At 69.4% G+C, this 55,123-nt stretch carries 60 protein-coding genes and 3 tRNA genes (2 of these 63 running past the window's edge); 35 read left to right on the forward strand and 28 right to left on the reverse strand.

The window, feature by feature from the left end:
* The 7 genes from FCN18_RS01700 to rpmH form a co-directional block, all read right to left on the reverse strand.
* Positions 1-100 carry the beginning of a ParA family protein gene (locus FCN18_RS01700; RefSeq protein ID WP_112265860.1) on the reverse strand. Its footprint begins 800 nt before the window's first position, so the window shows 100 of its 900 coding nt (coding positions 1-100); the start codon lies at positions 98-100; the stop codon falls past the left edge of the window.
* Between the two features lie 100 nt (positions 101-200).
* Positions 201-914 carry a 16S rRNA (guanine(527)-N(7))-methyltransferase RsmG gene (gene rsmG, locus FCN18_RS01705; protein ID WP_137092909.1) on the reverse strand — a complete coding sequence of 238 codons (714 nt, stop codon included), beginning with the start codon at positions 912-914 and terminating at the stop codon, positions 201-203.
* A gap of 182 nt (positions 915-1,096) precedes the next feature.
* On the reverse strand, positions 1,097-1,654 hold the full coding sequence (locus FCN18_RS01710) for a Jag family protein (RefSeq protein ID WP_137092911.1): 558 nt from the start codon (positions 1,652-1,654) through the stop codon (positions 1,097-1,099).
* A 29-nt stretch (positions 1,655-1,683) separates the two neighbouring features.
* Positions 1,684-2,775 (reverse strand): membrane protein insertase YidC, encoded by a 1,092-nt coding sequence (gene yidC, locus FCN18_RS01715; RefSeq protein ID WP_112265866.1) that lies wholly within the window; start codon positions 2,773-2,775, stop codon positions 1,684-1,686.
* Between the two features lie 4 nt (positions 2,776-2,779).
* The gene (gene yidD, locus FCN18_RS01720) at positions 2,780-3,097 is read right to left on the reverse strand and encodes a membrane protein insertion efficiency factor YidD (protein ID WP_112266733.1); all 318 of its coding nucleotides are present in this window, start codon (positions 3,095-3,097) and stop codon (positions 2,780-2,782) included.
* Between the two features lie 11 nt (positions 3,098-3,108).
* Positions 3,109-3,477 carry a ribonuclease P protein component gene (rnpA, locus tag FCN18_RS01725; RefSeq protein WP_137092913.1) on the reverse strand — a complete coding sequence of 123 codons (369 nt, stop codon included), beginning with the start codon at positions 3,475-3,477 and terminating at the stop codon, positions 3,109-3,111.
* Between the two features lie 24 nt (positions 3,478-3,501).
* Positions 3,502-3,645 carry a 50S ribosomal protein L34 gene (rpmH, locus tag FCN18_RS01730; protein ID WP_091806362.1) on the reverse strand — a complete coding sequence of 48 codons (144 nt, stop codon included), beginning with the start codon at positions 3,643-3,645 and terminating at the stop codon, positions 3,502-3,504.
* 479 nt (positions 3,646-4,124) lie between these two features.
* Between rpmH and dnaA the strand changes: the two genes are divergently transcribed.
* Positions 4,125-5,777, forward strand: a complete 1,653-nt coding sequence (gene dnaA / locus FCN18_RS01735; RefSeq protein ID WP_112265870.1) for a chromosomal replication initiator protein DnaA — start codon at positions 4,125-4,127, stop codon at positions 5,775-5,777.
* On the opposite strand, the gene FCN18_RS01740 is transcribed toward dnaA, so the two are convergent.
* Positions 5,755-6,669: a LysR substrate-binding domain-containing protein gene (locus FCN18_RS01740; RefSeq protein ID WP_137092915.1), complete on the reverse strand. Its 915-nt coding sequence runs from the start codon at positions 6,667-6,669 to the stop codon at positions 5,755-5,757. The two genes, dnaA and FCN18_RS01740, sit on opposite strands and share 23 nt — an antisense overlap.
* A gap of 74 nt (positions 6,670-6,743) precedes the next feature.
* Here FCN18_RS01740 and FCN18_RS01745 point away from each other — a divergent pair, with 74 nt between their 5' ends.
* The 11 genes from FCN18_RS01745 to FCN18_RS01795 all read left to right on the forward strand — a co-directional run bounded on the left by FCN18_RS01745 (position 6,744) and on the right by FCN18_RS01795 (position 19,161).
* Complete coding sequence (locus tag FCN18_RS01745) at positions 6,744-7,586, forward strand: EamA family transporter (protein ID WP_137092917.1); 843 nt, start codon at positions 6,744-6,746, stop codon at positions 7,584-7,586.
* A gap of 559 nt (positions 7,587-8,145) precedes the next feature.
* Complete coding sequence (dnaN, locus tag FCN18_RS01750) at positions 8,146-9,279, forward strand: DNA polymerase III subunit beta (protein WP_112265876.1); 1,134 nt, start codon at positions 8,146-8,148, stop codon at positions 9,277-9,279.
* Between the two features lie 26 nt (positions 9,280-9,305).
* Positions 9,306-10,196: a phosphogluconate dehydrogenase (NAD(+)-dependent, decarboxylating) gene (gene gnd / locus FCN18_RS01755; protein ID WP_110334276.1), complete on the forward strand. Its 891-nt coding sequence runs from the start codon at positions 9,306-9,308 to the stop codon at positions 10,194-10,196.
* Between the two features lie 13 nt (positions 10,197-10,209).
* The gene (gene recF / locus FCN18_RS01760; protein ID WP_137092920.1) at positions 10,210-11,361 is read left to right on the forward strand and encodes a DNA replication/repair protein RecF; all 1,152 of its coding nucleotides are present in this window, start codon (positions 10,210-10,212) and stop codon (positions 11,359-11,361) included.
* Positions 11,362-11,521: 160 nt separating this feature from the next.
* Complete coding sequence (locus FCN18_RS01765; protein WP_137092922.1) at positions 11,522-12,124, forward strand: DciA family protein; 603 nt, start codon at positions 11,522-11,524, stop codon at positions 12,122-12,124.
* A gap of 251 nt (positions 12,125-12,375) precedes the next feature.
* Positions 12,376-14,340 carry a DNA topoisomerase (ATP-hydrolyzing) subunit B gene (gene gyrB, locus FCN18_RS01770; RefSeq protein ID WP_113641051.1) on the forward strand — a complete coding sequence of 655 codons (1,965 nt, stop codon included), beginning with the start codon at positions 12,376-12,378 and terminating at the stop codon, positions 14,338-14,340.
* 48 nt (positions 14,341-14,388) lie between these two features.
* Complete coding sequence (gene gyrA / locus FCN18_RS01775; RefSeq protein WP_228713569.1) at positions 14,389-16,938, forward strand: DNA gyrase subunit A; 2,550 nt, start codon at positions 14,389-14,391, stop codon at positions 16,936-16,938.
* 33 nt (positions 16,939-16,971) lie between these two features.
* On the forward strand, positions 16,972-17,724 hold the full coding sequence (locus FCN18_RS01780) for a DUF3566 domain-containing protein (protein WP_170200492.1): 753 nt from the start codon (positions 16,972-16,974) through the stop codon (positions 17,722-17,724).
* A gap of 51 nt (positions 17,725-17,775) precedes the next feature.
* A tRNA-Ile gene (locus tag FCN18_RS01785) sits at positions 17,776-17,849 on the forward strand.
* A gap of 243 nt (positions 17,850-18,092) precedes the next feature.
* The gene (locus tag FCN18_RS01790; protein ID WP_137092924.1) at positions 18,093-18,512 is read left to right on the forward strand and encodes a PPOX class F420-dependent oxidoreductase; all 420 of its coding nucleotides are present in this window, start codon (positions 18,093-18,095) and stop codon (positions 18,510-18,512) included.
* Positions 18,513-18,519: 7 nt separating this feature from the next.
* A complete protein-coding gene (locus tag FCN18_RS01795; protein ID WP_137092926.1) occupies positions 18,520-19,161 on the forward strand; it encodes a class I SAM-dependent methyltransferase in 642 nt (213 codons plus the stop codon).
* 47 nt (positions 19,162-19,208) lie between these two features.
* On the opposite strand, the gene FCN18_RS01800 is transcribed toward FCN18_RS01795, so the two are convergent.
* Positions 19,209-19,442, reverse strand: a complete 234-nt coding sequence (locus tag FCN18_RS01800; protein WP_110334285.1) for a CsbD family protein — start codon at positions 19,440-19,442, stop codon at positions 19,209-19,211.
* Between the two features lie 138 nt (positions 19,443-19,580).
* On the opposite strand from FCN18_RS01800, the gene FCN18_RS01805 reads away from it, so the two are divergent.
* The 3 genes from FCN18_RS01805 to FCN18_RS38970 all read left to right on the forward strand — a co-directional run bounded on the left by FCN18_RS01805 (position 19,581) and on the right by FCN18_RS38970 (position 20,098).
* Positions 19,581-19,772: a DLW-39 family protein gene (locus tag FCN18_RS01805; protein ID WP_110334286.1), complete on the forward strand. Its 192-nt coding sequence runs from the start codon at positions 19,581-19,583 to the stop codon at positions 19,770-19,772.
* A 32-nt stretch (positions 19,773-19,804) separates the two neighbouring features.
* Positions 19,805-19,877, forward strand: a tRNA-Ala gene (locus FCN18_RS01810).
* A 71-nt stretch (positions 19,878-19,948) separates the two neighbouring features.
* Positions 19,949-20,098: a hypothetical protein gene (locus FCN18_RS38970; protein ID WP_158303023.1), complete on the forward strand. Its 150-nt coding sequence runs from the start codon at positions 19,949-19,951 to the stop codon at positions 20,096-20,098.
* Positions 20,099-20,104: 6 nt separating this feature from the next.
* On the opposite strand, the gene FCN18_RS01815 is transcribed toward FCN18_RS38970, so the two are convergent.
* The 3 genes from FCN18_RS01815 to FCN18_RS01825 form a co-directional block, all read right to left on the reverse strand.
* Positions 20,105-20,695: a GNAT family N-acetyltransferase gene (locus FCN18_RS01815; protein WP_228713571.1), complete on the reverse strand. Its 591-nt coding sequence runs from the start codon at positions 20,693-20,695 to the stop codon at positions 20,105-20,107.
* A complete protein-coding gene (locus FCN18_RS01820; RefSeq protein ID WP_137092928.1) occupies positions 20,692-21,291 on the reverse strand; it encodes a TetR/AcrR family transcriptional regulator in 600 nt (199 codons plus the stop codon). Before FCN18_RS01820 ends, FCN18_RS01815 begins: the two co-directional genes overlap by 4 nt.
* A 251-nt stretch (positions 21,292-21,542) precedes the next feature.
* Positions 21,543-21,890: a DoxX family protein gene (locus FCN18_RS01825; protein ID WP_112265902.1), complete on the reverse strand. Its 348-nt coding sequence runs from the start codon at positions 21,888-21,890 to the stop codon at positions 21,543-21,545.
* 291 nt (positions 21,891-22,181) lie between these two features.
* Between FCN18_RS01825 and FCN18_RS01830 the strand changes: the two genes are divergently transcribed.
* Complete coding sequence (locus tag FCN18_RS01830) at positions 22,182-22,772, forward strand: DUF308 domain-containing protein (RefSeq protein WP_137092930.1); 591 nt, start codon at positions 22,182-22,184, stop codon at positions 22,770-22,772.
* Here FCN18_RS01830 and FCN18_RS01835 read toward each other — a convergent pair.
* Genes FCN18_RS01835 through FCN18_RS01845 form a run of 3 tightly spaced genes read right to left on the reverse strand, consistent with a single transcriptional unit; the run spans position 22,764 to position 24,717 of the window.
* Positions 22,764-23,000, reverse strand: a complete 237-nt coding sequence (locus FCN18_RS01835) for a helix-turn-helix transcriptional regulator (protein WP_110334291.1) — start codon at positions 22,998-23,000, stop codon at positions 22,764-22,766. The genes FCN18_RS01830 and FCN18_RS01835 overlap by 9 nt on opposite strands.
* Complete coding sequence (locus FCN18_RS01840) at positions 23,000-23,851, reverse strand: ABC transporter permease (protein ID WP_112265906.1); 852 nt, start codon at positions 23,849-23,851, stop codon at positions 23,000-23,002. Before FCN18_RS01840 ends, FCN18_RS01835 begins: the two co-directional genes overlap by 1 nt.
* A complete protein-coding gene (locus FCN18_RS01845) occupies positions 23,848-24,717 on the reverse strand; it encodes an ABC transporter ATP-binding protein (RefSeq protein ID WP_137092932.1) in 870 nt (289 codons plus the stop codon). Before FCN18_RS01845 ends, FCN18_RS01840 begins: the two co-directional genes overlap by 4 nt.
* A gap of 211 nt (positions 24,718-24,928) precedes the next feature.
* On the opposite strand from FCN18_RS01845, the gene FCN18_RS01850 reads away from it, so the two are divergent.
* Together FCN18_RS01850 and FCN18_RS01855 are read left to right on the forward strand one after the other, a co-directional pair.
* Positions 24,929-25,459: a DUF2020 domain-containing protein gene (locus tag FCN18_RS01850; RefSeq protein WP_113640958.1), complete on the forward strand. Its 531-nt coding sequence runs from the start codon at positions 24,929-24,931 to the stop codon at positions 25,457-25,459.
* A gap of 185 nt (positions 25,460-25,644) precedes the next feature.
* Positions 25,645-26,091: a DUF6918 family protein gene (locus FCN18_RS01855; RefSeq protein ID WP_112265912.1), complete on the forward strand. Its 447-nt coding sequence runs from the start codon at positions 25,645-25,647 to the stop codon at positions 26,089-26,091.
* Positions 26,092-26,157: 66 nt separating this feature from the next.
* On the opposite strand, the gene FCN18_RS01860 is transcribed toward FCN18_RS01855, so the two are convergent.
* Positions 26,158-26,874 carry a hypothetical protein gene (locus tag FCN18_RS01860; protein WP_112266743.1) on the reverse strand — a complete coding sequence of 239 codons (717 nt, stop codon included), beginning with the start codon at positions 26,872-26,874 and terminating at the stop codon, positions 26,158-26,160.
* Positions 26,875-26,963: 89 nt separating this feature from the next.
* Between FCN18_RS01860 and FCN18_RS01865 the strand changes: the two genes are divergently transcribed.
* Both FCN18_RS01865 and FCN18_RS01870 read left to right on the forward strand, forming a co-directional pair.
* Positions 26,964-27,521 carry a peptidylprolyl isomerase gene (locus FCN18_RS01865; protein WP_112265914.1) on the forward strand — a complete coding sequence of 186 codons (558 nt, stop codon included), beginning with the start codon at positions 26,964-26,966 and terminating at the stop codon, positions 27,519-27,521.
* Between the two features lie 47 nt (positions 27,522-27,568).
* Positions 27,569-28,516, forward strand: a complete 948-nt coding sequence (locus FCN18_RS01870) for a rhomboid family intramembrane serine protease (RefSeq protein WP_112265916.1) — start codon at positions 27,569-27,571, stop codon at positions 28,514-28,516.
* Position 28,517: 1 nt separating this feature from the next.
* Here the strand turns inward: FCN18_RS01870 and FCN18_RS01875 are convergent, their stop codons facing one another.
* Both FCN18_RS01875 and crgA read right to left on the reverse strand, forming a co-directional pair.
* On the reverse strand, positions 28,518-28,931 hold the full coding sequence (locus FCN18_RS01875; RefSeq protein WP_113640961.1) for a PH domain-containing protein: 414 nt from the start codon (positions 28,929-28,931) through the stop codon (positions 28,518-28,520).
* 79 nt (positions 28,932-29,010) lie between these two features.
* Complete coding sequence (gene crgA, locus FCN18_RS01880) at positions 29,011-29,277, reverse strand: cell division protein CrgA (RefSeq protein ID WP_137092934.1); 267 nt, start codon at positions 29,275-29,277, stop codon at positions 29,011-29,013.
* A gap of 135 nt (positions 29,278-29,412) precedes the next feature.
* Here crgA and FCN18_RS01885 point away from each other — a divergent pair, with 135 nt between their 5' ends.
* Genes FCN18_RS01885 through FCN18_RS01890 form a run of 3 tightly spaced genes read left to right on the forward strand, consistent with a single transcriptional unit; the run spans position 29,413 to position 31,219 of the window.
* Positions 29,413-30,393, forward strand: a complete 981-nt coding sequence (locus FCN18_RS01885; RefSeq protein ID WP_137092936.1) for a class E sortase — start codon at positions 29,413-29,415, stop codon at positions 30,391-30,393.
* The gene (locus FCN18_RS39435; protein ID WP_170200493.1) at positions 30,393-30,554 is read left to right on the forward strand and encodes a hypothetical protein; all 162 of its coding nucleotides are present in this window, start codon (positions 30,393-30,395) and stop codon (positions 30,552-30,554) included. Before FCN18_RS01885 ends, FCN18_RS39435 begins: the two co-directional genes overlap by 1 nt.
* Positions 30,555-30,577: 23 nt before the next feature.
* Positions 30,578-31,219 carry an aminodeoxychorismate/anthranilate synthase component II gene (locus FCN18_RS01890; protein WP_137092938.1) on the forward strand — a complete coding sequence of 214 codons (642 nt, stop codon included), beginning with the start codon at positions 30,578-30,580 and terminating at the stop codon, positions 31,217-31,219.
* 123 nt (positions 31,220-31,342) lie between these two features.
* On the opposite strand, the gene pknB is transcribed toward FCN18_RS01890, so the two are convergent.
* The 7 genes from pknB to FCN18_RS01925 all read right to left on the reverse strand — a co-directional run bounded on the left by pknB (position 31,343) and on the right by FCN18_RS01925 (position 40,868).
* Entirely contained in the window at positions 31,343-33,322 is a 1,980-nt protein-coding gene (pknB, locus tag FCN18_RS01895; RefSeq protein ID WP_112265926.1) for a Stk1 family PASTA domain-containing Ser/Thr kinase, read from the reverse strand.
* Between the two features lie 75 nt (positions 33,323-33,397).
* Positions 33,398-34,627, reverse strand: coding sequence for a serine/threonine-protein kinase (locus tag FCN18_RS01900; protein ID WP_112265928.1), 1,230 nt, complete (start codon positions 34,625-34,627; stop codon positions 33,398-33,400).
* Positions 34,628-34,630: 3 nt separating this feature from the next.
* Complete coding sequence (locus FCN18_RS01905; protein ID WP_112265930.1) at positions 34,631-36,100, reverse strand: peptidoglycan D,D-transpeptidase FtsI family protein; 1,470 nt, start codon at positions 36,098-36,100, stop codon at positions 34,631-34,633.
* Positions 36,097-37,605 (reverse strand): FtsW/RodA/SpoVE family cell cycle protein, encoded by a 1,509-nt coding sequence (locus tag FCN18_RS01910; RefSeq protein ID WP_112265932.1) that lies wholly within the window; start codon positions 37,603-37,605, stop codon positions 36,097-36,099. Before FCN18_RS01910 ends, FCN18_RS01905 begins: the two co-directional genes overlap by 4 nt.
* A complete protein-coding gene (locus tag FCN18_RS01915) occupies positions 37,605-39,041 on the reverse strand; it encodes a PP2C family protein-serine/threonine phosphatase (protein WP_112265934.1) in 1,437 nt (478 codons plus the stop codon). Before FCN18_RS01915 ends, FCN18_RS01910 begins: the two co-directional genes overlap by 1 nt.
* Positions 39,038-39,511 (reverse strand): FHA domain-containing protein FhaB/FipA, encoded by a 474-nt coding sequence (locus tag FCN18_RS01920; protein ID WP_112265936.1) that lies wholly within the window; start codon positions 39,509-39,511, stop codon positions 39,038-39,040. The genes FCN18_RS01915 and FCN18_RS01920 overlap by 4 nt, the downstream gene beginning before the upstream one ends.
* 124 nt (positions 39,512-39,635) lie before the next feature.
* Complete coding sequence (locus FCN18_RS01925) at positions 39,636-40,868, reverse strand: DUF3662 and FHA domain-containing protein (protein WP_112265938.1); 1,233 nt, start codon at positions 40,866-40,868, stop codon at positions 39,636-39,638.
* A 125-nt stretch (positions 40,869-40,993) separates the two neighbouring features.
* Between FCN18_RS01925 and FCN18_RS01930 the strand changes: the two genes are divergently transcribed.
* The 10 genes from FCN18_RS01930 to FCN18_RS01975 all read left to right on the forward strand — a co-directional run bounded on the left by FCN18_RS01930 (position 40,994) and on the right by FCN18_RS01975 (position 50,764).
* Positions 40,994-41,076: transfer RNA gene (locus FCN18_RS01930), tRNA-Leu, on the forward strand.
* Positions 41,077-41,222: 146 nt separating this feature from the next.
* Positions 41,223-42,275: a trans-sulfuration enzyme family protein gene (locus FCN18_RS01935; protein WP_407675764.1), complete on the forward strand. Its 1,053-nt coding sequence runs from the start codon at positions 41,223-41,225 to the stop codon at positions 42,273-42,275.
* A gap of 136 nt (positions 42,276-42,411) precedes the next feature.
* On the forward strand, positions 42,412-43,614 hold the full coding sequence (locus FCN18_RS01940) for a thioester domain-containing protein (RefSeq protein WP_137092944.1): 1,203 nt from the start codon (positions 42,412-42,414) through the stop codon (positions 43,612-43,614).
* A 142-nt stretch (positions 43,615-43,756) separates the two neighbouring features.
* Positions 43,757-45,244 carry an ABC transporter substrate-binding protein gene (locus FCN18_RS01945; RefSeq protein WP_137092945.1) on the forward strand — a complete coding sequence of 496 codons (1,488 nt, stop codon included), beginning with the start codon at positions 43,757-43,759 and terminating at the stop codon, positions 45,242-45,244.
* A 59-nt stretch (positions 45,245-45,303) separates the two neighbouring features.
* On the forward strand, positions 45,304-46,236 hold the full coding sequence (locus tag FCN18_RS01950; protein WP_137093325.1) for an ABC transporter permease: 933 nt from the start codon (positions 45,304-45,306) through the stop codon (positions 46,234-46,236).
* On the forward strand, positions 46,237-47,052 hold the full coding sequence (locus tag FCN18_RS01955; RefSeq protein ID WP_112265944.1) for an ABC transporter permease: 816 nt from the start codon (positions 46,237-46,239) through the stop codon (positions 47,050-47,052).
* Complete coding sequence (locus tag FCN18_RS01960) at positions 47,049-47,810, forward strand: ATP-binding cassette domain-containing protein (protein WP_137092947.1); 762 nt, start codon at positions 47,049-47,051, stop codon at positions 47,808-47,810. Before FCN18_RS01955 ends, FCN18_RS01960 begins: the two co-directional genes overlap by 4 nt.
* Positions 47,801-48,598 (forward strand): ABC transporter ATP-binding protein, encoded by a 798-nt coding sequence (locus tag FCN18_RS01965; RefSeq protein ID WP_369973593.1) that lies wholly within the window; start codon positions 47,801-47,803, stop codon positions 48,596-48,598. Before FCN18_RS01960 ends, FCN18_RS01965 begins: the two co-directional genes overlap by 10 nt.
* Positions 48,599-49,372 carry an SDR family NAD(P)-dependent oxidoreductase gene (locus FCN18_RS01970; protein ID WP_112265949.1) on the forward strand — a complete coding sequence of 258 codons (774 nt, stop codon included), beginning with the start codon at positions 48,599-48,601 and terminating at the stop codon, positions 49,370-49,372. It abuts the gene before it with no gap.
* A gap of 9 nt (positions 49,373-49,381) precedes the next feature.
* Positions 49,382-50,764, forward strand: a complete 1,383-nt coding sequence (locus FCN18_RS01975; RefSeq protein WP_137092949.1) for an amidase — start codon at positions 49,382-49,384, stop codon at positions 50,762-50,764.
* Here FCN18_RS01975 and FCN18_RS01980 read toward each other — a convergent pair.
* The 3 genes from FCN18_RS01980 to FCN18_RS01995 form a co-directional block, all read right to left on the reverse strand.
* On the reverse strand, positions 50,732-51,733 hold the full coding sequence (locus FCN18_RS01980) for an LLM class flavin-dependent oxidoreductase (RefSeq protein ID WP_228713573.1): 1,002 nt from the start codon (positions 51,731-51,733) through the stop codon (positions 50,732-50,734). The genes FCN18_RS01975 and FCN18_RS01980 overlap by 33 nt on opposite strands.
* Positions 51,734-52,172: 439 nt before the next feature.
* Positions 52,173-53,033 carry an HpcH/HpaI aldolase/citrate lyase family protein gene (locus FCN18_RS01990; RefSeq protein WP_170200495.1) on the reverse strand — a complete coding sequence of 287 codons (861 nt, stop codon included), beginning with the start codon at positions 53,031-53,033 and terminating at the stop codon, positions 52,173-52,175.
* Positions 53,030-54,100 carry an HpcH/HpaI aldolase/citrate lyase family protein gene (locus tag FCN18_RS01995; RefSeq protein ID WP_112266751.1) on the reverse strand — a complete coding sequence of 357 codons (1,071 nt, stop codon included), beginning with the start codon at positions 54,098-54,100 and terminating at the stop codon, positions 53,030-53,032. The genes FCN18_RS01990 and FCN18_RS01995 overlap by 4 nt, the downstream gene beginning before the upstream one ends.
* Before the next feature lie 313 nt (positions 54,101-54,413).
* Between FCN18_RS01995 and FCN18_RS02000 the strand changes: the two genes are divergently transcribed.
* Positions 54,414-55,055 carry a hypothetical protein gene (locus FCN18_RS02000; protein ID WP_112265956.1) on the forward strand — a complete coding sequence of 214 codons (642 nt, stop codon included), beginning with the start codon at positions 54,414-54,416 and terminating at the stop codon, positions 55,053-55,055.
* A gap of 19 nt (positions 55,056-55,074) precedes the next feature.
* On the forward strand, positions 55,075-55,123 hold the 5' portion of the coding sequence (locus FCN18_RS02005; RefSeq protein WP_112265958.1) for an NAD(P)H-binding protein. It continues 614 nt past the right edge of the window; only the first 49 of its 663 coding nucleotides appear in the window; it begins with the start codon at positions 55,075-55,077; its stop codon lies beyond the right edge, outside the window.

The raw sequence follows: 55,123 nt of genomic DNA on the forward strand, positions 1-55,123 counted from the left end.
GCATGAAGTTCGCGTCCGGATGCAGCACCTTGGCGGCACGCTCGGCCTCCTCGGCGATGGGTGTCCAGCCGCCGGTACTCGTCTCGCGAGGCGGGTTCACCGGGCGCCACCCCTTCCGAGGTTCATGTGCTCGCCGGTGCACCGTTTCACGTGGAACATTCGCCGCTCCGTACTGATCGTCATTCGCTCGGCCAATCCTTTCATCTCGACCGCGCTCCGGAGCGCCGCCGCGATCGTTCCGGCTTTCGCTGCTCCACGCGTTCGATCACCACCACCGTGCTCGGCGTCTCCAGCACGCCGGCACCACACTCCGCCAGCCTCGGCTCCCCGCCGCCCGCCTTGCGAACCGCCGCGCGATCGCGCTCGATCTCGTCCGCCGCACTCGCACCTTTGAGAGCAACGAGCGTGCCCGACGAACGCACCAGGGGGAGACACCACGACGCGAGGCGAGCCAAGGGCGCCACCGCGCGTGCGGTCACCACATCAGCAAGACCCAGCTGCTGCCGAATCGCCTTCTCCTCCGCGCGCCCGCGCACGATGGTGATAGGGAGCCCCAGCGTCTCCACCACCTCCGACAGCCACTCGACGCGGCGTGCCATCGGCTCCAGCAAGACGATATCGAGATCCGGTCGCGCGACCGCGAGCGGTACACCCGGGAGCCCGGCACCCGAACCGACATCGACGACGCGGACACCGCGAGGGATGTGCTCGCCGATCACCGCGGAGTTCAGGACGTGTCGTTCCCAAAGCCGATCGATCTCGCGTGGGCCGATCAGGCCGCGCTCGACGCCGTGCTCCGCGAGGAGCTCCACGAAGTGCTCCGCCTGCTCGACCTGATCGCCGAACACGGCAGCAGCCGCTGCCGGGGTGGTGGTGGACTCGAACCCGCCCAGACCCACAGACTCACTCCTCATCGGGGGATCGCCGTTTCACGTGAAACCGGCCGCTACCGATTGTCCCTGATGCGCTTCTGGATTCGACGCGACAGTCCGAAGTTGTGCAGAACTCCACCGACCGACTCCCGGTTTCACGTGAAACGCGAGCACAAAAAAGCGGCCCGCCGGTTGTCCGACGGGCCGCTTCGCTCAGTGCGTGACTATGCGGGGAGTACGACCACGCGCCGCTTCGGCTCCTCACCCTCACTCTCGCTCGTGACACCCTCGACGGCAGCGACCGCGTCGTGGACGACCTTGCGCTCGAACGGGCTCATCGGCTGCAGCCGCACCTTCTCCCCGGACTGCGCGACGGACTCGGCCGTCGACCGACCGAGCTCGCGCAGTTCCTCCCGCCGGCCCGCCCGCCAGCCGGCGATGTCGAGCATGAGCCTGCTGCGGGTACCGGTCTCCTGCTGCACCGCGAGGCGCGTCAGCTCCTGCAGTGCTTCCAGCACGTTGCCCCTCGGACCGACGAGCTTGTCCAGGTCCTCGCCACCATCGATGCTGACGATCGCGCGCCCGGCTTCCACATCCAAGTCGATGTCGCCGTCGTAGTCGAGGATGTCGAGCAGGCGCTCCAGGTAGTCACCCGCGATGTCGCCCTCCTGGACCAGCAGGTCGTCGTCGCTACCCGCGTCCGTCTCCTCGGCCTCGCCCTCGACCGTCGCCGGCACTGCCTCGTCCTGTTCGGTGCCGATCACCTCGGCTGTCTCCGACATGTCTTTTCTCCTCTCCCGTCCCTGAGGCGTCAGCGCCGCTTACGGCCTTGGGCCTTCTTGCCCTGGGTGGCGGACCGCTGTTGGTTCCCGCCGTTCTTCGCCCAGGCGCCGCCCTTGACGTTGCTGGGGTTGCCGCTCTTCGGGGACTTGCCGTTCTTGGGGGTGCCGTTCTTGGCGGCGCCGGCGCTCTTCGCGGAGCCGGTGCCGCCCTCGCTCTCCGAGTCGGCGGCCTTCTTCTGCTGCTGGGCAGGCTTCGGCTTCTGGCCGACCTGGGGCTTCTGGCCCGGCTTCGGGCCGAGGTTGCTGCGCTTCTCCTTGGCCTCGACCTTCTTCGCCTCTTCTTCCTTGTCGATCTTCGTGTAGACGAGGCGCTGCTGCATGAGGGTCCAGCAGTTGTTGGCGAGCCAGTAGATGAGCAGACCGATCGGGAAGAAGGCACCGAAGATGAGCACACCGGCCGGGAAGATCCACAGCGTCAGGCGGTTCATCATCGCGGTCTGCGCGGTCGCCGAGGCCGGGTTCTGGCGGGCCACGGAGTGGCGGGCCGTGAAGTGGGTCGCGACGCTCGCGACGATCATCAGCGGGATCGCCACGGGGGCCACGTGCCAGTGCCAGCCGGGCTCCGCCGCGGCCGCGCCGCCCCCGAGGGCGCTGACGTGGTTGATGGCGTCACCGAGGTTGACCCCGAAGAGCTTCGCGTCGACGTAGGAGCGCACGCCCTCGGCGTCGAAGAAGTAGTTGCTCTCCTTGCCCGGGGCGAACATGCGGAGCACATGGTTCAGACCGATGAAGACCGGGATCTGGAGCAGCATCGGCAGACAGCTGCCGAGCGGGTTGACGCCGTGCTCGCGCTGGAGCTTCTGCATCTCCATCGCTTGCCGCTGGCGGTCGTTCGCGTACTTCTTCTGGATCTTCTTGATCTCCGGCGCGAAGTCCTGCATCTTCTTCATCGACCGGACCTGTTTCACGAACGGCTTGAACATGATGCCGCGGACCGTGAACGTCAGGAACACGATGCCGAGGACCCAGGCAATCGCGTTGTCGTCGCCGAAGACGAAGCCGAACACCTTGTGCCAGCACCACAAGATGAACGACACAGGGTAGTAGATAAAGTCGAGCACTGAGCTACTCCTCGGTAGACATACCAGGGCTTTGGTGCCTGAAGCTGAACTTCTCCGGCACGGGGTCTCGTCCCGGCGGGGTCCACGGACCGCATCGCAACAGCCGGCGGACCGCGAGGTAGGAGCCGCGAGCGGCTCCGTGCCGGGTCAGCGCCTCGGCCGCGTACGTGCTGCAGCTCGGGTAGAACCGGCACATCGGGGGAAGGAACGGGGAGATGGCCTTGCGGTAGAACCTGATCGGCAGCAGCAGCACCCAGGCCACCGGCGTCGGACGCGCCCGCCTGGTGGGCTGCTGGGTCTCGGCCGTCTCAGTGCCGGCCACTTGCTCTGTACTCACACCGCTGGTCCATTGTCGTGGCGGGCGGAAGGCGACAGGCTCAACCGTCGCAGCGCCGCGTCGAGATCCGAGCCGAGCTCCGCACTGGTCGCGGTGGCAGCGGCAGGTAATGCCCGAACAACCAACGCACTACCGGCCGGCAAGGTTCCAAGCCGGTCGGCCAGCAGGTGCCTCAGGCGCCTGCTCACTCGGTGGCGCACAACCGAGTTGCCCACCGCCTTGCTCACGACCAAGCCCGCCTTGCTCTGCCCGCCGCTTCCGGCGAGCGCGTGCAGCACAAGGCGGCGGCGCCCGGCTCGGGCGCCGCCGCGCATGACCGCACGGAATTCCTCACTCCGCCGCAGGCGAGCGTTGACCGGAAGCACGCCGCGCCTCGCAGGCAGACGGGATCAGGCGGAAAGTTGCTGACGGCCCTTGCGCCGGCGGGCGGCCAGAATGGCGCGGCCTGCGCGGGTACGCATCCGCAGCCGGAACCCGTGGGTCCGAGCGCGTCGGCGGTTGTTCGGCTGGAAGGTGCGCTTGCCCTTGCTCACGGCTCAGTTCTCCTGGTCTCAACGTCTACTCGTATTGTCTGACAGCCGACGGAACGTGGGCAGGCAGAATAAGGCCCGCTGTCAGCGGCAGACCTTACGAGGGTACGCACCCTGTCCGGTGACACTGGAACCGGCCCCTTGAGTAACGCTGTGTCGCTGCCGACAGTATCGATCATCGCCACGCTCCAGCACCGAATGGCAACACGCCGTACACCATGAAATCCTTGCCCGGAACGACGTCTTGTGGCAATCACCGGGTCTTGTTAGCGTGCCCCTTCTCAGTGTCAACGAGGGGCGCACTCACGCCGCCGAAAGGTGGGAGACTTCGGCAGGCGTACCTTGATCCCGCGGGAGGGAGTGCCCGCGGGCCGCCGTACATTGATGCACAGTTGTGGACAACTTTGTGGATACCTGCTGCGCGGGTGGCCACATCGACCTGCTATGTGGGGCCAAGGTCGAGGGGAGGGGAGCGGAGCAGGGTGTCTGAGCACCAGCTGAACCTGGCTGTCGTCTGGGAGCAGGTCGTCAGGGAGCTCTCCGACGGCACGCTGTCCCCCCAGCAACGTGCGTGGATGCGGGTGACCCGGCCCATCGGCCTCCTCGACGGCACCGCGCTGCTCGCCGCGCCGAGTGACTTCGCGAAGGAAGCCATCGAGCGCGCGCTGCGCGAACCGATCACCACGGCGCTCTCCCGCAGGCTCGGCCGCGAGGTCTCCCTCGCCGTCAAGGTCGACACCACAGACAGCGCTCCCGCCCCGGCCACACCCCCTCGGTACGCGAACTCACCCGGCAGGGTGGAAACCGGCAACGGGATCCGCTCCGACGGTCCACCGCTGCCACCGCCAGAGGACACGATCACCGTGCCCGCCGCCGTGCGCCACACCCGCGCCGACGGCGGCGAGCGGCCGGTGGGCCAGCGGCCGCCGATGCCCTCGATGCCAGTCGCGAAGAACGTGCCGGACCAGGTCGACGACGGCGAGGAAGAGGTGGACGAGGAAGGCGAGGCGCTCGCCGCCGTCCACGAGATCTGGCCCACCTTCTCGGGGCAGCCGATCGCGGGCCAGCCCTACACGGCGCCCGCCCAGCCGCAGACCTCCAAGACCCGGCTGAACGAGAAGTACACCTTCGACACGTTCGTCATCGGTGCGTCCAACCGCTTCGCGCACGCCGCCGCTGTCGCGGTCGCCGAGGCGCCGTCGCGCGCGTACAACCCGCTCTTCATCTGGGGAGAGTCGGGGCTGGGCAAGACCCACCTGCTGCACGCCGTCGGCCACTACGCCCAGCGGCTCTTCCCCGGCATGCGCGTGCGGTACGTGTCCACCGAGGAGTTCACCAACGACTTCATCAACTCGCTGCGCGACGACCGCAAGGTCGCGTTCCAGCGGCGTTACCGCGACATCGACATCCTGCTCGTCGACGACATCCAGTTCCTGGAAGGCAAGGAAGGGACCCAGGAGGAGTTCTTCCACACCTTCAACACACTGCACAACGCGAACAAGCAGATCGTCGTGTCCTCCGACCGTCCGCCGAAGCGGCTGGAGACACTGGAGGACCGCCTGCGCACGCGGTTCGAGTGGGGACTGATCACCGACATCCAGCCGCCCGAGCTGGAGACCCGTATCGCGATCCTCCGCAAGAAGGCGGCACAGGACCGGCTCGCCGTGCCCGGTGACGTGCTCGAGTTCATCGCGGCGCGCATCGAGGCCAACATCCGCGAGCTCGAGGGCGCGCTCATTCGCGTCACCGCGTTCGCCTCGCTGAACCAGCAGCCGGTGGACGTCGGCCTCGCCGAGATCGTGCTGCGCGACCTGATCCCGGACTCACAGGCGCCCGAGATCAGCGCGCCGACGATCATGGGGGTCACGGCGGAGTTCTTCGACGTCACGCTCGACGACCTGTGCGGGCCCGGCAAGACCAAGGCGCTGGCGACCGCGAGGCAGATCGCGATGTACCTGTGCCGCGAGCTCACCGACATGTCGCTGCCGCGCATCGGGCAGACCTTCGGTGGTCGAGACCACACCACGGTGATGCACGCCGACAAGAAGATCCGCAAGGAGATGGCGGAACGGCGCCGGATCTACGACCAGGTGCAGGAGCTGACCTCGCGCATCAAGCAGCGAGCACGTCAGTAGCCACCTCGCGCAGCACCGCCAGCCCGGCGGCGATCGCGGGCGAGGTCTCGCTACCCTTGCGCACACACGTGCTGAACCGGCGCGCCGGCCTCGGTTCGCCGTGGAGAGGGATCCGCACCACTCCGTGCGCCTCCGGGATGGGAACGAGTCTCGGCAGCAGGCACACGCCCGCACCCTCGGCGACGAGTGCCGAGACCGCGAACCACTCCTTGACGTGGTGGGAAATCCGGGGCGTGAAGCCGGCGGTCGCGCAGGCGGTGACGAGCAAGGGGTAGGTGTCGTTGTTGTACGGCTTCACGATCCACGCCTCGCCCGCCGCGTTGGCGAGTGACACACTGTCCACTTCGGTCAGCGGGTGCCCTGCGGGCACGAGCAGGTCCTGAACGTCGTCGAGCAGCGGCTCCCGTTCGAAGCGCGGGTCTCCCTCCGGCGGCGAGTCGGAGGTCGGCAGCACCACGGCGATGTCGGCCTGCTCGGCGACGACCAGTTCGTAGCAGTCGCCGCTCTCCTCCTCCCTGATGTGCACGTCGAGCTTCGGAAACGCCTGGCGCAGCCGGGAAAGCGCGGGCGTGGCGAGCGCGGCGATCGCCGAGGACACCGCGCACAGCCGTAGCTCGCCCATCGGCTCGCCGCCGCGCGCGGCCAGGTCGGCCCGCGCGCGTTCCCAGTGCGCGTACAGCTCTTCGGTGTACCGCAGCAGGATCTGCGCCTCCGGCGTGAGCCGCACGCGCCTGCCCTCGCGGCGAAGCAGCTCCACCCCGAGGTCTCGACTGAGGTGCCGCAGCTGTTGCGACACCGCCGACGGCGTGAGGTACAGCGCCGCGGCCGTCGCGGTGATCGTTCCCTCGTCCGCGAGCACCCGCAGCACGCGCAGCCGCCGCAGGTCAATCATGTAGTCGAGGCTAAACGAATTCGCACACGAAGATGAGATGGACGCCGTTGTCAGCGCGGCCGGACACTCGCCACATGGTCGGCAGAGGAGCACTGCTCGTACTGGGCAGTGTGGTGAGCGTTCAGGTCGGGCAGGCGATCGGCAAACACCTCTTCGCCGACGCCGGAGCGCTCGGCACCGTGGCGCTGCGACTCGGCATCGCGGCAATCGTGTTGCTCGGGTGGCACCGGCCCGCGCTTCCGAGCACCCGCAAGGAGTTCGCCCTCGTGGCCGCCTTCGGCGCCGCGATCGCCGGCATGAACCTCATCTATCCCGCGCTCACGACGCTGCCGCTCGGGGTGGCGACGACACTGCAGCTGCTCGGCCCGATCCTGTTGGCACTCCTCACTTCTCGCGGTCTCGCCGAAGTGGGTGCCGCCGGGTTCGCGGGGTTCGGCGTCTGGCTCTTCCACGGCCCAGGTGGTGGAGCTCCGTTCGCAGGCATCGCGTTCGCGCTCGCGAGCGGGGCGTCGATGGCCGCCTATCTGTTGTTGAGCCGCACGGCGGGCAGGCGCAGTGAGACGGCGTTGACGCTCTCGCTCGCCGTCGCGTTCGCCGCGATTCTGTGGCTCCCGGCGGGAATCGCGCAGAGCGGCGCCGCGTTGCTGGCCCCCGAGGTACTGCTCGTCGGAGCGCTCGTGGCGGTGTTGTCAGCGGTCGTTCCCTATTCACTGGACCTCGCGGCGCTGCGCCGGATCCCGCCACGAACGGTGGGAGTTCTGGAAAGTCTGGAGCCCGCGGTGGGCGCGATCGCCGGTCTCGTGGTGCTGTCAGAGGTGCTTTCCGCGCCCCAGTGGGTAGCCATCACATGTGTCTGCACGGCCGGAGTTGTCGCGGTGACGGGCTCGCGCGAGGCCCGAAGTCGTTCTGCCGCCTAGGTTTTGTCACTCACTAAGGCGATCCAGGTCACGTTTCGGGGGTGCATCGGCGGTGCATGGGCTGGGCACAGGTCGACCCACAGCTGGGGACAAAACTGTGGAAACCTGGGGACAGCTGTGGAGCAACTGAGGACGGCGAAAGTTCTCCACGGCGGCCCCCGACTTCTCCACCGAGCTGCCACCACGGCTGTCCACACGGCCGCGCGTGCTCGGACCTGCGCGGACGACGCCTGTCCACACAACCCACAGCCCTTACTACTACGACTGAACAAAGATCTCTTCGAAGAAGAACAAAACAAAAACAAGCGAGCTGTGAACCTGGGGATACCCGCTCGGCCGCTCGACTGGGCCGGGATGACGGCGGTGCCGCTCACGCTCTAACGTGGAAACCCACACCCCGGTCCGCTCGGTGCCGGTGTCGTCGATGTGCGACGCACCGCGTCCGGGCGAACCCACACAGCCACGCCCCCTCGACCGCCCCTGCCCATTGGGGGCGTCTGTAGGGGTGATTTGTCGTCTTTCGAGCCGCCCGGGCTCGGCTGTCGAAAGGATGGGCGCCATGAAAATCCGCGTCGAGCGTGATGGGCTCGCTGACGCCGTCGCCTGGGTGGCTCGAAGCCTTCCCTCCAGGCCGCCGGTTCCCGTGCTGGGCGGTGTGCTGCTCGACGCAGGAGCCGACGGGGGTTCCGACGCGCTGACCGTGTCCGGCTTCGACTACGAGGTCTCAGCGACCGTCGGCGTACCAGCCACGATCGCGGACGGCGGGCGCACGCTAGTCTCGGGCAGGCTCCTGGCGGACATCACCAAGGCGCTGCCCGCCCAGCCGGTGGAGATCGCCGTCGACGGCGCTCGCGCGTCCATCACCTGCGGAAACGCGCGCTTCAGTCTGCCGACCATGCCGGTGGAGGACTATCCACAGTTGCCGGCGCAGCCAGATCTCGCAGGCGAGGTGACGGGCGAGGCGTTCGCCCAGGCCGTGGCCCAGGTCGCGGTGGCCGCCGGTAAGGACGACACGCTGCCGATGCTCACCGGTATGCGGCTGGAGATCTCGGGCACCACCCTCACGCTCGTCGCCACCGACCGCTTCCGGCTCGCGATGCGCGAGTTCAGCTGGTCGCCCGCCGAGGGGCTCGCCGACGCGGCGGTCCTCGTGCCTGCCCGCACGCTCGCCGACGCGGCGAAGTCGCTCGGCGCGAGCGGCGCGACCGTGCAGGTCGGCCTCGCGAGCGGCGACGGCCTGCTCGGCCTCGCCGGTTCCGGTCGCTACACCACGACCCGCCTGCTCGACGCGGAGTTCCCGCCGTACCGGCAGCTGCTCCCGTCGCAGCACACATCGCGCGCGGTCCTCCAGGTGTCGGCGCTGGCCGAGGCGATCAAGCGCGTGTCGCTGGTCGCCGAGCGGGGTACCCAGGTGCGGCTCGAGTTCAGCGAGGGGACCCTCAGGCTCTCGGCAGGTGGCGACGACGAGGGCAGCGCCGAGGAAGAGCTGCCGGTCGACTACGAGGGCGAGCCGGTGACCATCGCCTTCAACCCGGGTTACCTCGTCGACGGGCTCGGCGCGTTGCACGCCGACCGGGCGGAGCTGACGTTCACCACGCCCAACAGGCCCGCGCTGATCAAGCCGGCCGACGAGAACGGCGACGTCGTTCCCGGTTACCTCTACCTGCTGATGCCGGTGCGGCTTCCCGGCTGAGTACGAAACACACAAGGGGACAACTGATGGTTCAGCTCGGACTTGTCGGCCTGGGCAAGATGGGCTTCAACATGCGCGAGCGCCTGCGTGCCGCCGGGCACGAGGTGGTCGGCTACGACCGCAACGCCGAGGTGACCGACACCGGGTCGCTCGCGGAGCTGGTGTCGGCACTGGCCGCGCCTCGCATGGTCTGGGTCATGGTGCCCGCCGGCGAGGCGACCAGGCAGACCGTCGCCGAGCTCGGCGACCTGCTCAGCGAGGGCGACCTGCTGATCGACGGCGGCAACTCGCGGTTCAGCGACGACAAGAAGAACGCCGAGCTGCTCGCGGGCAAGGGCATCGGCTACCTCGACGTCGGCGTGTCCGGTGGAGTGTGGGGCAAGGAGAACGGCTACGGCCTGATGGTCGGCGGCGACAAGGCCCACGTCGAGCAGGCGATGCCGATCTTCGATGCGCTGCGTCCGGACGGTCCGCGCGAGGAGGGCTTCGCGCACGCGGGCTCCGTCGGCGCCGGTCACTACGCGAAAATGGTGCACAACGGCATCGAGTACGGCCTGATGCAGGCCTACGCCGAGGGCTTCGAGCTGCTCGAGGCGGCGAAGGTCGTCGAGGACGTGCCCGCCGTGATCAAGGCGTGGCAGCGGGGCACGGTCGTGCGCTCGTGGCTGCTCGAGCTGCTGGTCAGGGCACTGGACGAAGACCCGGAGCTCGACGACCTCGAGGGTTACGTGGAGGACTCCGGCGAGGGCAGGTGGACGCTGGAGGAGGCGATCAACAACGCCGTGCCCGCACCCGTGATCTCCGCCGCGCTGTTCGCCCGGTTCTCCTCCAGGCAGAAGGATTCCTCGGCCATGCGCGCGGTGGCCGCGCTGCGCAACCAGTTCGGCGGCCACTCGGTCAAGAAGGTCGGCGAGTAGGGCACGGCGCGGCGTGTACCTCCGTCACCTCCAGGTGACCGACTTCCGCTCGTGGGAGCACGTCGACCTGCCGCTGGAGCCGGGTCCGACCGTACTGGTCGGGCCGAACGGCCGCGGGAAGACGAACCTCATCGAGGCGATCGGTTACGTCGCCACGCTCGGCTCGCACCGGGTCGCGACCGACGCACCCCTGATCAGGCATGGGTGCGAGCGCGCGCTGGTGCGCGTCGCCGTGGTGAACGAGGGCCGCGAGCTGACCGTCGAGCTGGAGATCGCCCCTGGCCGGGCCAACCGCGCACGCGTCAACCGGGGCGCGGTCGGCAGGCCCCGCGACGTGCTGGGGATCCTGCGCACGGTGCTGTTCTCTCCCGAGGACCTCGCGCTCGTGCGCGGCGACCCCGGCGAGCGCAGGCGGTTCCTCGACGAGCTGCTCGTGCTGCGCGCCCCGCGCTACGCGGGTGTGCGCAGTGAGTACGACAAGGTGCTGAAGCAGCGCAATGCCCTGCTCAAGTCGGCGGGCAAGCGCCGGGGCGACGACCCGTACGCGCTGTCGACGCTGGAGGTGTGGGACAACCACCTGGCCACGGCGGGCGCCCAGCTGCTGGCGGCGCGGCTGAACCTGGTGGCCGACCTCGCGCCGCACACGGCCGCGGCCTACGCCGGGGTCGCACCTGACTCGCGGCCTGCCAAGATCGCCTACCGGTCGGGGCTCGGCGGCGCGTTGCCGACGGGCTACGGCGTTCCGGGTGGTGAGCGGGCTGACGAGGAAAAGCTCGCCGGCATCCTCCTGGAGGCGCTCGGCGAGTCGCGCGCGGCGGAGCTGGAACGTGGGGTAAGTCTGGTCGGACCCCATCGGGACGAGCTGGAGCTCGTGCTCGGCGAAGCTCCGGCCAAGGGGTACGCCAGCCACGGCGAGTCGTGGTCGTTCGCACTGGCGTTGCGGCTCGGGTCCTACGAGCTGTTACGAGCCGAGGCGGGGGGTGAGCCCGTTTTGTTGCTTGATGACGTGTTCGCGGAGTTGGACCGGAGACGTCGCGCCCGGCTGGCGGAGGTCGCGGCGAGCGCGGAGCAGGTGCTCGTGACCGCGGCTGTGGATGAAGACGTGCCCGAGGAGCTCGCGGGGACGCGGTTCGCGGTTTCGGAGGGTGAGGTACGACGTGCCTGATCAGAGCCACAATAGACCGGGCCGGCGACCCGGAGTGACCGGGGCCACACAAGTTACCCACCGATCTGGGGATAAGTCTGTGGATAGTGTGGATAACACAGCGAACCTGTTATCGCCGCGCGTGACTGAAGGCCCAAATGAGGTGGTCAATACCCCTCGGGTGGGCGGTTCTGCCGGTGAGTCCCCCAAACGAGACACTGAGCGTAACAGCGCTGCTGGGCCGAACGAGACGGGGTCCGCCGACAGTCCACAGGGCAGGGACCTCGCCCACGCCGCGCTCCAGGCGGCCAGGGAGCGGGCCGCCGCCCGGGGGCACGAGCCGGGCGTGCGCAGGCCGGGCGGCAAGCCGGCGCTCGGCCGGGCACAGAACCCCAGGCGCAGGCGCTGGTCCGGTCCCGGCGTCGACGAACGCGACCCGCAGCCGCTCGGCAGGCTCGCCTCGCGCATGGCGACGCAGCTCGGGTGGAGCGACCAGCTCGCCAACGGCCAGGTATTCGGGCAATGGACGCGGCTCGTCGGCGAGGAGGTCGCCGAGCACGCCCAGCCGGTCGCGCTCAAGGAGGGGGAGCTGACCGTGCGCGCCAGCTCAACCGCCTGGGCGACCCAGCTGCGGTTGCTGCAGCGCCAGCTGCTGGCGAAGATTGCGGCGGGGGTGGGGCACGGTGTCGTCAAGCGCATGCGGATCCAGGGCCCGACGGCGCCGAGCTGGCGCAAGGGCCCGAGGCACGTCTCGGGCCGGGGTCCGCGCGACACCTACGGGTAGCCGTTCGAAAGACGCGGCCCGAACGCGCGAATCCGGCGCGAGGTCTCCGTTGGTCACGGCGGGACCCGGTTGACGTCGAGATCGTCGCTCTGTGACGAAATCAGGGGTGTCCTTGATGCATGTGAGCGGGGCTGGCCAAGTAAACTTGTAAGGGCAAGCCGGATTGATGCCGGACGAGTATCGAGCGGCGTGCCCGACCGACAGGCACACACCCGTGCGCGCGTTGGGTGAGACGAGGAGAAATCAGGCCGGTGGCAGCGAACCAGAGTGAATACAGCGCGTCCTCCATCACGGTTCTCGAGGGTCTCGAAGCCGTTCGTAAACGCCCCGGCATGTACATCGGGTCGACCGGCGAGCGTGGTTTGCACCACCTGATCCAGGAGGTCGTCGACAACTCCGTCGATGAGGCGATGGCGGGCTACGCCACCCGGGTCGATGTCACGCTGCTCGCCGACGGCGGCGTCCGCGTGGTCGACGACGGCCGTGGCATCCCGGTCGACATGCACCCCAAGGAGCAGCGGCCGACCGTCGAGGTCGTGCTCACCGTGCTGCACGCGGGCGGCAAGTTCGACAACGAGTCCTACGCCGTCTCCGGCGGTCTGCACGGTGTGGGTGTCTCCGTGGTCAACGCGCTCTCCACGGCGCTCGAGGTCGAGATCCACATCGACGGCCGGATCTGGGCGCAGCGCTACGAACGCTCCGAGCCCGGTGAGCTGCGCGACCTCGGCCCCACCGACCGCACCGGTACCAGCGTCACGTTCTGGGCCGACCCCGACATCTTCGAAACCACGCACTACAGCGCCGAGACCGTCGCGCGCCGGCTCCAGGAGATGGCGTTCCTCAACAAGGGCCTCACCATCGTGCTGCGCGACGAGCGGGTCGCCGAGGAGAACGGTGAGGACGCCACGGGTGAGCGCGCTCAGATCAAGGAGCGCACCTACCACTACCCGGGTGGCCTCGAGGACTTCGTCAAGTACATCAACGGCAGCAAGGACCCGATCCACCCCTCGGTGATCTCGTTCGAGGCCAAGGGCGACGGCCTCGAGGTCGAAGTCGCGATGCAGTGGAACAACGGCTTCACGCCGTCGGTGTACACCTTCGCCAACACGATCAACACGCACGAGGGCGGCACCCACGAGGAGGGCTTCCGCGCGGCGCTGACCCGCGTGGTCAACAGCTACGCGCGTGACAAGAAGCTGCTCAAGGAGAAGGACGCCAACCTCACCGGCGACGACGTGCGCGAGGGGCTCGCCGGGATCGTCTCGATCAAGCTCTCCGAGCCCCAGTTCGAGGGCCAGACCAAGACCAAGCTGGGCAACAGCGAGGCGAAGTCGTTCGTGCAGAGCACCTGCAACGAGTGGCTGGCCGACTGGTTCGAGCGCAACCCCGCCGAAGCCAAGATCATCATCAACAAGGCGGTGTCGAGCGCGCAGGCACGGCTGGCCGCCCGCAAGGCCCGTGACCTCGTCCGGCGCAAGGGCGCCATGGACATCGGCGGCCTGCCAGGCAAGCTCAAGGACTGCCGCTCGACCAACCCCGAGGAGTGCGAGCTCTACATCGTCGAGGGTGACTCCGCGGGCGGCTCCGCCAAGGAGGGGCGCGACTCGAAGTTCCAGGCGATCCTGCCGATCCGGGGCAAGATCATCAACGTGGAGAAGGCACGCATCGACCGCGTGCTGAAGAACAACGAGGTCCAGTCGCTGATCACCGCGCTCGGCACCGGCATCCACGACGACTTCGACATCTCCAAGCTGCGCTACCACAAGATCGTGCTGATGGCCGACGCCGATGTGGACGGTCAGCACATCCGCACGCTGCTGCTGACGCTGCTGTTCCGCTTCATGCGGCCGCTCGTGGAGCAGGGCTACGTCTACCTGGCCCAGCCACCGCTCTACAAGATCAAGTGGCCGCGTTCGGAGCCGGAGTACGCGTACTCGGACAAGGAGCGCGACGGGCTGCTGGAGGCCGGCGCCGCGGCCGGCAGGCGCCTGCCGAAGGACGACGCGATCCAGCGGTACAAGGGTCTCGGCGAGATGAATGCCGAGGAGCTGTGGGAGACCACAATGGACCCGGCCAACCGCGTGCTGCTGCAGGTGACGCTCGACGACGCGGCCACCGCCGACGAGCTGTTCTCCGTGCTGATGGGCGAGGACGTCGAGGCCCGGCGTTCGTTCATCACCCGTAACGCCAAGGACGTTCGCTTCCTGGACGTGTAACGCCCCGAAACCCCGTCCACGCCAGGACTGTCCAACCGAGAAGGACCTATGACGGAAACCTTGCCTCCGGATCACGACCGCATCGAACCGGTCGACATCCAGCAGGAGATGCAGCGCTCCTACATCGACTACGCGATGAGCGTCATCGTGTCGCGGGCGCTGCCCGACGTGCGCGACGGGCTCAAGCCCGTGCATCGCCGCGTCCTGTACTCGATGTACGACTCCGGCTTCCGCCCCGACCGCGGGTACAACAAGTGCTCCCGTGTCGTCGGTGACGTGATGGGTAACTACCACCCGCACGGCGATTCGGCGATCTACGACGCGCTCGTGCGGCTCGCGCAGCCGTGGTCGATGCGGTACCCGCTCATCGACGGCCAGGGCAACTTCGGTTCGCCGGGCAACGACCCCGCCGCGGCCATGCGGTACACGGAGTCGCGCCTCGACCCGCTGGCCATGGAGATGCTGCGGGACATCGAAGAGGAGACCGTCGACTTCTCCGACAACTACGACGGCCGCACCCAGGAGCCGGACGTCCTGCCCAGCCGTATCCCGAACCTGCTGGTCAACGGTGGTTCGGGCATCGCGGTGGGCATGGCGACCAACATCCCGCCGCACAACCTGCGCGAGGTATCCGAGGGCGTCATCTGGGCGCTGGAGAACCCGGACGCCGACGACGACGAGCTCCTCGCCGCGCTGATGCAGCGCATCAAGGGCCCCGACTTCCCGACCAAGGGCCTCATCCTGGGCACCTCGGGCATCGCCGACGCCTACCGCACCGGCCGAGGCTCGGTGCGCATGCGTGCGGTGGTGGAGGTCGAGGAGGACGCCAAGGGCCGCACGATCCTGGTCGTCACCGAGCTGCCCTACCAGGTCAACCCCGACAACCTGGTGGAGAACATCGCCGCGCTCGTGCGCGACGGAAAGCTCACGGGCATCGCGGACATCGCCGACGAGTCCAACAGCCGCAGCGGCATGCGGATCGTGGTCACGCTCAAGCGCGACGCGGTCGCCAAGGTGGTGCTGAACAACCTTTACAAGCACACCCAGCTGCAGTACAACTTCGGCGTCAACATGCTGGCGCTGGTCGACGGCGTGCCGCGCACGCTGCGGCTCGACCAGATGATCCGCCACTACGTGAAGCACCAGATCGAGGTCATCGTCCGGCGCACCCGGTTCCGGCTGCGCAAGGCCGAGGAGCGGGCCCACATCCTGCGCGGTCTGGTCAAGGCGCTCGACCAGCTCGACGCTGTGATCGCGTTGATCCGCCGGTCACCGACCGTCGACGAGGCCCGCACCGGCCTGATCGAGCTGCTCGACATCGACGAGATCCAGGCCACCGCGATCCTCGACATGCAGCTGCGCAGGCTCGCGGCCCTGGAACGACAGAAGATCGTCGACGAGCTGGCGAAGATCGAGCTGGAGATCGCGGACCTGCAGGACATCCTCGACAAGCCGGAGCGGCAGCGCACCATCGTCCGCGACGAGCTCACCGAGATCGTCGACAAGTACGGCGACGACCGGCGCACCCAGATCATCCCCTTCGACGGCGAGGTCTCGGTCGAGGATCTGATCGCGGTCGAGGACGTGGTGGTGACCATCACCCGCACCGGGTACGCCAAGCGGACCAAGACCGACCTTTACCGCTCGCAGAAGCGCGGCGGCAAGGGCGTGCAGGGCGCGACACTCAAGCAGGACGACATCGTCCAGCACTTCTTCGTGTGCTCGACGCACGACTGGATCCTGTTCTTCACGAACAAGGGCCGGGTCTACCGGGCGAAGGCGTACGACCTGCCCGAGGCCAACCGCAACGCGCGCGGACAGCACGTGGCGAATCTGCTGGCGTTCCAGCCGGACGAGCAGATCGCGAGCGTCATCGAGATCCCGAACTACGAGGTCGCGCCGTATCTTGTGCTCGCGACCAAGAACGGCCTGGTCAAGAAGTCCAAGCTCAGCGACTTCGACTCACCGCGCGCGGGTGGCCTGATCGGCATCAACCTGCGCGAGGGTGACGAGCTGGTCGGCGCCGTGCTGGCCTCCGCGGAGGACGACCTGCTGCTGGTGTCCTCCGACGGCCAGTCGATCCGGTTCCACGCCACCGACGAGGCGCTTCGTCCGATGGGCCGGGCGACCTCAGGTGTGCTGGGCATGCGGTTCAACGAGGGCGACGAGCTGCTCGGCATCAGCGTGGTCAGGGAGGACACGTTCCTGCTGGTCGCCACTGATGGCGGCTATGCGAAGCGGACCCCCATCGAGGACTATCCGGTGCAGGGCCGCGGCGGCAAGGGCGTGCTCACCATTCAGCATGACCGGAAACGTGGCAGGCTGGTGGGGGCAATCATCGTCGACGCGGACGACGAGCTGTACGCGATCACCTCGAGTGGCGGGGTCATCCGGACCCCAGCCGGGCAGGTGCGCAAGGCCGGACGGCAGACGAAGGGGGTGCGTTTGATCAACCTCGACGAGGGCAACACCCTGCTCGCCGTGGCACGCAACGCGGACAAGCCGTCGGACGTCCCCAACGGAGAGAACGGCGAACCGGCTCCCACCGGCGACGAAGCCGGCAACCCCGAGCCGAACGAGACGACGCAAGAGCAGTAGCAGGCGCGGAATCTGACAAGGGACTGACCGTTTGTGACACCACCTGACAACACCGAGCGGCGAGGCGGCGGCACGACCGACACGGGCGCCGGCGACGTCGCCCCGCCGTGGCAGCGCGTGGCCAAGGAAACCGGCAGCGGTTCGGCCGGTCAGGAGGGTGAGGGCGGCTTCGGCGAGCGCTGGTCGGCGGGCCAGTTGCCCGCTGAGGACGCCTCGTCGGCCCAGACCCAGTACCTGTCGAACGGCAACGCCGACACCCAGGTGGTCACCGGCAGCGCCGCCAACCGGCTGTTCGGTCAGCCGCAGCAGAGCGACACCCAGCGCACACAGCCGGTGAGCGGGCCGTCGCAGCCGCCTGCTGGCGGCAAGGGCGGCGGCCGGTCGACACCGGTCAGCGCGCTGCGCAGGCCCGGAAGGGGCCCGCGCAGGGCGAGCCTGCAGATCAAACGGTTCGACCCGTGGTCGGTGCTCAAGCTCTCCCTGGTGCTCGGCGTCGCGATGTTCTTCGTCTGGCTCGTGGCCGTCGGTGTGCTCTACACGGTGCTCGACGGCATGGGCGTGTGGGACAAGATCAACGGCACGTACACCTCGCTGGTGCAGGGCGACAGCGCCGAAAGCGCGGGCGACCCGCTGATCAGCGCGGGCCGCGTGTTCGGCGTCGCGGCCATCGTCGGCGCGATCAACATCGTGCTGATCTCGGCCCTGACCACCGTGAGCGCGTTCATCTACAACGTGTCGGCGGACCTGGCGGGCGGCCTGGAGGTGACCCTTTCGGAACGGGAGTGACCCCGTGCGAGGGGCCTCCGCCGAGGTCCTGTAAGCTTTTCTCCGTTCCCAGGGCCCATAGCTCAGGCGGTTAGAGCGCTTCGCTGATAACGAAGAGGTCGGAGGTTCAAGTCCTCCTGGGCCCACAGAACACACGAAGGCCGGTTCCCAAGCGCGGGACCGGCCTTCGTGCTATTCGATGGTGATACGCCATGGTCGTGGCTCCGTTCAGCGGTTGGATCCTTCGCCGGAGCCGCGTGCCGGGAGCCAGACCTGGCGGGTCCTCGGGCTGGCAGCCGCCGTGGTGGTGTCCGCCGCCGTGTTCGCGATCCAAGCGGTCTGACTTGCGGGAACGTGACAACGCAGCCCGCTGTGGCAGTCTGGCGATCATGTCCTTCACTGACGAGGAGATCGCCTACCTGCGGGCGCATCCGATGGGACACCTGGCCACCGTTGGCGCCGATGGTCAGCCGGACGTCGTCCCGGTGGCTGTGGAGTTCGATGGGACCGATTTCTGGGTCGGGGGCGGGAGCACGGTGACGCGTACCCGCAAGTTCCGCAACGTCGCGGCAGGGCGTGACAAGGTCTCTCTGGTGTTCGACGACCTGCCGTCCTTCGAGCCGTTCGTCGCCAGGAGCGTCCGCGTCTACGGGGTCGCCGAGCAGCCGATCGAGCGCATCGGAATGGCCGGACCAGGCATCTACCTGCGAATCACGCCGACCATTTCCTGGAGCTGGAATCTCGCGGGCGAGCCCGTCGGCGAGGACTGGTACGAGCCACGGCGCACCGTGCACGCGCCAGGGCGCTGACGGGAACATGGGCGCCCTCGACTGGGACCACAACGCCTTCTACCAGCGGGTCCTGCTTGGCAAGCTGCCGCGGCGGTGCCGTCGCGTGCTGGACGTGGGCTGCGGCGCGGGAGCGTTCGCCGCGCGGCTGGCCGCGCGAGTGGAGCACGTCGACGCGATGGACATCTCGCCGGTGATGATCGAGCGCGCCGAGGAGCGCACCCCGGACAATGTCGCGTGCATCCTCGGCGACGTGATGCGGTATCCGCTACCGGAGGCCCACTACGACGCGATCGTTTCGGTCACCGCGCTGCACCACCTGCCCCTGCACGACGCGCTGCAGCGGCTGTCCCGTGCACTGCGGCCAGGCGGAGTGCTCGCCGCCGTGGCGCTGCCTCGTCCGGACCTGCCGCGCGAGCTGCCCGCCGAGCTGCTCGGGGCCACCGGTCATCGCCTGCTCGGCGTCGGCTTCGGCGCGCTCAGGGCGGCCAGCCGGGGTGAATGGTTCCGGCACGAGCCCACGCATGACGTGATGCCGGTGAACCTCGACCCGCCGCTGACCACCCGGCAGGTCCGGCGGATCGCCGTGGCCACGCTGCCTGGTAGCCACGTGCGGCGGCTGGTGTTCTGGCGCTACCTCCTGCACTGGCAACGGCCGGAAAGCGCATAGATCAAGGGCTGTTCCACGTGGAACAGCCCTTGACAGCCAAGTCGTTTCTACTGGTGGCCGCGCTCGCGGGCCTCGGCCGCGGCGGCGTCGCGCTCCGCCTGCTTGGCCCTCTCCTCGTGCTCGGCGATGTCCTGCTGAGCGCGTGCCTTGTCCTGCTGGGCGCCACCCTCACGCTGCATCTGGTCGTTGCCGAAGAGCGCGCCGGCGCTCTCCTTCACGCGCCCCTTGATGTCCTCGACGGCGCCCTTGAGGCCTTCCTGCTGTTCGTCACGGTTGCCCATGGTGGTCCCTCCTTGTCGCCGTACGTGGCGTCACCGACCGCCTACCCGTGAGTCCGACCGCATAAACCCGGCCCCGGCCGGGTGCAGTAGCATCGCAGGCGCAGGGTCAGCAGGTTGTCGTCGAGGAGGGCCATCACCGTGAAGAAGCTGTTGGCACTCGCGGTTGTCGCGGGCGGCGTGTTTTTCGTGATCAAGCGCAACAAGGACGCCAAGGCAGAGGCGGACCTGTGGCGCGAAGCGACTGCGCCGACCGAGCGTCCGCTGAACGGAGTGTCGCCCAACGGCAGCGCCCCGGCCAAGGCGGGCTCGGACTCCGCGAGCAAGAACTGACTTGTCCCGTGGACCTCACCGGTCCACGGTCAGGGGCTGTAGCTCAATTGGTAGAGCGCCGCTTTTGCAAGGCGGAGGTCAGGGGTTCGATTCCCCTCAGCTCCACATAGTTTGAACAGGCGTTTCAGTGATAATCCCGCCCGATTCTTCGGTGTGATGCGACCCCGGAGGGCGATTTGGACGAGGCAGTGACGCGCGGGCGGCGCCCCCTGAACGGCAACCCGCTCGCGCTCCTCTCTTCGGACCTCGGATCGGTGCTCGCCCAGCACTCCGAAGGGGAGCCAGAGGCTGCCGCCTACCTGGTGTGGCTGCGCACCATCCGGTGAGCTCTATCACTCGACATCGAGGCGCATCGAGACGTACGCCTCGAACCCCGCCCGCGCGGCGTGCTTCTGTGGGCGCCTGCGGTACTCGGTGAACCCGAGTTTCCGGTAGAGGCCGAGCGCAGGCGTGTTGTTGTCCTTGATCTCCTCCAGCACGAAGGCGCGGAAGCCCGGCACCGCGATGAGATGTCGCAGGAGGACGGTCGCCACCCCGCGTCCCTGGTATTCGGGAGCGGTGGCGACGAAGCCGATCTCCGCCACATCGTCGGTCACGCCCTCGGACACGCCCATGAACTGGTTCCGCACCACGAAGTAGCAGACGGTTCCGCGCAGCAGCCCGAGGTGCCTGCGAAACGGTGCCCACTTGGGTGCGAAGCACTGCTCCGTTCCGGAGGTGAGGGTCGCGACCGCCGCGGGGTTGCCGTCGACGCACGCGACGTGGAACCGGTCGAGCAGCAGCATGTGGGCGAACGCGTCGGCGAGCGGGCCGGGATCCTTGGAGAAGAAGGAGAAGTCCTCGGCGAACCCGTGGACGAGTACCTCCGTTATCCGCCGCCGCATCGGCTCCCCGAGCTCGTCACCCCGGCTCACCGTGATCACCGCGGTCCTCCGTTCAGCAGGTGCAGCACCGTCGCCGGATCCGGCACGGCGGCGGCGCCGATCGCCATGCGCATCGTCACGGCGCCGGACAGCAAAGAGAGCAGCACCACGGCGACAGCCTTGGCGTCTCCTGTCGTGCAGTGCCCGTCCTGTTGCGCCCGCGAGATCGCGGCCTCCAGCGACCGCCGGAAGGCGAGATGGCTGGCGAGCAGCCGCTCGCGTGCGCCTGCCGGTTCGTCGCTGAGGAAAGCCTGGTTGACGACCGTCGAGAACTCGGCCGCGCCGCCGTCGGCAGCGATCTCGCCGAGGTAGCGCTCCACGAACCGGCCAAGGGACGCATGACCGTCAGCCGTGGCGAGCTCGCCCGCAACCTCGTCCAGACCCGCTGCAGCGCGGTCGAGCACGTCGGCGAACAACTCGTCCTTCGTGGCGTAGTGCCGGTAGATGAGTCCGACGCTGATTCCTGCCTCACGGGCGATGTCACGCATGCTCGCGGCGGCGTAACCGCGGCGGGCGAACACCCGCACCGCGTGGGTGAGCACGGCCTCCCGGCTCGCGCTGCGCAGCGCCTCGTTCTGCTGGTCCGACCTCGGCACAGAGCCTCTCCCTTTTGAATGAACCTATGTTCACTCTACACGAGACGGTCCTGTACGCTGACGCGCAGGCCGTGGGAGGAGGCTCCTTCCGCGAGGCGAAGGGTGATCCGGGCGGCACGGCCGTGCACTGGAACTTGCCGGGCGGTGCCACTGGCCTGCGGTTCCCTGGTCGGATGCGGCCTCGCTCGGCACCGCCGCCGGTCCAACCTTCGTGGTCTCGACTGACCCGCTCGTGCTGCGGTTCGGGTCGGTCAGGCGGCGAAGCCCAACACCAGCGAACCGATCACCGGTGCCACGTAGACCAGCGGGAACGGGATGTGCGAGAACCAGCGCGCCCTGGCTACCGTGATCACCGCGCCGGTGAAGTACAGCACCAGGCCGATGCCTGCGGCGACGCCGATCGCGGGCACGAACAGCCCGATCACCAGACCGAGCGCGCCCGCGGCCTTGGCTGTGCCGAGCCACGGCCACCACGAGCGCGGGACCCGGTACTCGGTCAGCGGCTCCACCACCCACTTGGCGTGGAAGAAGACGGAACCGGCCGAGAAGGCCGCCAGTGCTGCTGCGACGACGGTGACGACGATGTGTGCGGTGAACATCCGGACTCTCCCAACGGGTCGTGGTGCCTTGTCACCGTCTCGACCCGCCGGAGTTCTCGGATGTGACCGGTCAGGGGTTTTGCCGCAGGGCGCCCGAGAGTTCGGCGGGCACCGGGCCGCGTTGAGCCAGGTCAGGCCCGTTCGACCCGGTCCCGCTGGTAGCCGGCGTGGGTGCCTCGCGGACACGTCGCGAACTTGTTTCACCCTGCGAGCCGAGCGAACGGGTGACCGCGCTGGCGACCTGCCGGTTTCGGGCCTAGCGTCGCGGCCATCGACGGCAGGAGGGGCGCCATGGCCACGACGGACACGTACCGGGCGTTCGGGATCACCTTCGCGGGCGAGCTGGCTGAGGAGGTCCGCCGGATCTCGAGGCGGTGGTGGCTGATCGCTTTGCTGGGCCTCGCCACCGTGGTGCTGGCGATCCTGCTGCTCGCCAACCTCGCCACGGCCGTCGGCGTGCTGACCGTGCTGGTGGCGATCGCACTGCTCGTCGAGGGCGTCGACGACCTCGTGATGGCGGGCAGGCACCGCGTGCGTTGGCCCTCCTACGTGATCGGTGCACTGTGGATCATCGTCGGCATCGTCGCGCTCGTGTGGCCCGGCATATCGCTGCTGGCGCTCGCCGTCGTGGTCGGCGTCGGCTTCGTGGTGGCGGGCGTCGGGCAGATCGGCGCGGCACTCACGTGGCGGCGCGGGCTGCCGATGTGGGGGCTGTGGCTCACGCTCGGCATCCTCACGCTCCTCATCGGCGTGATCGCGCTCGTCTGGCCGGGCCTGACGATCCTCACGCTCGCGATCTGGCTCGGCATCGGCCTGCTGCTGCGTGGCCTCGGCACTCTGTGGTTCAGCCTGCAGCTGCGCAAGGCGGCCGTTTCACGCTGAGCGCTCGGCACCGATCCTCGGGAACGGGTGGATCGAGAACAGCACCTCCACCGGCACCTCGAAGTACTCCGCCATGCGCAGCGCGAGGTACAGGCTCGGGCTGTACTCGCCGCGCTCGAGGTAGCCCACCGTCTGGTAGTGCACCCCGAGCGCCTCGGCGAGCTGCCGCCTGCTGACCCCGCGTTCCGCGCGGAGCACCGCGATGCGGTTGTAGATGGTCTCGCTCATCACGCGATCCTCTGCAATGCCTTCTCCCTGCGTGCCGCCACGCTCGAACCGGACTCCCTGCGTGCCATCCGGCGCAACACCATGGGTGCCACAACCAATCCGATCACAGCCCACACCCCGAGCACACCGGCGGTCTCCCAGTGCCGCCACGACTCGCTGATCTCCACGGCCTGCATGCCGTCCGGCAGTAGCGCGGAGCGCATGCCGAGGCCGAGCCAGTAGATGGGGAACACCTGCGCGATCCACTGCAGCCACTCGGGGAACCCGGTGATGGGGTAGAAGATCCCCGAAATCGCCACCAGGCCCATGATGGGCAACATCACCGCGCCGAGGTTGCGGGCATTGGGGAACAGCGAGCCGACGATCGCGCCGAGCGGCATGGTCGCGACGAGCCCGAGCACCAGCACCCACAGCAGGGTCAGCCATGCGCCGACGTCGCCGAGGTCGAGGCCGGCGAACAGGAAAACGCCGGGGACGAGCACGATGGCGACGTTGATGAGCGCCGTTCCCGAGATCATCACGATCTTGCCGACGAGATAGCCGAGCATGCCGCCGGGCACGGCTTTCGCCCGCAGGAGCGTCCCGTCCTCGCGTTCGATGGTGAGGATCTGGGCGAGGTTGACCAGGCTGCTGAACGCGACGCTGACGCCGAGCACGCTCGGCAGCGTCATCGTGCCGCGCGAGAACTCCGTGCCGGGAATCGTCGAGCCGCGCATCAGCGTCATGACGACGAGCAGCGCGACCGCGGGGAACAGGTATCCCCACAGGTCCTGGAAGTTGGTGAACGTCTGGCGCAGTTCGATCCGCCCGCGCCTGATCCCCGCCCTGATCGCGGCCGCTGTCGGGTTCATCGGTTCCTCTTCTCGAAAGACCGGGCGGCGGCCTCCTGGTCGCCTGCTTCGAAGTCCCGCACGAGTGCCAGGTAGGTGTCCTCGAGCGACGCCCTGCGCACCTCGAGGTCGGCGATCTCCTGGCCGTACTGGGCGAAAAGCTGTCGGACGAAGCCGGTCGCGTCGCTCGTGGAGTGCACGAACAGGTCGCCGTCGCGGCTCCACCGCACCTCGGCCTCGGTGGCCATCCGCCGGGAGAGCGCGTCGGCCGAGCCGTCGGCGATGATCGTTCCGCCCGCGAGCACGAGGATGCGGTCGGCGAGCTTCTCCGCCTCGTCCAGGTCGTGTGTGGTCAGCAGGATCGTGGTGTCGTCCAAATCGGACAGCCGGTGGACAAGGTCGTGGAACTCCCTGCGGGCGTGGGGATCGAAGCCGGCCGTCGGCTCGTCGAGGAAAAGCAGCTCCGGCCTGCCCACGATGCCGATCGCGACGTCGAGCCTGCGGCGCTGCCCGCCGGAGAGCTGGCTCGCCTTCTTGTGCGCATGCTCGGTGAGACCCACCGCGGCGACGAGCTGGTCGACGTTCCAAGGCTTGCCGTATGGCTCGTAGTAGGTGCCGAGGTGCTGCAGGAGTTCCCGCACGCGCCACTTGCTGTGGTCGCGCCACGACTGCAGCACCACGCCGATCCGTGCGCGCCAGGCCTCGTCGCCTGCCGCCGGGTCGGTGCCGAGGACGCTGACCTCACCGGCCGAACGCATGCGGAAGCCTTCGAGTATCTCGATGGTCGTGGTCTTGCCCGCGCCGTTGGGCCCGAGCAGCGCGAGCACCTCGCCCCGGTTGGCGTGGAAGGTGACCCCGCGCAGCACGTCCACCGTGCCGTAGCGCATGCGCAGGTCACGGACGTCGAGCGCGCGTTCGGCTCCGGGTTCGGTGTGCGGTGTGCGGTGTGCGGTGTGGGCACACTCAGCTCGCCCACGGACATATTGGTACCCCCAATGATCCAAGTCTTCTGTTGTTCGATAGCAGACATACTACATATGAACGCACTCCTGTGGCAGGGGATTCACGTGCGGTCTGGTCTGGTTCACTGTCCGACCTATGCGAAGACTGCTTTTGCTCGGCGCCGTGGCCGCGGCTCTGACCGGCTGCTCCGGCACGGGTTCCGGCGACGGGGGACAGTCGTCGGAGCCGGTGCCGTCCCCGGCGCCCACCTCGGCTCAGTTGCCCCCGGAGCCCGAGCCGGTGGCCGACGGGCCATGCCCGTACCTGGACACCGACGAGGTCGCGCAGACCAACGGGCAGCAGGTGGACCAGGTTCGCGTCTCGGCGGAGCAGCCGCACCCCTCGTGCTTCTTCTACCGCCCGGACGGCGAGATCCAACTCACGGTCCGTGTCTATTCCGGTGACCCGAAAATGGCGGTCGGTCTGGTCGACAAGGCCGCTCCGGTCGACACCTCGAACCCGGCTTCGCAGCCACCTGGCTGGGAGGGCGGGTACGAGGCGGCTGAGGAAGGCGCCGTCTACGCGGTGGCGAAGGGTGGCGATGCCGTCATCGTGACGACGAACCAGCAACAGAGCGTGAAAGCTCGGGAGATCGCCACGCAGGCGATTTCCGGACTCGGGTTCTGAGAGTGATCGTCGGATACCACTGCGTGCAGGCGAAGTTGATCTTGTACTAGTCTTGCGCGCACGCGCAGGCACCCAGGGACCGGCGCCTCTTCCGGTGTACCCCCGAAAGGACCATCGGAGGGTGCGGACGGCCCCCTGCGAAACTCCAAAATCGTTGATCTCGAAGTGACGAAGGATAGGAATCCGTGGCTAGCACTCTCAAGGAAGCCCTGCTCGACTCCAGCCGTCGGCCGACCGTCGTGACCGAACTGCAGACCCTGATCGACGAGGAGGTGTCGGAGAAGGGCGGTGTTTCCGGCGCTGTCGTGAAGACCGGCTACGCGGCCGTCAAGAAGATCAAGCCGGGCATCATCGGCTCCGCCGTGGACAGCCTGCTCGACGACTTCGTCGTGGCCCTCGAGCCGTTCTATGCCGACTTCCAGTCCAAGGGTGGCGGCGACTTCGGCGCCTACCTGCCGACGCGGTCGAGCGAGGCCGCCGACGCGCTGCTGTCGGTCACCGACGCGCGTGCCGAGAAGAGCAGCCGCGACAGCATCAAGAAGGTCTACGGCAAGCTCCGCCCCAAGGGCAAGGAGAACGTCGAGGAGGCCCTGCCGCGCCTCGGCCAGCTGATCAACAAGCACGCTTCCTGACGCGAGCGCGTACGAACGAGGCCCCCTCCGCGCGGAGGGGGCCTCGTCGTGTTCGTACCCAGTTGGTCAGGACTTCTTCTGCTGCTGCGCGCTGGACGACGCCTGGCCGTTGCGCTGCGCGGCGGTCTTGGCGCCGGAGGGCGACTCCGACTTCGCGGCCGACGGCTTGGCCGGGCCGGGCTTCTCCTCCGTCGCGTTGGCGGACGGGGCCGGCTTCGGCGCGTCGGTGCTGCGCGGCGGCGCGGGCGCGACCGGCGGCTCCGGCTTCGAGCGCAGCGCGTAGGCCACGGCCGCCCCCACCGCGGCGAAGCCGATCAGCCACGGCAGCTTCCTGCGCTTCTTCTTCTCGCCGCTGGCGGCGACCTTCGCCTCCGCCATGGCTGCCTTGAAGTCCTTCTTCGCGTTCTTGAAGTCCTTCTTGGCCTTCCGCTTGGACTGGCCTGCCGACTTCGCGGCCTGGATCGCGGCCTTCTTGGCCTTGCGACCCGGCGCGCGCAGCTCCTCGCGGCGCTCGGCCGCGATCTTGCGAGCCTGCTTGGCGCTCTTCGCCACGTCCTTGCGGGTCCGCTTGGCCTGGGCGGCCAGCTTCTTGCGGGTGCGGCGAGAGGTCTTCGCGAACTCCTTGCGCGCTGCCTCGGTGCCCTCGGTCAGCCTGTGCTCGGCCACCTGTGCGGCGTGCGCCGCCGCCTCTGCGCTGACCTTGCCCACGTCGAGAGCCCGTTTTCTCAGGTTGCGCGAGCCGTTCTTGACGGACTCACCCGCCGTTTCCGCGGTTCGAGCCATCGCCTTCACCTCGTCAATCGTTGGTTTTCCGGTGTTGCGCTTGTTACCCATCCTGCCCCTTTCCGGCCGATCTCGCCGCAGATGGCACGATGAATCGCGTGACTGCGAGCAACCAAGCCCCGGCGGGAGCCAACATGAAGGCCACTCTGCACACGAACCGAGGCGACATCGTGATCAGCCTCTTCCCTGATCACGCGCCCAAGACCGTCGCCAACTTCGTCGGCCTCGCGGACGGCACCAAGGAGTACACGCAGCCCAACGCCAAGGGCGAGAAGTCGGGCCCGTTCTACGACGGCGCGATCTTCCACCGCGTGATCGACGGCTTCATGATCCAGGGTGGTGACCCCACGGGCACCGGTCGTGGCGGCCCCGGCTACAAGTTCGGCGACGAGTTCCACCCGGAGCTGCAGTTCAGCAAGCCGTACCTGCTGGCCATGGCCAACGCGGGACCGGGAACCAACGGCTCCCAGTTCTTCATCACGGTCGCGCCGACACCGCACCTGAACTTCAAGCACACGATCTTCGGTGAGGTCGCCGACCAGCCCTCGCGCGACGTCGTGGACACGATCGCGCGCACCGCGACGGGCCCGGCCGACAAGCCGCTGGAGGACGTCGTCATCGAGCGTGTCTCCGTCGAGCAGGGCTGACGGCCGCACGCTGACGGGGTGGGAAAACGGGTAGGTTGGACAGCACTGTGAGCCAACCTCCGTACCCGCCCCAGTACGGGCAGCCGTCCCAGCAGGAGGCGCTGCCCGGATGCTGGTGGCATCCCAACCGGCAGACCGGTCTGCGCTGTGTCAGGTGCAACCGGCCTGCCTGCCCGGACTGCCTGCGTGAGGCGTCCGTCGGCTACCAGTGCGTCGACTGTGTGCAGGCAGGGCAGCAGCAACAGCGCGCCAAGGCCACGCAGTACCGCAGGGCAGGCTACGGCGCCCGCACCGTCGCGGGCGCCCGCGTGTCCCAGCGGGCCGTGGTGACGCCGCTGCTCATCGCGATCAACGTGCTCGTCTACGTGGTCACGGTGGTGCAGGCCGGCGGCGACCCGATGAACAACAACGACGCGCCGCTGTTCGCCGACGGGGTGCTGTGGCCCATCGGCATCGTCGCGGGAGACGAGTGGTGGCGCCTGCTCACCAGTGGGTTCCTGCACTACGGGCTGCTCCACATCGCGATGAACATGCTCGCGCTGTGGGTGCTCGGCCGGGACCTGGAGGTCCTGCTCGGCAAGGTGCGTTTCCTCGCCGTGTACTTCGTGTCGATGCTCGGCGGCGCTGCGGCGGTGTTCGCCTTCGGCGAGACCAACACGGGCACGGCGGGCGCCTCGGGCGCCATCTACGGGCTGATGGGCGCGATCCTGATCGCCGTGCTGCGGCTCCGGCTCAATCCCACGTCGGCCATCGGCATCATCGTGCTGAACATCGTGCTGAGCGTGTCGATCCCCGGGATCTCGCTGCTCGGCCATGTCGGCGGGCTCGTGGTCGGCGCGCTGGCGATGATCGCGATGGTCTACGCGCCGGAGAAGCAGCGCACGGCCTACCAGGTCGGCACGATCGTGGTGCTCACGGCTGCGCTGATCGGTCTGCTGGTGTACCGCGACTCACAGCTCTCCTCGGAGCTGTGCGCGCTGTACCGCGTCTGCTAGGTCAAGCGGGCCGGAGGGCCAGCAGCTCGTCGTGCACGTCGCGCGGGTCGGCGCCCAGCTCCAGCCAGCCGAGCACCACCAGTTCATCGCTCTCCAGCTCCAGCACCGCCACGTCGCGCCCCAGCCTGCGGGTGGTGGCGAGCCGAAGCTCCACCTCGTTCCAGTCGAGCCGCCTCGTGCCGCCGAGGGTGCGCACGCGAAGGCCCCACGCGTCGGCGGCGAGCCGGGGGCGCACGAACGTTCCGTGTGCCGCGCCGACGGCCAGTGCGGCCGTGCCGACGCCGAGCAGCACGGCGCCCGGCCGGTCGCCGGTGAGCGCGAAAACGGCGGTGGCCCCGCCCGCGAGGACGGCCAGCAGCCAGCCGACCGCTACCAGACCCGTGCTCGGCGCCCATCTAGGGGTGGAGTTATCCACAGGGGTTATCCACACTGGGGATTAGTCACACTGTTGTAATTCGCTGTCAAGCGGCCGTTCGGCTGAGCCGTACCGGCCGTCAGCGCCAGCGCATCGTCATCAGCAGACCGCTGATCATGAGCGCGAAGCCGATGGCGAAGTTCCAGTTGCCCAGCTCGAGCATGAACGACAGCTTGTCGCCCGCGAGGTAGTTGACCACGAGCCAGGCGAGACCGAGGAGCATCAAGCCGAACATCACGATCTTGTAGATCAGCGGCGAAGGACCGGCTGCGCGCACCTTCACCGGCGTGCGGCGATCGGCAGGCGGGGTATACGCCGTCTTCTTGCGGACCTTGGACTTGGGCATGGGAGTCCTCGCGTGGCTGTCGGGCAAATCCGCGGCAGAACGCAACTGCCGCCACCTGAACACGTTAACGTAATCGAGCAGGCGCTAGAACCGGGGAGCGAGCGCCGGACCAGCAGATCGCGATGAGGAGCTCGCTTGTCGAGGTACGAGGAGCCGGAGACGCGGGAGATCCCGATCCCGGACTTCAGCCGCCGCCCCGCCGGTCCACCGAGGCGGCCGCGACAGCAACAACCGCCCCAGCGCCCGCCGCGGCGCCCGGACTCGAACCACCGCCAGCCACCGCCCACACGGCCGCCAGCGCCGCCCGCGAAGTCGGAGGGCGGCGGCTCGGCAGGCCGCACCATCGTGCGCACGTTCGGCGAGGTCCTGATCACGCTCGGCGTGGTGGTGCTGCTGTTCGTCGTCTACGAGCTGTACGTGACCAACTGGATGTCCGGCAAGCTCCAGGACCAGGCCAGCGCCGATCTCGACGCCGAGTGGGCGAACGAGCGGGAGCTGCACGCCGAGCCGCTCGACGGCAAGGCGTTCGCCCGCATCTACATCCCGTCGTTCGGAGCCGACTGGAACTTCACCGTCCAGCAGGGCGTGGACTCCGAGACGCTGGAGATCGGGCCAGGGCACTACAAGACCACGGCGATGCCGGGCGAGCCGGGCAACATGGGCGTCGCCGGGCACCGGGTGGGCAAGGGCGCCCCCTTCAACGACCTCGACCTGCTGAACTCGTGCGACGCGATCGTGATCGAGACGGCCGACAGCTTCTACGTCTACCGCGTGCTGCCGATGGCCGACGAGGCCGCGGGCTGGGCCGAGGGCAAGGGCCGTGACCCGAAGTGCGCGAACGTCGCCCCGTTGCGCGACCGGGACGGCGCCTACGCCGAGACGGTGGGCCGCGTGATCGTCACTCCTGGCCGAGGCGATGCCGTGGCGCCCGTGCCGTACCAGCCCGCCGACGTGCTGCCCAAGGCGTCGCAGGCGGCCCTGCTCACGCTCACCACGTGTCATCCGCGGTTCTCCGACCGGGAGCGCATGATCATCCACTCGGTGCTGACCAACCAGCTCAAGAAGCAGCCAGGGGCGGGCTACGACGATCTGCTCGCCGAGATCGGGGAGGCCTGATGTACGGCTGGATCTGGCGACACCTGCCCGGCCCGCTGGCCGTGCGCGTCCTGACCGCCGCCGTGCTCGTGCTCGGCGTCGTGGCGCTGCTGATGTTCGTGGTGTTCCCGTGGGCCGAGCCGATGCTGCCGTTCAACGACGTCGCCGTGGAACCCGAATGACCCGTGACCGATACGCTGGCCGTATGCGCGTACTGGTCGTCGACAACTACGACAGCTTCGTCTACAACCTGGTGCAGTACCTGGCGCAGCTCGGCGCCGACTGCACGGTGTGGCGTAACGACGTCGTCGACCTCGACGCGATCGGCGACTTCGACGCCGTGCTGGTCTCGCCGGGGCCCGGCACGCCGGAACGGGCGGGACAGAGCATCGACGTGGTGCGGCGCTGCGCCGACGAGCGCGTGCCGATGCTCGGGGTGTGCCTCGGTCACCAGGCCATCGGCGTCGCGTGGGGCGCGACCGTCGACAGGGCCCACGAGCTGCTGCACGGCAAGACCAGCCAGGTGGAGCATTCCGGCACGGGCGTCCTCGCCGGACTGCCGAGCCCGTTCACGGCCACCCGTTACCACTCGCTCACCGTGCTGCCCGAGACGATCCCCGACTCCTTCGAGGTCACCGGCCGCACGGCGTCCGGCGTGGTCATGGGCATGCGACACCGCGAGCTTCCCATCGAGGGCGTGCAGTTCCACCCCGAGTCGGTGCTCACCGAGGGCGGGCACCGAATGCTCGCCAACTGGCTGGCCTCCGCGGGCCACCCGGCGCCGGACCACGTGGTCGACCAGCTCGAACGGGCCACCCGCGCCCTGCAGAAGGCCGCCGTCGCCTGACACCGCCGGCGCCGACGACCCAGCGCAGCGGCTCGCGCCGGTGCTGCTGGTGACCCCGCTCATGACAACGGCGGTCACACTCGTGCTGAGTGCGACCGCCGTGTCGGTCAGGGTCCGCTTGGCCTAGGGAAAGCCGGGGATCCCGGGTTCGGTCTCGGTCTCCGAGGTCTCCGTCGAGCCCTCGTCGTCCTCACCGATGATCAGCGTGATGGGCTGGCTCTTCGTGATCGTCGAGCCCGCGGACGGGTTGGTGTTGACCACCTTCCCCACGTCGCTGTTGTCGTCGACCGGCTCGGTCTGCGTGGAGATGTCGCCGCTCCAGCCTGCCCGCTGCAGCTCGCGGATGGCCTGGTCCTCGGTCATGCCGGACAGGTCGGGCATCTGGATCTGCTGTCCCGAGCCGTTGGAGACGTCCAGCGTGATCGTGGTGCCGGGGGCGAACTCGCCACCGTTGGGCGTCTGGTTGACCACGATGCCGGCCTCCGAGGAGGAGTCGACGTCGTTGCGGACCACCTGGAAGCCCGCGTCCTCGAGCCCGGCCTTCGCCTTGTCGAACGGCTCACCGGTGTAGTTGGGCACAGCGATGGTCTCGGGGGCCTTGCCGATCGAGATGCGGACCGAGGAGCCCTTCTCGACCTGGTCGCCCGGGCCGGGGGTCTGGTCCACCACCTTGCCGATCATCGACTCGTCGTCGACCTCGATCTCCACCACGTTCTGGTCGAGCGTCAGCCCGACCCGCTGCAGCTCGGCCTCGGCGCCGCTGCGGTCCCGGCCCGACAGGTCGGGCACCTCCACCTGCTCCGGCGCGACGCCGACGCTCAGCACGATCTGGGTGGTGGGCGCGATGCGCTCGCTGGCGGCCGGGTTGGTGCTGATCACCTTGCCGATGTCGTCGGGCCCGCAGTTCGGCTCCTGGCCGGAGCCGTCGCGGCAGACGACGTTCTCCTGGCGGAAGTTGCTGAAGCCCTCGTCGCGCAACTGAGCCGTCGCCCGGTCGTAGGTCTGCCCCACGACGTTGGGCACGGCGCGCAGCTCGGGGTCGCTCTTGAAGGCGCCCATGATCCACGCGATGAACAGGGCCGCCGCGGCGAGCAGCACCACCAGTCCCGCGATGAGCCACCGCTTCTTGCGCTTGCGGCGGGCCTCCTCCTCGGCGTCGTAGGCGTCGGGGTCGTAGTCGTCGTAGGCGTCCGGCTGCTGGCGGGTCGCGTTGAGCACCTGGGTGCGCTCGTCGTCGGACATCACCATCGGCGCCGACGGACGCTGGCCGGACAGCGTCCGGACCAGGTCGGAGCGCATCTCGGCGGCGGACTGGTACCGGTTGGCTGCACCCTTCGACAGCGCCTTGAGCACCACGGCGTCCAGCTCGGGCGACACCGCCGGGTTGACCGCGGACGGCGGCTTCGGGTCCTCCCTGACGTGCTGGTAGGCCACCGCGACCGGGGAGTCACCCGTGAACGGCGGCTCGCCCGTGACCAGCTCGTAGAGCACGCAGCCCGCCGCGTAGACGTCACTGCGCGCGTCCACCTGCTCGCCACGCGCCTGTTCGGGGGAGAGGTACTGGGCGGTTCCGATCACGGCCGCGGTCTGGGTCATGGCGGCCTGGCCGTCGTGCACGGCGCGGGCGATACCGAAGTCCATCACCTTGACGGCGCCGTTGCGGGTGATCATCACGTTCGCCGGCTTGACGTCGCGGTGGATGATGCCGTGCCGGTGAGAGAAGTCCAGCGCGGCGCAGACGTCTGCCATGACCTCCATGGCCCGCTTCTGCGACATCGGACCCTCGGTCTTGACGATGTCGCGAAGCGTCCTGCCCTCGACGTACTCCATCACGATGTAGGGCAACGGGCCGTACTCGGTGTCGGCCTCGCCCGTGTCGTAGACGGCGACGATCGCGGGATGGTTCAGAGCGGCCGCGTTCTGCGCCTCGCGCCGGAACCGTTCCTGGAACTGGGGATCACGCGCCAGATCGGCACGCAGGATCTTCACGGCCACCTCGCGGCCGAGCCGCACGTCGTGGCCGTGATGGACCTCGGACATGCCACCGTAGCCGAGCGTGTCGCCCAGCTCATAGCGGTTCGAGAGCAGTCGGGGTGCGCTCATTGCTCGGTGCCGTTCCATTCCGTCAGTGCCTTCTCCAACGCGCGAATGCGATCACGCCTAGCTGCCATCGCCGCATCACCCGCGGTCATCCATCAGCAGCCTGCCCATCATTCGTTCCAAGCCGTCCTCTTCCGGTGAACGCTCACCGGCACCGGACCAGTTGTCCCGTATGCCCGGCGAATCGCTCTGCAGCCGGCCGGGGGTGGCCGGATCGCCGTCCTGCCGGAGCAGCACCGTCAGTAACACCGTCACCACGGCGACGAGCAGTACGAGCGCCAGCGAGAGCAGTATCCACAACCCGGCGGGCCTCCGCCGCTGTTGTGGCATGGCGTGGGGGACCGGTGCGCCGCCGGTCGGAGGGGCCACCGGCTGCATCGAGGGATGCGAACCGGGCCCGACGGGCGTGACGGGGTTCACCGGCCCCATCGGGGCCGGCTGGTATCCCGCTCCGACAAGGCCCGACGGCGTCGGCAGCGGCTGACCTGCGCGTACGGCGGCGACCGCGGCCGCGAACTCGCCGCCCGTGGCGTAGCGCTGGCGTGGGTCCTTGACGAGTGTCGCCTCGATCACAGCACGGGCGCCCGGCGGCACGTCCGGCGGCAGCGGCGGCGGCAGGTCCCTGATGTGCATCATGGCGACCGTCACGGCGTTCTCGGAGAGAAACGGCCTTCGGCCCGCGAGGCACTCGTAGCCGCACACGGCGAGCGAGTACACGTCGCTGCCCGGCTCCGCGTCGTGTCCGAGCGCCTGCTCCGGGGCGATGTAGTGCGCGGTGCCCATCACCATGCCGGAGCGGGTCACTGGCGCGGCGTGCGCCGCCTTCGCGATGCCGAAGTCGGTGAGCTTCACCGTGCCCGACGGCGTGACCAGGATGTTGCCCGGCTTGACGTCGCGGTGCACGAGCCCGCGCTCGTGCGCGGCCTGCAGCGCGTTGCCGGCCTGCTCCAGGATGTCGAGCGTGCGCTCGGCGGAGATGCGGCCCTCGCGGGCGAGGATGCCCGCCAGCGGCTCTCCCTCGACCATCTCCATGACCAGGAACGCGATGGAGTGCTCACCCGCGAGCGTCTCGCCGTAGTCGTGCACGCCCGCGATGTTCTGGTGGTTCAGCGAGGCGGTGGTCCTGGCCTCGGTGCGAAACCGGTGCAGGAACTCGGCGTCGCCCGAGAGTTCGGCCTTGAGGATCTTCACCGCGACGGTGCGGTCGAGCCGGGTGTCGCTGGCCTCCCAGACCTCGCCCATTCCTCCGACGGCGATGCGGCTGGCGAGGCGGTATCGCTCCGCGATGAGTTGCCCCGACGACAGCATCGGCTACCCACCCCCGAGGGCGGCGGCGATGGTGGACCTCGCGATCTCGGCGGCCACGGTGCCACCGGTGGCGGCGAGCCCTCGGTTACCGCCGGACTCGACGATCACGGCGACGGCGATCTGCGGGTCGTCGTGCGGCGCGAACGCGGTGTACCAGGCGTGCGGCGGCGTCGCCTTCGGGTCGGTGCCGTGCTCGGCGGTCCCCGTCTTCGAAGCGATCTTCAGCGACTCGTCCTTGCCGCCGCCGCTGGTGTTCGCCTCCGACTGGATCATCATGTCGGTCAGCGCCTGGGCGTTCTCCGCCGACATGGCGGGCTCGCCGGTGAGCTCCTCGGGGCCGAACTCCTCGATCGTCGACAGGTCGGGGGCGAGCAGCGCCTTGATGAGCTGCGGCTTCATGGCCACGCCGTCGTTGGCGACCGTCGCCGCCAGCAGCGCGTCCTGCAGCGGGGTCAGCCGGACGTCTCGCTGGCCGATGCCGCTCTGGTACAGCGCGGCCTCGCTCTCGAGGTCGCCGAGGCCGGACGGCACCACGCCCATCGGGATCGCCAGGTCGTCCATGCCGATGCCGAAGTTCGCGGCGGTGGCCTCGAGCTTCTCCTTGCCCAGCTGACCGGCGATCTCGGCGAACGCGGTGTTGCACGAATACTTCAGCGCGTCGGCCAGCGTGCTGCCGGGGCAGGTGGCGCCGCCGTAGTTCTCCAGCGTGGTGCTGGTGCCGGGCAGGGTGGTCTCGGCCGCGCTGGTGACGCCGCTGTCGGCGGTCATGCCGTTCTCCAGCGCCGCGGCGGTCGTGACGATCTTGAACGTGGAGCCGGGCGGGTACGTCTCGCGGATCGCCCTGTTCAGCATCGGGTTGGCCGGGTCCTCGGTGAACGCCGTCCACGCCTCCTGCTGCTCCTCGGCGTCGTGCGAGGCGAGCTTGCCGGGGTCGTAGGACGGCGTGGAGACCATGGCGAGGATGTCGCCGGTCTTCGGGTCCAGCGCCACGACCGAGCCCGTGTAGCCGTTCTGGACCATCGCGTTGTAGGCGGCCTCCTGCACCGAGGGCCGCACGGTGAGCCGCACGTTGCCGCCGCGCGGGTCGCGGCCGGTGATCATGTCGGAGAGCCTGCGCACGAACAGCCGCGGATCGGAGCCGTTGAGGAACTCGTCCTCGGAGCGCTCGAGGCCGCCTGCGCCGTACAGCACCGAGTAGTAGCCGGTGACCGGCGCGTACATCGGGCCGTTGAGGTACGTGCGCAGGAACTTCAGCTGGTCGTCGGTCGGCGTGACGCCGGCCAGCACCTGGCCGGCCTCCTCGGAGACGATCTTGCCGCGTTCGCGCGAGTACTCGTCGAGCAGCACCCGCGAGTTGCGGCTGTCGGTGCGGTAGTCGTCGGCCTGCACCACCTGGATGTAGGTGGCGTTGGCGAGCAGCAGCGTCACCATGACCAGCATGGCGACGCCGACCTTGCGCAGCGGTGTGTTCACGGCGTGCTCCCCCCATCGACGCCCGGCTGCGGCTGCCCCGCCGGGGGCCGCTGCACCATCACCGTGTGTGCCTCGGCCAGCGGCGCCTGCGGCTGCGGCTGCCTCGGCTTCGCGGGCTGCTGCGGGCGGCGTGCCGTGTCGCTGATCCGCAGCAGCAGCGCGACGAGGATGTAGTTCGCCAGCAGCGACGAACCACCGGCGGACAGCCACGGCGTCGTGACACCGGTCATCGGGATCAGCTTGGTGACCCCGCCGATGATCACGAAGATCTGCATGATGATCGCGAACGAGAGGCCGCCGCCGAGCAGCTTGCCGAACGTGTCCCGCACGGCCAGCGCACTGCGCATGCCGCGCATGGCGAGGATCAGGTACACCATCAGGATCGCGGCGAGCCCGACGAAGCCGAGCTCCTCGCCGAGCGCCGCGCTGATGAAGTCGGTGTTCGCCTCGGGGACGGTCTCCGGCCTGCCAGCGCCGAGGCCGGTGCCGAACACGCCGCCGGTGCCGAGCCCGAACAGGCCCTGCGCGATCTGGTAGCCACCGCCGGGTTCGTCGTACGTCGAGAGCGGGTCGATCCAGTTGGCGACGCGCTGCTGCACGTGGGTGAACAGCTGGTAGGCGATGAGCGCGCCGACGAAGAACATCGAGAGGCCGACGACCACCCAGATGATCCGCTCGGTGGCGACGTAGAGCATCACCAGCACGATGCCGAAGAACAGCAGCGCGGTGCCGAGATCGCGCTGGAAGACGAGGATGCCGAGGCAGACGACGGCGGCGATGATGATCGGTCCGAGGTCCCTTGCCCTCGGCAGCTCGATGCCCATCACCCGCTTACCCGCGGTCATGAAGAGGTCCCGCTTCGCGACGAGGAACGACGCGAAGAAGATCATCAGCAGGATCTTGGCGAACTCACCGGGCTGGATCGAGAAGCCGGGCAGCTTCAGCCACACCTTCGCGCCGTTGACCTCGGACAGCGAGCTGGGCAGCAGCGCGGGCAGCGCGAGTGCCACGATGCCGATGAGGCCGAACGTGTACGCGTAGCGCGTGAGCGTGCGGTGGTCCTTCACGACCACGAGCACGCCGAGGAAGAGGGCCAGCGCGAAGACCGTGAAAAGCACCTGCCTCGGCGCGCTGCCGGATGTCACCTCGCCGATGGCGATCGCTTCCTGCGCGTTGGCGAGGTCGATCCGGTAGATCATCACCAGGCCGAGCCCGTTGAGCAGCGCGACGCACGGCAGGATCAGCGGATCTGCGTAGGGCGCCCAGCGGCGCACCGCAAGGTGGGCGACGGCGAAGATCGCCAGGTAGGCGAGCCCGTACCAGACGATGGACCAGGACAGCTCCTGCTCCTGGTTCGCCTGTACCAGCACGAACGCCGACGTCACGATGAACGCGGCGAACGCCAGCAGCATCAGCTCCGTGCCCCGCCGCCTCGGCAGTTCGCGCGGCGGGTTCGTCGTGTACTGCTGGCCGACCGCGCCGGGGTTGCCTGCGGGTTGAGCCATCAGTTACCGCCTGGGCTGGGCGCCGGGCGGCAGTCCACCCCCGGCTCCTGCCGACCCTGTTCCGGCGTCGTCGTCTCGGTCGGCTGGTTCTCGCCACTCGGTTGGCTACCGCCCTCGGGCCGGTTCTCGCCCGTTGGCTCCGGCGCCGCGTTGCCCTGGCCGATGCCGCCGATCACGCCGCCGCCCTGGGGCTGCTCCTCGTCGCAGATCTCCAGCATGTTGTTGCGACGGAGCGTGTCGATGTAGTCCCGCGACTCGGCGAGGCCGTCGCGCTTGACGGAGTTGCGCACGGCGACGCGCGCGTCCTGCTGCAGGTCCTGCAGGCGCAGCGGCTCGCACAGCGTGGCCTCGGGAGGGCAGGAGCCCTCCGCCTCGCGGTGCAGGTCGAAGCCGAGCACGCTGCCGGGAACGCCCTGGAAGATCACGACTTCCTCGTTCGAGCCCACGCCAACGTAGTACTGCCGCATGACGAAGTAGCGGGTGGCGATCGCGGCGGCCGCGAGCAGGATCAGCGCCAGGCCGAGTGCCACGAGGAGTCTGATCCGCTTACGGCGCTTCGCTTTTGGGTTTGGTGGCGGCTCCGTCGGCTCGAGCCGCTGTGGCTGGGTGGGGGGCGGCGCGGTGAGCGCCCTGGCGCGGGCCGCGGGAGAGTCGCCCTGGTGGCCCTCGTCGCTGCCGTCGCCGGCGGCACCACCCACGATGGGAGCGTCCTCGCCGAAGTCGATGTCCACGACGTCCGCGACGATCACCGTCACGTTGTCGGTGCCGCCGCCCTTGAGGGCGAGCTCGATCATCCGGTCCGCGCACTCCTGCGGGTCCGGGATCTGCATGGCCTCCGACAGCGTCTCGTTGCTGACCATGCCCGACAGGCCGTCGGAGCACAGCAGGTAGCGGTCCCCAGCCCGTGCCTCGCGGACCGTGAAGCTCGGCTCCACCTCGTGCCCGGTGAGGGCCTTGAGCAGCAGGGACCGCTGCGGGTGGGTCGCGGCCTCGTCCTCGGTGATCCGGCCCTGCTCGAGCAGCTCGTTGACGAAGCTGTCGTCGCGGGTGATCTGCGAGAACTGACCGTTCCGCAGCAGGTAGGCACGCGAGTCGCCGACGTGCACGAGCCCGAGCCGGGAGCCGGAGAACAGCACGGCGGTGAGCGTGGTGCCCATGCCGTCGAGGTCTGGGTCGTTCGCGACGAGCTCCGAGATCGCCTGGTTGCCGTGGGTCACCGCTTCGCGGAGCTGGGTCACCAGGTCGTCGCCGGGCTCGTCGTCGTCGAGCGGGGCCAACGAGGCGATGACGACCTTGCTGGCCACCTCGCCGGCGGCGTGGCCGCCCATTCCGTCGGCCAGGGCGAGCAGGCGCGGGCCGGCGTAAACCGAGTCCTGGTTGCTCGAACGAACCAGGCCACGGTCACTGCGGGCCGCGTAGCGTAGGACGAGAGTCATGGGCGAAGCTCGATCACCGTCTTGCCTATCCGGATGGGGACGCCGAGCGGGACTCGGAGGGGTGCAGTGACCTTAGCCCGGTCGAGATAGGTGCCGTTCGTCGAGCCCAGATCTTCCACATACCACTCGTCACCGCGCAGTGAGATGCGAGCGTGCCGCGTGGAGGCGTAGTCGTCGTCCAGCACCAGTGTCGAGTCGTCAGCCCTGCCGATGAGGATCGGTTTGCCGTCCAACGCGATGCGGGTGCCCGAGAGCGCGCCGTGCGTCACGACCAGTTGCCGCGGCAGCTTCCCCCCGCGCGGCTTCTTCGGCTCTCTGCTGCTCTTGCCGCGCCGCAGGCTCGGCAGGTTGACGCGCAGCCCGGACGCCGCGTAGAGGTCCGAGCGCACCACGCGTAGCGCGGCGAACACGAACAGCCAGAGCAAGAGGAGAAAACCTGCTCTGGTGAGTTGAACGACCAGCTCTGGCACCTGTTGTGTCAGCTCCCGCCTTTTCACGCCCACCCCGTGACGAGTGCGCCACGGGTCCCCCGCATGGCCGCCATTATGCGGGACCCGCGCTCGCGGGCCATGCGGGATGGCCGAAAAGCCCGAACTAGCCCTGCGTCCGGAACACCAGGGACGAGTGGCCGACCCTGATGACGTCACCGTCGGCGAGCTGCCAGGTCTGCACGGGGGTGCCGTTCACCGTGGTGCCGTTGGTGGAACCGATGTCGGCGAGCGTGGCGCTCTGGCCGTCCCAGGTGATCTCCAGGTGCCGGCGCGAGACGCCGGTGTCCGGGAGCCGGAAGTCGGCGTCCTGGCCGCGGCCGACCACGTTGCCGCCCTGCTTGAGGGAGTACGTCCGGTTGGAACCGTCGTCGAGCTGGAGGCTCGCGGCGAGCTGGCGGTTGCCGCCGGGCATCCCGGGCTGGCCGTAGCCCTGCTGCGCGTAAGGGTCGGGCGGCGGGGCCTGCGCGGGGTAGCCACCGGGCGGGCTCGGCGGAGCCGCGTAGCCCTGGTCGTACCCGCCGGGCTGGCCGTAGCCCTGGTCGTAGCCGGGCGCCGGGGGCTGCTGGCCGTAGCCCTGGTCGTACCCACCGGGCTGCCCATAGCCCTGGTCGTAGCCGCCGGGCTGGCCGTAGCCCTGGTCGTAGCCGGGCGCCGGGGGCTGCTGGCCGTAGCCCTGGTCGTACCCACCGGGCTGCCCATAGCCCTGGTCGTAGCCGCCAGGCTGACCGTAACCCTGGTCATAGCCTCCCGGCTGCCCGTAGCCCTGGTCGTAACCGCCGGGCTGCTGGCCGTAGCCCTGGTCGTAGCCGCCAGGCTGTCCCTGTCCGTAGCCGTACTGGCCCTGCTGGCCGTACGGGTCACCCTGGTCGTATTGGCCGTAGCCGCCGGGCTGGCTCATTGGTCGGTCTCCTGCGTCGCTGGTTCGTGCTGGCCGTGCTTGACCCCCGGCGCCAGGTGCTTTGACGTCGGGATCGACGGTCGAGCGGGTCTTGAACTGTCCAGTATGCAGCGCCTCGTTGCGCTCTAGCGAAACTACGACGTCACCATAGGTGTCCCAGCCGTGCTCGGCGAGGTGCTGTGCGACAGCGTCCGCGAGCAGCCGGGTGACCCGTTGCTCGTCGCCTGCCATCCGGTCGTGATCAGCGGCACCCAAGGAAACGATGTAGTGATTCGGAGCGAGCTTGCGCCCACCCGCGAGCTCACGGACGTTTTCCTCACTCTCACGCTCCAGATCCTGCGCCACTTCCTGCGTGACGACGTTGCCACCGAACATCCGCGCGAAGGTGTTGCCCACGAGGCTCTCGAGGCGCCGATCGAAGCGCTGTACGCGGCCCACCGGGACAACCCCCCTTCCACGTGTACCTCCGGATAGATCGTATCTGGGTTTGGAGCGTTAAACACCGGGGCCGGTGAAACCCGCTCGGACGGCCTGATACGCTGTGCGGGCTGTCGCAGTTGCTCGGGCGAGTGGCGGAATGGCAGACGCGCACGGTTCAGGTCCGTGTGTCCGAAAGGACGTGAGGGTTCAACTCCCTCCTCGCCCACCGACCTCGGCCGACGTGTGCTCGCGGATGACGCTCGCCACGTCGGCCGGTTTCGTATCCGGGGCCGAGCCCCAGGCCCCCCACGGTGCGAGCTCCTCCTGACCCGGCGTGGTTTCGTTGGGTGGAGACCAGCGTGTGTCGGGAGTGTGGTTGTCGTGGGTTCTGATTGGTCTGTTCGGACTTTGGCGATCGTGGCCGGGCGGCCCGAGGGGGTTGGGCAGCCTGCCAATGTGCCCATCGTGCCCGCCTCCGCGCTCGGTCTTGGGTATTCGCGGGAGGACGGCACTCCTACTTGGGTGGCCCTCGAGGAGGCCGTCGGGCGGTTGGAGGGGGGCCACGCCACCGCGTTCGCCTCGGGCATCGCGACCGTCTCCGCGGTCCTCGATCTCCTACCGGCCGGTGCCGAGGTGGCCGTGCCGAGTGACAGCTACGTCGGCACGCGCGCGATGTTCGACCACGCCGAGCGGATGGGCAGGCTCCGTTGCCGCCGGGTCACGCCTGCCGACACCGGTGCCTGGGTAGCCGCCGCCGGCGAGGCCGACCTGCTCTGGCTGGAGTCGCCGACCAACCCGAGCCTCGAACTGATCGACATCCCGGCGATCACGGCCGCGGCGGCGGGGCGGGCGAAGGTCGTGGTGGACAACACGTTCGCGACACCGCTCGGTCAGCAACCGCTCTCGCTCGGGGCCGACATCGTCGTGCACAGCGCCACGAAACTGATCGGCGGGCACTCCGATCTCCTGCTCGGGCTGACGGTGGCGGCCGAAGAAGAGCTCGCCGCCCAGCTGCGCGACGCACGGACGCGCGGGGGCGCGACGCCCGGTGCGCTCGAGGCGTGGCTCGCGCTGCGCGGCTTGCGCACGCTCGGGGTCCGCTATGCCGAGGCGTCGCGGTCCGCCGCGCTGCTCGCCGAGCGGCTCGGCAAGCACGCCGCCGTCACGCGCGTCCGCTACCCCGGTTCCGGCGCGATGATCTCCTTCGAGCTCGCTGGTCCAGACCTCGCCGACCGGTTGTGCGAACACCTGCGGCTGATCCGCCACGCGACGAGCCTCGGCGGCGTCGAGTCGTCTCTGGAGCGCAGGGCCGCGAGGCCCGGTGACGCACACGTGCCCTCGGGTGCGCTGCGATTCAGCGTCGGCCTCGAGGACCCCGAGGACCTGTGGCTGGATTTGGCTCAGGCACTGGATTCTCTTGGTTGAAATTGGAACAGACCACGATAGTGTGGGCTGGTTCACGCCAATTTCATACTCTGTGTAAGCTCCGCCCTCACTGGGAAGTGTGATCTTCACTCGTACTGGGGAAGCTCCCTCATTTTGCTGTGGGGTTAGGAGACTCATGCACAAGAGATCTGCCTTCACTCGGGCAGGCGCGGCCCTTGCCGGCGCCTCCGCCGCGGTGATGCTGAGCGCGCCGCCCGCGGCGGCCGACGACGTGACCGCTTGGCTCCACGAGCCGGCGCACACGAGCGGATACGCGGTCAACATCGGTGGCGGCACCGTCGGCACCACGCTGTTCGGCCTGAAGGTCGACGACGGCAGCCTCCTCAAGGTCTACTGCGTCGAGATCGACGTGAAGATCGACCCGAGCCGGTCGCTGTCGGAGAAGCCGTGGGACGAGTTCCCCAACGGCGAGTCGCCGTTCCACGAGAACCGCGACAAGCTCAACTGGGTGCTGCAGAACAGCTACCCCGCACTGCCGACAGGGGACATCGAGAATGCGCTCGCCGAGCGCGGCGTCGAGTTCGACAACGGCCTGAGCAAGCGCGAGGCGATCACCGCGACGCAGGCCGCCGTCTGGCACTACAGCGACGGCAAGGACCTCGACCTCGAGAACCCGCTGAAGTCGGACGACGAGGGTGCCGAGCACGACGTGGCCGCCCTCTACGAGTACCTGACCGGTGAGGCGAACGTGGGCATCGGCGACCAGCCGACGCCGACGCTCGACATCACGCCGGACGTGTCGACGGGTTCGGCGGGCGAGCGGCTCGGCCCGTTCACCGTCTCCACCACCGGTGAGATCACCGAGGTGAACAGCGAGCTACCCGAGGGCGTCACGCTGACCGACGCCGAGGGCAACGAACTCGCCGCCGGCGCCATCGCCGATGGCACCGAGTTCTACGTCGACGTTCCCGCCGACGCCCCCGAAGGCGCCGCGAACATCGAGCTGAAGGGCACCGCCCAGGTGGCCACCGGCCGGCTCTTCGTCGCCAAGAACTACGACAAGAAGGCCGCGCAGTCGCTGATCGTCGCGCAGGCCGACAAGTCGACGCTCACGACCGGTGCGAGCGCCAACTGGATCGCCGGCACGCCGGAGACCAGCACCACGACGCCGCCGGCCGAGACCACCACCGAGGCTCCGCCGACCAGCTCCGAGGTTGCCGCCCCGCCGACCACCGAGGCACCCGTCTCGCCGCAGGCCGACTCGGGTGACCTCGCCGAGACCGGTGTCTCGATCACGACCCCGATCATCATCGGAGCCGTGCTGATCGGCGCCGGCGTCGGCGCGCTGCTGCTCCAGCACCGCCGCAAGAACGCGTAGTTCCACCTTTCCCCAAGGCCACCTTTGTTGCGCCCACCCGTCTCCCGCCACCACCCGAACGGAGACGATGACGCGCCACTGCGTTGGTTTCAACGCACCAAAGGTGGCCTTGGGTGCTTTTAGGGGGCCTATGCTGGGCCGGATGAGAGCGCGTTGGCTGGCGGTGGCGGTCGCGGGGGCGCTCGTGCTCTCCGGGTGCTCAGCAGGCTCCACCGCCACCGTCGGTGGTGACGACACGCTGGCCGTCGGCTTCACGGCCGAGCCGAAGAACTTCGACTTCACCACCACCGACGGCGCCGCCATCCCGCAGGCCCTGCTCTACAACGTCTACGAGGGCCTCGTGAAGCTCGACGCGAACGCGGAGATCGCGCCGCTGCTCGCCGAGTCGTGGACCATCAGCCCCGATCGCACCGTCTACGACTTCCACCTGCGCTCCGGGGTCACCTTCAGCAACGGGGCGCCGTTCACCGCCGACGACGTGAAGTTCTCCATCGACCGCGTCCGTACCGAGTGGACGATCTCTCTCAAGTCCACAATGGACGTCGTCGACCACGTCGAGGTGGTGAGCCCCACGCACGCGCGCGTGGTGCTGAAGGAGCCGAGCAACTCCTGGCTGTTCGCCATGACGACGCGGCTCGGCGCGATGTTCGACCCGAGCGGTGTCGGCGATCTCGCGAACCGGCCCGTCGGCACCGGGCCGTACGAGGTCACCGACCGGCGGCGCGGCGATTCTGTGGTGCTCTCGGCCAACCCTGACTACTGGGGCCGCCAACCCGCCTACCCCACCGTGGTGCTCAAGTACTACAGCGACGCCACCGCGCTCAACAACGCACTGCTGAGCAACGGCATCGACGTGATCTCCGGCGTCACCGCACCGGACTCGGTGCCGCAGTTCGAGGCCGACACCCGCTTCAACGTCCTGCAGGGCACCACCAACGGCGAGGTGGTGCTCGCCTTCAACAACCGGCGTGCGCCGCTCGACGACGTGCGCGTGCGCCGCGCGCTGACTCTCGCCATCGACCGCGAGGCACTGCTCGCCGCGGCCTGGGGCGGGCGGGGCACGCTCATCGGCAGCATGGTGCCGCCCACCGATCCCTGGTACGAGGACCTCTCGCACTCCTATCCCCACGACCCCGAGCGGGCGAGGCGGCTGCTGTCCGAGGCGGGACAACAGGATCTGCACCTGCGGCTGCGAATCGCGAACCTGCCGTACGCGATGTCGGCGGCGCAGGTGGTGGCCTCGGACCTCGGGCGGATCGGTGTGGACGTGACCATCGAGCCGCTCGACTTCCCCGCCGTCTGGTTGCAGCAGGTGTTCACCGACCACGACTACGACCTCTCGATCGTCCAGCACGTCGAACCCCGCGACATCACGACGTTCGGGGACCCCGGCTACTACTGGGGTTACGACAGTCCCCGGGTCAGGGAACTGCTGAGGCGAGCCGACACCGGCTCGCCCCGACAGCAGGTGGCGGACATGCGCGAGGTGGCGCGAACGCTCAGCGAGGACGCCGCCGCCGACTGGCTGTTCCTGTTCCCGAACATCGTGGTGGCGAAGAAGGAGGTCACCGGCCTGGTGCGCAACCAGGTCAGCGAGTCCTTCGACCTGACAGGGCTGGGGCGGGGATGAACAGCGGCGCGGAGCGCCTCCCCGGGGGGCGATGGCTGGGAGACGGGTGGGCGCCGGCGATCCTGCGCAGAATCGTCATCCTGCTGGTGAGTGTGTTCGTGGCCTCGATCGTCGTGTTCGCGTTCATGGCCGTGCTGCCGGGTGACCCCGCGCAGGTGGCGCTCGGGGTCAACGCGACGCCGGAGCTCGTGGAGCGGACGCGCGCGGAGTTCGGGCTCGACCGGCCGCTCATCACGCAGTACCTGGACTGGATGGGCGGCGTACTGACCGGCGACTTCGGCACCTCCTACGTGACGAGGGAGGCGATCGGGCCACAGCTCGTCGACCGGCTCGGCGTGACGTTGTGGCTCGTGGGCGCCGGCATGCTCGTCGCGCTCCTGATCGCGATGCCGCTGGGCACTATCGCCGCCGTGCGGCACCGCAGGCCGAGCGGCACGGCCGTGTCGGCACTGTCTCAGGTGGGCGTGGCGATCCCGGCGTTCCTGGCGGGCATCATCCTGGTGCAGATCTTCGCCGTGCGGCTCGGCTGGCTGCCCTCGGGCGGGTGGACGCCGCCGGTGCGGGATCCCGTGGAATGGCTGCGGGGGCTCATTCTCCCCGCCCTGTCGCTCGGGCTGGTCCAGGGCGCCGTGCTCACCCGCTACGTGCGCACGGCGGTACTCGACGTGCAGCGCGAGGACTACCTGCGCACCGCCCGCTCGAAGGGCCTGCGGCCGTACCCGGCGTTGGTACGGCACGGCCTGCGCAACGCCGCCGTGCCCGTGCTGACAGTGCTGGGCCTGCAGCTGGCGACGCTGCTGGTCGGCGCCGTCGTGATCGAGCGCGTGTTCGTGCTGCCCGGGCTCGGCAGCATGCTGCTCGACGCCGTCGCGGCGCGTGATCTGCTGACCGTGCAGGGCATCGTGCTCGTGCTCGTGGTCGCCGTGCTGTTCGTCAACTTCTGCGTCGACGTGCTCTACACGATGCTCGATCCCCGGCTGCGGAGGTCCTAGGTGACGCGGAACCTCAGCCTCCTCGCCGGCGTGGTGCTCGTCGGGCTCGTCGTGGGCACGGCGCTCGTCTCGTTCGTCTGGACGCCGCACGACCCGCTGCTCGTGGACGCAAGCGTGCGCCTGCTGGGCCCCACCGGCGACTTCGTGTTCGGCACGGACAAGCTCGGCCGTGACGTCGCGAGCCAGCTGATGGTCGGCGCGCGCACCACGCTCTACGTCGGCGTGGTGGCCGTCGGCATCGCCGCGCTCGTAGGGACCCCGCTCGGGATCCTCGCCGGGATGGGCGCTCGGTGGCTCGGCGAGCTCATCATGAGGGTCAACGACCTCGTGCTCGCGTTCCCCGCGCTGCTGCTCGCGATCATGCTCGGCGCCGTGTACGGGGCGAGCACGCTCACCGCGATGATCGCGATCGGCGTCGCCACCGTGCCGTCCTTCGCGCGCATCGCCCGCGCGGGCACGCTGCAGGTGATGAGCACGGAGTACGTGCTCGCCGCGCGGGCGGGTGGTCGCTCGCGGTGGTGGATCGCGCTGCGCCACGTGCTGCCGAACATCTCCGGGCTCGTGCTGGTGCAGTCGTCGGTGTCGTTCGCGATCGCGGTGCTGGCCGAGGCGGCGCTGTCGTTTCTCGGCTTCGGCACGGCGCCGCCGACGCCGTCGTGGGGCCGGATGCTGCAGGAGTCGCAGGAACTGCTGGCCGTGGATCCCAGGCTCGCGCTGGTCCCCGGCGCCGCGATCGCGCTCGCCGTGCTCGGCTTCAACCTGCTCGGCGACGGCCTGCGCGACCGTTTCGACCCGCGACTGGAGGTGCGCCGATGACCCTGCTTTCCGTGGAAGGGCTCGGCATCGCGGCGGGCGTGCTGCCGCTCGTCGAGGACGTTTCGTTCACCATCTCGCCCGGTGAGCGGGTGGGACTGATCGGTGCCTCCGGCTCCGGGAAGTCGCTCACCGCGTCGGCCGTCATGGGCCTGCTGCCGGAGGGACTCACGTCGGTGGGCTCGGTGCGCTTCGCCGATCGGGAGCTGCTCGGCGCGAGCGAACGCGAACTTTCCCGCCTGCGCGGCAAGGACATCGCGATGGTGTTCCAGGAGCCGATGAGCGCGCTCAACCCGTCGATGCGCGTGGGCAGGCAGGTGGCCGAGGCCATGCTGCTGCACGGCACGCGCGATCGCCGCGGTGCCAATGCCGCCGCCGTCGAGCTGCTGGAGCGCGTGCGCCTGCCCGAGCCGGAGCGGATCGCGCGGGCCTACCCACACCAGCTCTCCGGCGGGCAGCGGCAACGGGTGGTGCTCGCCATCGCGCTGGCCAACGATCCCGCGCTGCTCATCTGCGACGAGCCCACCACGGCACTCGACGTCACCGTGCAGGCGCGGGTGCTGGAGCTGATCAACGAGGGCGTGCGGGACCATGGCAGTGCGCTGCTGTTCATCACCCACGACCTCGCCGTCGTCGCCACGGTGTGCGAGCGGGTACTGGTGATGAACGAGGGGCGGATCGTGGAGTCCGGCTCCACTCGCGACGTGCTCAGCGCTCCGAAGCACGAGTACACCGCACGACTGCTGGAGGCATCGGCGTGATCTCCGTGACCGATCTGGAGCGCACCTACCGGCGGCCCCGTACGTCGCTGACCGGGCCACGGCCCGAGGTGCACGCGCTGCGCGGGGTGTCGTTCGACATCGAAAAGGGGCAGCGCTTCGGCATCGTCGGCGAGTCCGGATCCGGGAAGTCCACTCTGGTCAGACTCCTCGCGGCGCTGGACCGGCCGACGTCCGGCTCGATCTCCTTACAGGGCAGGAGGATCGACAACCTGCCGGAGCGCCGTCTGGGTTTCCTGCGTTCGCAGGTGCAGATCGTGTTCCAGGACCCCATGGGCTCGCTCGACCCGAGGATGCGCGTGCGCGACATCATCAGCGAGCCGCTGGGCAGGCAGCCGGGGCGGCGCGAGCGCGTGCGCGAACTGCTCGACGCCGTCGGCCTTCCCGCCGACTCCGGCGAGCGGTACCCGCACCAGTTCTCCGGCGGACAGCGGCAGCGGATCTCCCTGGCCCGCGCACTCGCGCCGAGGCCGAGCATCCTGCTCGCCGACGAGGCCGTGAGCGCGCTGGACGTGCTGGTGCGCAAGCAGATCCTCGACCTCATCGCCGAACTGGTGGAACGCTACGAGCTGACGCTCGTCTTCGTCTCCCATGACCTCGGCGTGGTGCGGCGCGTGTGCGACACCGTGGCCGTGATGCGCGCTGGCGAGATCGTGGAGCTCGGCGCCGTCGACGAGGTCTACGACGACCCGCGGCACCCCTACACCCGTGAGCTCATCGCGGCCGCGCCGAACCTAGCGGCCGCGCTCGCCGGACTCGAGGAGGAGTGAATGGACTACGCGAAACTGTTCCGGTTGGACGGTCGCGACGCGGTCGTCCTCGGTGGGGGAAGCGGCATCGGCAGGGAGGCGGCGCGGGCGCTCGCCGCGCAGGGCGCGAGCGTCACCTGCGCCGACCGTGACCTCGACGCGGCGAAGGAGACCGCCGGGCTGGCCGGTGACTCCGCGAGGGCGTACGAGCTCGACCTGCTCGACACGGCCGCTGTCGAACGTGCGGCGGCGGAGCTGGGTGAGCCCGACGTCGTCGTGCTCACCGCGGCCACCAACGTGCGCAAGCGGCTGCTCGACTACAGCCGCGAGGAGTTCGACCGCGTTCTCTCGCTCAACCTCGGCGCGACGTTCGACGTGTTGCGGGCGTTCGGCGCCGGGATGGTCGAGCGCGGGCGGGGCAGCATCGTCGTGTTCTCCTCGATCCGCAGCATCACCGTCGAACCGGGGCAGAGCGCCTACGCGGCGACCAAGGCCGGGATCGTGCAGCTCATCCGTACCGCGGCGGCGGAGTACGGGCCTTCGGGCGTGCGCGTGAACGCGGTGGCTCCCGGGGTGGTCGAGACCCCGCTGACCGAGCCGATCAAGGCCGACCCCGACTGGTACCGGGCGTACGCGGAGAAGAGCGCGCTCGGCCGCTGGGCCGACGCGGGAGAGCTGGCCGGCGCCGTGGTGTACCTGGCCTCCGACGCGGCGAGCTTCGTCACCGGCTCGGTGCTGCTCGTCGACGGCGGCTGGACGGCGGTGGACGGACGGTATGTGCCGCCGGGGGCGTAGGAAGGTGTCATGGCAGAGCTGACGTCGCTCGCCGCGACCGAGCTGGTGGCCGAGTACCGAGCGGGGACGCTGTCACCGGTCGAGGTCACCGAGGCGGTCCTGGCGAGGATCGACGCGCAGGAGGACACCCTGCGCGCGCTCTACGCCTACGATCCGGACGCCGCGCGCGCCTCGGCTCGCGCGGCCGAGCGGCGCTGGCACGCCGGTGAGCCGCTGGGCGCGATCGATGGCGTTCCGTTGACGCTCAAGGAGAACATCGCCACGCGCGGCACGCCGGTACCGCTGGGCACCGCGGCGACGGAGCTGACGCCCGCCCCCGAAGACGCTCCCGCCGCCGCGCGCGTACGCGAGTGCGGCGGCGTGCTGCTGGCGAAGACGACCATGCCCGACTACGGGATGCTCACCTCAGGGCTCTCCAGTTTCCACCCGGCCACGCGCAACCCGTGGGACCACGCGCGCACGCCGGGCGGCTCCAGCGCGGGTGCCGCCGCCGCGGCCGCGGCTGGGTACGGACCACTGCACGTCGGCACCGACATCGGCGGGTCGATCCGGCTGCCCGCGGCATGGTGTGGGCTGGCCGGGTTCAAGCCGAGCTTCGGCCGCGTGCCCGTGTTCCCGCCGTATCTCGGGCGCGTGGCGGGCCCCATGACCCGCACGGTCGCCGACGCGGCGCTGTTCATGGAGGTCCTCTCGCGTCCGGACTCGCGTGATCACCTGTGCCTGCCGCCGGAGGAGATCCCGTGGCACGAGCTCGCGCTGGACCCGGCCGGGCTGCGCATCGGGGTGCAGCTCGACGCCGGGGTGGGCCTCGCCGTCGAGCCGGACGTGCGCGCCGCCGTGGAGGAGGCCGCGCGGCTGTTCGAGGCGGCCGGTGCGCACGTCGAGCCGGTGGAACCGTTCCTCACCAGGCAGATGCTCGACGGGCTCGACCGGTTCTGGCGCACCCGGTTCGTCGTGGACGCCGAGGAGCTGCCCGCCCCGCGACGGGAACGGATCCTGCCCTACATCGCGGAGTGGGTGGCCGGTGGCGAAGGGCTTTCCGGCGCGGACGTCTACCGCGGGTTCGCGCAGATGGAGGCCATCACCGTGGCCGCCCTGCGGGCGAGCGAGCCCTTCGACGTGGTGCTGTCGCCGACGTGCCCGGTGTCGGCGCCGCCGTTCGATTGGGCCTCGCCGACCAACGACCCGGCGCGGCCGTTCGAGCACATCGGATTCACCGTGCCGTACAACATGTCCGGCCAGCCCGCGGTGTCGGTCAACTGCGGGTACACGCGGGAGGACCAGCCGATCGGCCTGCAGCTCTCCGGGCGCCGCTTCGACGACCTCGGCGTGCTGCGCGCGGCCGCCGCCTTCGAACGGCTACGCCCCGCGCAACGCGCCTGGCCCGACTAGTTCGGCCAGGCGGGCGTAGGAGTCGAGCATCTCGGCGCGGTCGAAGGTGCTCAGGGTGATCAGCAGCTCGTCGGCGCCTGTCCGCTCGACGAGGTCGGCCAGCTCGGCTCCCACCTGCCCGGCCGTGCCGTGGATCTGCCCGCGCAGCGACTGCTCCAGCAGCTTCGCCTCGCGCGCGGTGGGCGTGGGCAGCTCGGCGGCCGACCGCAGCGGCGGGAACACCCCGCGCGTGCGGGCGTGGACCATCGACCACGCCTCGGGCAGCAGCAACCGCCTGGCCTGCTCGGTGGTGTCGGCGACCGCGACGGCACTCGACACGACCACGTACGGGCATGGCCACAGTTCGGACGGGCGGAACCGCTCGCGGTAGGCGGCGATCCGCTTGGCGACGGCGTCCATGCCCGCGACGGGTGCGATCACGAGCGCGAGCCCGAGGTCGGCGGCGAGGTCGGCACCGGCGCCGGTGGCGAGCACGAACGCGGGCACCCGGAGCCCCTCCGCGGGGTAGGCGTGCACGCCGGGGTGTTCCTGCTGGTCGCCGGTGAAGTAGCCGAGCAGCTCCCGCACCTGCTCGCCGAAGCGGTCCGCGTCGTCCTTGCCGTGGCCGAGCGCGCCGCGCACGCCGCCCGTGAAGCCGACCGAGCGCCCGAGGCCCATGTCGATCCGGCCGGGGTGGAGCGCTTCGAGGGTGCCGAACTGCTCGGCGACCACGATCGGCTGGTGGTTGGGCAGCATCACCCCGCCCGTACCGACCCTGATGCGCGAGGTGGCCGCCGCGATCGCGGAGGCGAGCACGGTGGGCGCGGACCCGGCGACGCCGGGCACGCTGTGGTGCTCGGACACCCAGAACCGGTGGTAGCCCAGTTCCTCGGCCTGTTGCGCGAAGCGGACCGTTTCGCGCACGGCCGCCGAGGTGTCCTGGCCCGTGCGCGTGCTGGAACGGTCGAGGACGGACAGCGGAACCGGCAACGTCTGCACACGAGGTGCAACGCCGTGCCCAGCGCCCCGAATTCCGCGAGTCCCCCGCTCCGGTGCGCGAGTTCCCCGCTCCGGTCCACGATTTCTGCATTCGTGGTGTTCGGAAAGGGGAACTCGCGGGCAGGAAGGGGGGACTCGCGGGCAGGAAAGGGGAACTCGCGGGCAGGAAAGGGGAACTCGCAGGCAGGAAGGGGGGACTCGCGGGCAGGAAAGGGGAACTCGCGGGCCGGAAGGGGGGACCCGCGACGAGGGCCGGGTCGTCGGTCAGCGACGCGACCAGCAGCGGGCCCGCGGCGAGCGCGATGCCGTCGGCGATGTTCGTGAAGGCGTTGGCCGTCCACAGTTTCGCGAAGTCCGCCCCCAGCGGCGTCCGTTGTCCGCTCCGCACCCACTCACGACAGCGCAAGCGCCCACGCGGGGCAACGGATTTTCAGCCGAGCGCCCCGATCGCCTCCGCAAGACCCAGCACGCGCTTGGCGTTGTCGACGTGCAGGTTCTCGATCATCCGCCCGTCGACGGTCACCACTCCGCGACCGGCCTTCCTGGCTTCCTCGAACGCGTCGATGATCTTGCGTGCCTGCGCGATCTCTTCCTCGGAGGGCGCGAAAACCCGGTTGCAGGGCTCGATCTGGCCGGGGTGGATGAGGGTCTTGCCGTCGAAGCCGAACCGCCTGCCCTGCAGGCACTCCACCTCGAAGCCCTCGAGGTCCTTCACGTCGTTGTAGACGCCGTCGAGGATCACCTTGCCCGTCGCACGAGCCGCCAGCAGGCACAGCGAGAGCCCGCCGAGCAGCGGTGCGCGGCCCGGGACGAACTCGGCGTGCAGCTCCTTGGCGAGGTCGTTGGTGCCCATGACGAGCACGGTGAGCCGCTCGCTGGCCGAGGCGATGTCCTCGGCGTGCAGCATCGCGGTCGGGGTCTCGACCATCGCCCAGATCTTCGTGTCGTCAGGCGCCCCGCCGAGCTCCAGCGCGCGCTCGATGTTGTGCACGTCGCGAGCGGAGTTCACCTTCGGCACCACCACGGCCGCGGGACCGGCCTGCGCCGCCGCTCGCAGGTCCGCGTCGTGCCATTCGGTCTCCAGCCCGTTGACGCGGATGGTCACCTCGCGCGAGCCGTACTCGCCGGAGGCCGCCGCCGCGCACACGCGCTCGCGCGCGGCCTCCTTGGCGTCGGGGGCGACGGCGTCCTCCAGGTCGAGGATGAGCGCGTCGGCCGGCAGCGTCTTCGCCTTCTCCAGCGCCCGTTCGTTCGCGCCGGGCATGTAGAGAACGGAACGGCGCGGTTTCACGCGAGTGCCTCCTTCGTAGCCGCGTCGTAGGCCTCGGCCAGCTCGGGGTCGCTCGCCGCCAGCGCGTCCGCCAGCTCGGCGACCACCCTGCACTGCTTCACCGACGCGTCGTCCTGCATCTTCCCGTCGATCATCACCGCACCGGTGCCGTCGCCCATCGCGGCGATCACCTTGCGGGCCCACGCAACGTCCTCGGGCGCGGGGGAGAACACCTTCTTGGCGATGTCGATCTGCACCGGGTGCAGGCTCCACGCGCCGACGCAGCCGAGCAGGAACGCGTTGCGGAACTGGTCCTCGCAGGCCACGACGTCGCGGATGTCGCCGAACGGCCCGTAGTACGGCAGGATCCCGTGCATGACGCACGCGTCGACCATGCGCGCCACGGTGTAGTGCCACAGGTCCTGCTGGTAGGTGGTGCGGCCCTCGGTGAGGTCGTCGCCGACGGGGTCGGTGCGCACGAGGTAGCCGGGGTGCCCACCGCCGACGCGGGTGGTCTTCATGCGCCTGCTGGCGGCGAGGTCGGCGGGACCCAGTGAGATGCCCTGCATACGCGGGCTCGCGCCGGCGATCTCCTCCACGTTGGCGACGCCGCTCGCGGTCTCCAGGATGGCGTGCACCAGCAGCGGTTTCTCGAGCCCGGCCCTTGCCTCCAGCTGCGCGAGCAGGCGGTCGACGTAGTGGATGTCCTGGGCGCCCTCCACCTTCGGCACCATGATGACGTCGAGCTTGTCGCCGATCTCGGTGACGAGCGTGATCAGGTCGTCGAGCACCCACGGTGAGTCGAGACTGTTGACGCGCGTCCAGAGCTGGGTGGAGCCGAAGTCGTTCTCCTTGGCGACCCGCACGAGCCCCTCGCGGGCGGCCTCCTTGCGATCGGCCTTCACGGCGTCCTCGAGGTTGCCGAGCAGCACGTCGACCTTCTTGGCGATGTCCGGCGCCTTGGCGGCCATCTTCTCGTTGCTCGGATCGAAGAAATGAATCATCCTCGACGGCAGGGCCGGGATCTGCCTGACCGGCTCCGGCGCACCCACGGCGAGCGGGGCGAAGAAGTCCTTCGGCGAGCGCATCGGGTCCTCCAGCACTGGCGGTCAATACCCGGCGACCCTATCCCGGCTGCCCGGCCCAGGGCTGCGGTACACGTCACCGCTCCACTCTGAGAAGCACCGCTCGGCCGCACGTCACCCATCCGGCGGCACTGCCGGACCGAAGTCCGATTACCGTCCACCGACCGATCACCGACCGTTCGGCGCCGCCGATCGCAGCTACTCGTCCTACCGGCAGACTGCGGCCCGTTTCCGCTGGTACTTAAGTTGGGGTGCTTCCCGCCAGGACGCACCGAGCACGCGTGAGTCGCAGAAACAGCAGAGGGAGGCGGACTTCGTGGCGGTAACACCTGGGCACACCGCGGTGACGAGCGGTTCGAACGGAACCAGGTCGGCTCCGAGCCGCATCGTCGCACCCATCGAGCTGCCTGCCTCCAGTGACGAGCTGGCCGCCGAGGCGGCGGCGCAGTTGGGCTGGGACGGCGTGCTGCTTCCCCGGCTGACGATGTTCGGCCGCAGGGTGTACGTGGTGGCCAGGCTCCGGCCGGAGGCGCATGCCGAGCGGATCGCGCTGGGCATCGGCCCGGTCACCGACAGGGCGAGCGTGTCGACGTGGACGTGGCCGGAGCTGGCCGCGAGCGCGCCGCCGCCCGCCGCGGAGATCGTCGGTGTGCTCGCCGTCGCCAGGCACTGGCGCACCGGCCTCGCCGCTACCGTTCCGTTCGCGCGCTACGGCGACGCGGCGATGGTGCTGCCGCACTCGGCGACGCTGAGCCACGACTACGTCGACAACTGCCTGCCGCGCGCCCGCGCCTACGGCCTCGCCGTGGTCACCGCCGACGAGAACGCGGCCGTCGGGCTCGACCTCTCCGGCCGCGGCGAGCGCATCACCCTCGGCGAGGACGCCGTGTCCCGCTGGGTCAACGAGGTCGTCTACGAGCAGCTGCTCGCGCTGGAGACCCCTGCCGACACGCACTGATCTCATTAGGCTCGGTGCCATGCGAGTCGTTATCGCCGGTGGACACGGACAGATCGCGCTGCGGCTGG

Origin of the sequence: Prauserella endophytica (assembly GCF_005146945.1) — a bacterium.
Classification (GTDB): Bacteria; Actinomycetota; Actinomycetes; order Mycobacteriales; family Pseudonocardiaceae; genus Prauserella_A; species Prauserella_A endophytica.

What these genes read in the sequence shown, in the direction of transcription:
- FCN18_RS01940 (WP_137092944.1), top strand. Translation starts at nt 42,412, where the DNA reads ATGCACAAGAGATCTGCCTTCACTCGGGCAGGCGCGGCCCTTGCCGGC.
- FCN18_RS01740 (WP_137092915.1), bottom strand. Translation starts at nt 6,669, where the DNA reads ATGATTGACCTGCGGCGGCTGCGCGTGCTGCGGGTGCTCGCGGACGAG.
- FCN18_RS01745 (WP_137092917.1), top strand. Translation starts at nt 6,744, where the DNA reads ATGGTCGGCAGAGGAGCACTGCTCGTACTGGGCAGTGTGGTGAGCGTT.
- FCN18_RS01910 (WP_112265932.1), bottom strand. Translation starts at nt 37,605, where the DNA reads ATGGCTCAACCCGCAGGCAACCCCGGCGCGGTCGGCCAGCAGTACACG.
- FCN18_RS01845 (WP_137092932.1), bottom strand. Translation starts at nt 24,717, where the DNA reads ATGCGCTACGGCACGGTGGACGTGCTGCGCGGGGTCACCTTCCACGCC.
- gyrA (WP_228713569.1), top strand. Translation starts at nt 14,389, where the DNA reads ATGACGGAAACCTTGCCTCCGGATCACGACCGCATCGAACCGGTCGAC.
- FCN18_RS01865 (WP_112265914.1), top strand. Translation starts at nt 26,964, where the DNA reads ATGAATCGCGTGACTGCGAGCAACCAAGCCCCGGCGGGAGCCAACATG.
- gnd (WP_110334276.1), top strand. Translation starts at nt 9,306, where the DNA reads ATGGTTCAGCTCGGACTTGTCGGCCTGGGCAAGATGGGCTTCAACATG.
- FCN18_RS01800 (WP_110334285.1), bottom strand. Translation starts at nt 19,442, where the DNA reads ATGGGCAACCGTGACGAACAGCAGGAAGGCCTCAAGGGCGCCGTCGAG.
- FCN18_RS01830 (WP_137092930.1), top strand. Translation starts at nt 22,182, where the DNA reads ATGGCCACGACGGACACGTACCGGGCGTTCGGGATCACCTTCGCGGGC.
- FCN18_RS39435 (WP_170200493.1), top strand. Translation starts at nt 30,393, where the DNA reads ATGTACGGCTGGATCTGGCGACACCTGCCCGGCCCGCTGGCCGTGCGC.
- dnaN (WP_112265876.1), top strand. Translation starts at nt 8,146, where the DNA reads ATGAAAATCCGCGTCGAGCGTGATGGGCTCGCTGACGCCGTCGCCTGG.
- FCN18_RS01890 (WP_137092938.1), top strand. Translation starts at nt 30,578, where the DNA reads ATGCGCGTACTGGTCGTCGACAACTACGACAGCTTCGTCTACAACCTG.
- FCN18_RS01825 (WP_112265902.1), bottom strand. Translation starts at nt 21,890, where the DNA reads ATGTTCACCGCACACATCGTCGTCACCGTCGTCGCAGCAGCACTGGCG.
- pknB (WP_112265926.1), bottom strand. Translation starts at nt 33,322, where the DNA reads ATGAGCGCACCCCGACTGCTCTCGAACCGCTATGAGCTGGGCGACACG.
- FCN18_RS01840 (WP_112265906.1), bottom strand. Translation starts at nt 23,851, where the DNA reads ATGAACCCGACAGCGGCCGCGATCAGGGCGGGGATCAGGCGCGGGCGG.
- crgA (WP_137092934.1), bottom strand. Translation starts at nt 29,277, where the DNA reads ATGCCCAAGTCCAAGGTCCGCAAGAAGACGGCGTATACCCCGCCTGCC.
- FCN18_RS01795 (WP_137092926.1), top strand. Translation starts at nt 18,520, where the DNA reads ATGGGCGCCCTCGACTGGGACCACAACGCCTTCTACCAGCGGGTCCTG.
- FCN18_RS01960 (WP_137092947.1), top strand. Translation starts at nt 47,049, where the DNA reads ATGACCCTGCTTTCCGTGGAAGGGCTCGGCATCGCGGCGGGCGTGCTG.
- FCN18_RS01835 (WP_110334291.1), bottom strand. Translation starts at nt 23,000, where the DNA reads ATGAGCGAGACCATCTACAACCGCATCGCGGTGCTCCGCGCGGAACGC.
- FCN18_RS01710 (WP_137092911.1), bottom strand. Translation starts at nt 1,654, where the DNA reads ATGTCGGAGACAGCCGAGGTGATCGGCACCGAACAGGACGAGGCAGTG.
- FCN18_RS01915 (WP_112265934.1), bottom strand. Translation starts at nt 39,041, where the DNA reads ATGACTCTCGTCCTACGCTACGCGGCCCGCAGTGACCGTGGCCTGGTT.
- FCN18_RS01900 (WP_112265928.1), bottom strand. Translation starts at nt 34,627, where the DNA reads ATGCTGTCGTCGGGGCAACTCATCGCGGAGCGATACCGCCTCGCCAGC.
- FCN18_RS01975 (WP_137092949.1), top strand. Translation starts at nt 49,382, where the DNA reads ATGGCAGAGCTGACGTCGCTCGCCGCGACCGAGCTGGTGGCCGAGTAC.
- FCN18_RS01860 (WP_112266743.1), bottom strand. Translation starts at nt 26,874, where the DNA reads ATGGCTCGAACCGCGGAAACGGCGGGTGAGTCCGTCAAGAACGGCTCG.
- FCN18_RS01850 (WP_113640958.1), top strand. Translation starts at nt 24,929, where the DNA reads ATGCGAAGACTGCTTTTGCTCGGCGCCGTGGCCGCGGCTCTGACCGGC.
- FCN18_RS01970 (WP_112265949.1), top strand. Translation starts at nt 48,599, where the DNA reads ATGGACTACGCGAAACTGTTCCGGTTGGACGGTCGCGACGCGGTCGTC.
- FCN18_RS01945 (WP_137092945.1), top strand. Translation starts at nt 43,757, where the DNA reads ATGAGAGCGCGTTGGCTGGCGGTGGCGGTCGCGGGGGCGCTCGTGCTC.
- FCN18_RS01995 (WP_112266751.1), bottom strand. Translation starts at nt 54,100, where the DNA reads ATGCGCTCGCCGAAGGACTTCTTCGCCCCGCTCGCCGTGGGTGCGCCG.
- FCN18_RS01790 (WP_137092924.1), top strand. Translation starts at nt 18,093, where the DNA reads ATGTCCTTCACTGACGAGGAGATCGCCTACCTGCGGGCGCATCCGATG.
- rsmG (WP_137092909.1), bottom strand. Translation starts at nt 914, where the DNA reads ATGAGGAGTGAGTCTGTGGGTCTGGGCGGGTTCGAGTCCACCACCACC.